Genomic DNA, 57671 nt, shown 5'->3' with positions numbered 1-57671 from the left:
CGGTGGAAGCGCTGGGCGCGCCAGGCGCGGCCGGGGCGCTTACTTCTTGTTGCGACGCTGAACGCGAGTGCGCTTCAGAAGCTTGCGGTGCTTCTTCTTGGCCATACGCTTGCGACGCTTCTTGATGACAGAGCCCACGGAACAACCCTCGCTCACTGAGACTCTCGCCCGTGAGAGACGGAGTCCATACGACTGACGTGAGGGCCTAGCCTACCGTCCATGGTGCGAAGGCCGTAATCGTGCTCCCCGACACCGGGAAACTCGCGGCGAATCCACGGCGAACGGGGGCGGGTCCACGGCTGCGGACCCGCCCCCGCCGGCCCGCCCCTACGCGCTCTCGAGCCGCACGTAGGACTCCTTGAGGTACTCGTGCACCGCCTGCTGGGGCACCCGGAAGGACCGTCCGACCCGGATGGCCGGCAGCTCTCCGCTGTGCACCAGCCGGTACACCGTCATCTTGGACACCCGCATGACCGCGGCGACCTCCGCCACGGTCAGGAAGACGACTTCCTGAAGGGGGCGCTCGACGGAACTCATGACCATCACCCGACCCTTACCCGTGTGCAAGGCACCGGCTTCCCCTCCGGTGACTCCACCGGCACACGTGTATCCCCAGAGTAGTTATGGGTGGTACCAGTGGGAAGAGGGGAAGTGCAGTCCTCGTACGGTGAGAGATAGGACTGTTGCAGTACGTAGCCGATCGGCCGATGGCACCGCCCGGCGTACGCACGGCCCGGTCGGGGCGGCGCCGGGGCGGCGGGTTCAGGCCAGCAGTCCGTGCTGGGGGAACACCGCCCGGCGGGTGGCGAGGATGGCCTGATCGAGCCGGTCGGCCGGATCGTAACCCGCGTCGAAGTCGCGCCAGGCCGGGCGGGCGCCGTCGGTCATCCGCAGCGGGGCGGGGCGGCGGGTGCGGCGGTAGACCTCGGCGCGCCAGGACTCGGGGGTCTCGGTGGCCGGGTCGACGGGCCGGGCGGCGGCGGTGGCGACCAGGTGGGTCCAGGTGCGCGGGACGACGTCCACCACGGCGTAGCCGCCCCCGCCGGTGGCCACCCAGCGGCCGCCGGCGTGCCGGTGGGCGAGGTCGTGCAGCGTCTCGGCGATCAGCCGCTGGGCGTCCACGGTGACGGCGAGGTGGGCGAGCGGGTCCTCCAGGTGGGTGTCGGCACCGTGCTGGGTGACCAGGACCTGTGGCCGGAAGGCGTCGAGCAGTTCGGGCACCAGGGCGTGGAAGGCGCGCAGCCAGCCGGCGTCGCCGGTGCCCGCGGGCAGCGGCAGGTTGGCGGCGGAGCCGGGGGCGTCCTCGCCGCCGGTCTCGATCGACCAGCCGGTCTGCGGGAAGAGCGTGGCGGGGTGCTCGTGCAGCGAGACGGTGAGCACCCGGGGGTCGTTCCAGAAGGCCGCCTGGACGCCGTCGCCGTGGTGGACGTCCACGTCGACGTAGGCGACCCGCTCGGCGCCGAGTTCGAGCAGCCGGGCGATGGCCAGCGCCGGGTCGTTGTAGACGCAGAAGCCGGAGGCCTTGCCGGGCATCGCGTGGTGCAGCCCGCCGGAGAAGTTGACGGCGTGCGGGGTCTCGCCGTGCCAGACCGCCTCGGCGGCGGCCACGGACTGGCCGGCGATCAGCGCCGAGGCCGAGTGGATCGCCGGGAAGGACCAGTTGTCGTCGGTGCCGAGGCCGTGCAGCGGGTCGGAGCGCTCGGGGTGGGCGGCGGCGTCGCGGACCGCCTCGACGTACTCCCGGGTGTGCACCAGCCGGAGGGTGGACTCGCCGGCGGGCGGCGCGGCGCGGACGGTCACCCCGGGCCCGGTGCTCAGTCCGAGCGCCTCGACCAGCCGCATGGTGAGGGCCAGCCGGGTCGGATCCATCGGGTGGCCGGGGCCGAAGTCGTAGGCGGTGACGGCCTCGTCCCAGAAGAGGTGCAGGCCGCAGGGGGTGTCACGCTCGGCTTCGGGCATGGCCTCCACCGTAGCGGGTGGCGGCGGCCGGACCGCCGCCAGGGCGCGCCGGGGCGGAACGCGCGGGACCCCCAGGACGCCAGGTGCGCGATGAAACTACGGAAGTTGTGGGGCGACTGTGGAGGCGGGTGTTGAGGCGGTACAGACAAATGTGCCGCGACTCCATATCCTCTCCGCCATGAAGCCATTCAGCGTGCAACGCCTTGGGGTAATTCTCGCTGCAATACTGGGTTTTGGCGTGTTCTTCGCTGCCCAGCCGGCCTCCGCCGCGGTCAGCGGCACCACCTTCGCGGTCGACAAGTCGACGGCCAAGGCGGGAGACCAGCTGACCCTGACGCTGTCGCTCACCAACAGTGAGAACAGCCCGATCTACTTCGCCTACGAGGCCGTCCAGCCGACCTGGCCGGCCAACTCGCAGGCCGGAGCGTTCACGGTCACCAGCTGCACCGGTGACACCTCCGACTGCGCGTTCAACGGGAACAGCGCCAACTTCCACTTCAACGCGCCGATCGCGCCCGGGGCGACGAAGAGCGTCACGCTCACCGTCAAGATCACCGACACCCCGGCGTGGGGCAGCGCGCCGTACACGCTGAACTGGGCGCCGTACGTCTACTACGAGTTCGGCCAGGTGGGCGGCACCACCACGGCCAAGGACCAGGGCTGGACCTACGGCCTGCCCGAGCTCCAGACCGTGATCAGCTGACCCCACGTCCCGTCGACCGCCCCCGCCGTCACCCGACGGCGGGGGCCTTGGCGTCCGCGGGAACAGCGCGCACTTCGCCTTCAGGGCGCCGACCGCCCCCGCCGTCACCCGGTGGCGGGGGCCGCCGTTCCCGCGGGCTCCGGGGCGAAGCGGTCGGCCAGCGGCAGGACGGCGAGCACCAGCAGCATCGGGGCGAGCAGCGCCCAGCGGTACGAGCTCGCGTCCGCGATCGCCCCGACCAGCGGCGAACCCAGCAGGAAACCCACGTAGTTGAAGAGGTTGAGGCGGGCCACCGCGGCGTCCGAGTCGGCCGGGAAGAGCCGGCCGCCGGCCGCGAACACCTGCGGGATGATCGCGCAGATGCCGAAGCCCAGCACGGTGAAGCCGGCGATCCCCGCCCAGGCGGCGGGCGCGACGGCGGCCAGCCCGAAGCCGAGCGCGGCCAGCGCGGCACCGGTGCGCACCACCGGAACGGCGCCGAAGCGCTGCACCGCCCGGTCGCCCAGGGCCCGGCCGAGCAGCATCGCGACCATGTAGCCCAGGTAGGAGAGCTTGGCGAGGTCCTCCCGGCTGCCCAGTCCGTCGGTGAGGTACTTGACGCTGTAGTTGGAGACCGAGGCGTCCGCGATGTACGCGAAGGCCATCGCCAGGCAGAGCGGCAGCAGCGGACGCCAGGGGACGGACCGGGCGGCGGCCTCGGCGGCCTCCCGGACGGCGTCGCCGAGTTCGGCCGGGCCGGCGAAGAACGTGCCGGTCAGCAGGGCGAGCGGGGCGATCACCGCGGCGGCCGTGCCGAACAGCGCCGGCAGCCCGAGGTCGTAGTGCGAGCCGAGGCCCGCCAGGGCGGCACCGATGATGCCGCCGAGGCTGAACGCGGCGTGGAAGCCGATCATGATCGAGCGGCCGTAGCGGTGCTGGAGCCCCACCCCGAGCATGTTCATACTGGCGTCCAGCGCGCCCACCAGCAGCCCGAACGCGCCGAGCGCCAAGGCGAGTTGCCACAGTTCGCCGCCCAGCCCGACGGCCGCCAGGCTGAGGCAGACGGCGGGCTGGACCACCCGCAGCACGGCCCGCGCGCCGGTGCGCTTCACCAGTCGCTCGGAGACGATCGAACCGGCCCCGGCCAGGATCGGCACCGCGGCCAGGAAGACCGGCAGCAGCGCGTCGCTCAGCCCGTACCGGTGCTGGATCTCCGGGATGCAGGTGACCAGCAGGGCGAAGGTGGTGCCCTGGAGCAGGAAGCCGACGGTGAGCGCGGCCCGCCCGGTGCGCAGGCCGGGCGCCATGGCGGACGGGACGGGCCGTGCGGACGGGACGGGCCGTGCGGACGGTGCGGGCGGTACGGCACTCAAGCGGACCTCCAGGCGGACTCCACACGGACCTCGCCCACCCCGCCGAGCTCACTACCGGCCGGTAGGACGATGTTGGCGAGAGCGTAGGGGGTGCGCCGCGTTTGCGGGAGGGGTCGCGCAGCGGTCGTTCACCGCCGGAGGCCGGCCCGCTGACCGCCGGAGGCCGGCTCGTTCACCGCCGGAGGCCGGCTCACTTACCGCCGGAGGCCAGCTCCCGCGAGCGGTCCCGGGCCGCCTCCAGGGCGCCGAGCAGCGCGGCCCGCACCCCGTGGTTCTCCAGCTCGCGGATCGCCGCGATGGTGGTGCCGGCCGGGGAGGTGACCGCCTCGCGCAGCTTCACCGGGTGCTCGCCGGAGTCGCGCAGCATCACCGAGGCGCCGATCGCGGACTGCACGATCAGGTCGTGCGCCACCTGCCGGGGCAGCCCGAGCAGGATGCCGGCGTCGGTCATCGCCTCGACCAGGAAGTAGAAGTAGGCCGGACCGGAGCCGGAGAGCGCGGTGGCCGCGTCCTGCTGGGACTCGGGCAGCCGCAGCGCCTTGCCGACCGAACTGAAGATCTCCTCGGCGCGCACCAGGTGCTCCTCGGTGGCGTGCGAGCCGCCGGAGATGACGCTCATCCCCTCGTCCACCAGCACCGGCGTGTTGGGCATCACCCGGACCACCGGGGTGCCCGCCGCCAGCCGCTCCTCGAACCAGGCGGTGGGAACGCCGGCCGCGGCCGAGATCACCAGCCGGTCCGCGCCGACGTGCGGGGCCAGCTCCTCCAGCAGGGTGCCCATGTCCTGCGGCTTGACCGCGAGGATCAGGGTGTCGGCGAGCTTGGCGGCCTCGGCGTTGGAGACGGCCACCACGCCGTAGCGGGCCGCGAGTTCGACCGCCCGCTCCGGACGGCGGGCGGTCACCAGGACGTCGGCCGGGTCCTTGCCGGCCCGCAGCAGACCGGAGAGCAGGGCCTCTCCGATCTTGCCGGTGCCCAGGAAGGCGATCTTCTGTCCGTGCGCTGCGCTGCTGCCCATGGTCCGCTCCTTGGCTCGGTACTGCGGCCATCCTCGCACCGCCCGGCGGCCCGCGCGGGGACCGTCCGCTCCGTGGTCGCCCCGCACCCGAACGACCCTGCCCCTAGGGAGAAAACTCGGGGTTTCCCCTATGGCCTCCCGGCTCCCGCGAGCGCACCGTGGAGCCATGGCACACGACGAAATGTCCCGACGTGAGAACCGGCAACTCGCCGTCGCCTCGGCGACCGTGGGTCCGTGGCGGACCGCCGCGGGGGTCGGTGCGGTGGTGGGGGCGACGGCCCTGGGGATCGAGGCGATCTCCGGGAACTGGTCGCTGAGCATGCTGGCCTCACCGGCCGGCTGGGGTCTGTTCTTCTTCTTCCTGGTCGGCACCGTCGGCGGCCGACTGCGGCGCGACACCGCCGACCGGCGGCTGCGCCGCTGGGCGAACGAGCACCCGTGGCAGTCCGCGCTCCCGGCGGCCGGCGGCCTGCTGGCGCTCAACACGCTGGCCCAGCTGTTCCTCGGCGACGCGAGCCTGTTCGGCGCCTTCTTCGTCTCGCTGCTGCCGGCCGGCCTGCTGCTGGCGATCGCCGGGGTGGTCGGGTCGGTGAAGCAGGCCCGCGGCAAGGGCTGAGCGGGCCCGGGGCGTCCGGGGGCGGGGGCGTCCGGGGCTCGGGGCGCCGGGCTCGGGGCCCGGGGCCCGGGGCCCGGGGCGCCGGCGCGGTTCCGGACGAAGTGGGGTGAACCGTCACCCCACTCGCGCGAGTTCACCACCCGGTGTGCCCCCGATCGGCACATCGTCACCCCCCGTCGTCATACTGGCGCGATGCCGATAGCCGAAGATCCGGAACCGCGCCCCTCCAGGGGCGACGAGCCGGGCGGGTCCGACCCGTCCGGGACGGGCGAGAAGGACCCGTTCGCCGACCTCGTCCTGGACGACGCGTTCGTCCGCGGGGCCACCGTCAAGGAGCAGAGCGGGCGCACCCGCATGCTGTCCGCCAGGTGGAAGCACACTCCGCCGGTCGATCCGGGCGGCCGCCGCTCGGTCAACGACGGCCCGTCCGCGGCCAAGGGCCGGTTCGGCCGCAAGCCGAAGCCCGCCGCGCTCGACCCGTGGGGCAACCCGCGCCCGCGCCGCCGCGGCTGGCGCGCGCCGCTGCTCGTGGTGCTGACCATCGCGGTGGTGCTCTCCGTCATGAACGTCGACGGGCTGCGCACGTGGTTCTCGGACCACCTCGGGAAGAGCTCCTCGGCCGCGCCCGCCCCGGTCCCCACCGTCGCCCCGGAGACCGCCAAGCCGACCGCCGCCCCGCCGACCACCCCCGACGACCAGCCGACCGTGGACCACCCCTGGAAGGGATCCCCCGCCGAGGGCTGGCCGACCGGCCAGGAGGCCTTCGTGCTGCCCGAGGCCAAGGCCGTCGGCGTCTTCTCGGCCGACGAGGTCGCCTCCCAGCTCCAGTCGGTCAAGGCCTACCTGACGGCCTCCAACCTCGACCCCCAGGTGATCGCGGGCGCCCGGCCGGAAGCCTCGTTGGCGCTGCTCGACCGCGCCGACCGGGCGAACGCCGTCGCCGCCCTCGACCACCCCACCAAGGACACCGACCCGACCAGCTGGTTCACCCGTTTCGACCCGCGCGAGGCCGCCCTGGTGGGCACCACCGTCAAGGTCCAGGGCCGGATCAGCTACGAGGGCGACGGCGACGGGGGCGTGCTGGTGCACACCGACTTCACCTTCGTCTACCCGCTGCAGCCGGGCCCGGACGCGGAGAAGCTGGCCTCGTCCCGCCGCCGCACGCCGGACACCGCGCCGGGCGGCACCGCCACCGCCAAGCCGGGCGGCACCGCCAAGCCGGTCGGCCTCGTCTCCCGGGCGGCCGCGGCCGACAGCGGCGACACCTGGACGACCCGCACCATCGTGCGCAAGGTCGACGACATCCGCTTCTACGACCCGAAGCACTACAAGGTCGACGCGAAGAAGCTGGTGCTCGTCAAGACCCAGTGGGACGCGGGCAACAGCGCGTGCGACGTCTACGACGGCTTCCTGCACCCGCAGTTCCAGCAGTTCGAGAGCCACGACCCGGAGCCGACCGGACCGACCACCGACCCGTACGACCGGAGCAAGGACATCGCCCCGGCCGACCAGTGCGGCAGCGTCAGCCGGACGTAGGTCCGTGCACGGGAGGCGTCAGCGGGCGGGCGTCAGCCGGCGTGCGTCAGCGGGGGCGTCAGCGCTTGCGCCCGGCCCGGCCCGGCGCCTTGGCGTCGGGCCGGCGGCTGCGGCTCGCCTGGCGCTTCTCGAACCGGACGACGGCCCGCTCGTAGGCGGCCCGCTGGACCGCCTCGCCGGGGGCCTCGACCAGGCTTCGGACGAAGTAGGCGAGCAGTGAGCCGGCTCCGCCGATCAGCCACACCGCGCCGAGCGACTTGTCCTCGGCCATCCAGCCGGTCAGCTGGTCCTTGCCCTCGGTGAGCACCTTCCAGGTACGCCGCACGGCCATCATCGAGCAGACCGCGATGGCGGCGGTCAGCAGCCCGTTGAGGAAGGTGCCGTTGTCGGAGAGGGCGATGCCCTCCACGCCGAAGCGCAGCAGCAGCACCACGGCGGCCGCCGCGACCAGGGCGCCGATCGACACGGCGACCCGGCGCGGCCAGTAGCCGTTGTCCCGGTTCAGCCAGCTGGTGCCGAACCAGCGGATCGGCTCCGGCTCCGGGGCACCGGCGGGAGTGGGGGCGGGGGTGGGGGGCTGCTCGCTCACGCCGTCGATTATCACCCGGCCGCCCCACCCGGCGAAGGAGCCGTCCCGGCCGGTGGGACGGCTCCTCCTCGTCGGGTACGGGCCCGGTGCCGTTCGGTACGGGGCCGGTGCCGCTACCGACGCGCCCGGCGTCGTTCCCGTACGACACGAGGCCGGATCCGTGTGGGCCCGGCCTCGTTCCGTACGGGCGCGGCCGCTGTCAGCCGAGCTTGGACACGTCGCGGACGGCACCCTTGTCGGCGGAGGTGGCCATCGCGGCGTAGGCGCGCAGGGCCTGGCTGACCTGCCGGTCGCGGTTCTTCGGCCGGTAGCCGCCCGCCGCCTCCAGGGCACGGCGGCGCTCCGCCAGGACCTCGCCCGGGACCTCCAGGGAGATCCGGCGGCCGGGGATGTCGATGGCGATGGTGTCCCCGTCCTCGACCAGCGCGATGGTGCCGCCGGAGGCCGCCTCCGGGGAGGCGTGGCCGATGGACAGGCCCGAGGTGCCGCCGGAGAACCGGCCGTCGGTGACCAGCGCGCAGGCCTTGCCCAGGCCCCGGCCCTTGAGGAAGGAGGTCGGGTAGAGCATCTCCTGCATGCCCGGGCCGCCCTTGGGCCCCTCGTAGCGGATGACGACGACGTCGCCCTCCTTGACCCGCTTGGCGAGGATCGCCTCGACCGCGTCCTCCTGGGACTCGACCACGACGGCCGGGCCGCTGAAGGTCCAGATCGACTCGTCCACGCCGGCGGTCTTCACGATGCAGCCGTCCTCGGCGAGGTTGCCGTACAGCACGGCCAGGCCGCCCTCGACCGAGTAGGCGTGCTCGACGCTGCGGATGCAGCCCCTGGCGGCGTCGGTGTCCAGCGACTCCCAGCGCTCGGACTGCGAGAAGGCCTCGGCGGAGCGGACGCAGCCGGGGGCGGCGTGCCACAGCTCGACGGCCTCCGCGGAGGGCGAACCGCCGCGCACGTCCCAGGTCTTGAGCCACTCGGCGAGCGAGTCGGCGTGCACGGTGTGGACGTCCTCGTTGAGCAGCCCGCCCCGGTACAGCTCGCCCAGGATGGCCGGGATGCCGCCGGCCCGGTGCACGTCCTCCATGTAGTACGAGCCGTTCGGCGCGACCTTGGACAGGCAGGGCACCTTGCGGGAGATCGCGTCGATGGCCCGCATGTCGAAGTCCAGCTCGGCCTCCTGGGCGGCGGCGAGCAGGTGCAGGATCGTGTTGGTCGAGCCGCCCATGGCGATGTCCAGGGCCATGGCGTTCTCGAAGGCGGCGCGGGTGGCGATCGCGCGCGGCAGCACGGAGTGGTCGTCCTGGCCGTAGTGGCGGTCGGCGATCTCGACGACGGTCCGGCCGGCGTTCTCGTACAGGGCCTTGCGGGCGGTGTGGGTGGCGAGCACCGAACCGTTGCCCGGCAGCGACAGGCCGATCGCCTCGGTCAGGCAGTTCATCGAGTTGGCGGTGAACATGCCTGAGCACGAGCCGCAGGTGGGACAGGCGTTCTCCTCGATGATCGCGATGTCCTCGTCGGAGACGTTCTCGTTGACCGCCTGGGAGATCGCGTCGACCAGGTCGAGCTTGCGCACGGTGCCGTCGACCAGGGTGGCCTTGCCGGCCTCCATCGGGCCGCCGGAGACGAAGACCGTCGGGATGTTCAGGCGCAGCGCGGCCATCAGCATGCCCGGGGTGATCTTGTCGCAGTTGGAGATGCAGATCAGGGCGTCGGCGCAGTGGGCGTTCACCATGTACTCGACCGAGTCGGCGATCAGGTCGCGCGAGGGCAGCGAGTAGAGCATGCCGCCGTGGCCCATCGCGATGCCGTCGTCCACGGCGATGGTGTTGAACTCGCGCGGGATGCCGCCCGCCCGCTTGATCGCCTCGGAGACGATCCGGCCGACCGGCTGGAGGTGGGTGTGCCCGGGGACGAACTCGGTGAAGGAGTTGGCGACCGCGATGATCGGCTTGCCGAAGTCCTCACGGGCTACGCCGGCCGCCCGGAGAAGCGCCCGGGCGCCTGCCATGTTGCGACCGTGGGTGACCGTACGGGACCTCAGCTCGGGCACTGTGCTCCACTCCTTCGGGGCTCTCGCGGGCACCCCGCTGCTGGGAGGGTCCGGGGGCCGCTGTGGGTACCGAGCCTACGCCCGCCGTCCGGCGGGCGGACGGCCCGTCCGCGATGCGGGCAGGCGGGCGGGCCGGGGCGGGTGGGTGACCGGGTTCCCTGATCAGTCCCGTTTGACGGCCACGGTGAGGTCGAGGCCGAACGGCTCGACCACGATGCCGTCCGGGAACGCGGCGACCATGGCCTCCCGTTCGGCCGCCAGCACCGGCGCGCGCTCCTCGGGGCTGAGCGAGGCCAGGTAGGAGCGGGAGGTGAGGTCGGTGAGCACGTGCTCGACGGTGACCCGCCGCTCCCAGCGCAGCACCGTCCGTTCGACCGCGAGGCCGGCCGGGGCGAAGTGGCTGACGTGCTCGCCGATCCCGCCGTAGCCGTGGTAGCGGTCGGGGAGGGCGGCGGCCATCCGCTCGCTCCTGGCCCGGACCCACGGCACGGTCTCGTCGTACACGTTCCACCAGGCGGCGAGGGCGCCGCCGGGCCGCAGCACCCGGATCGCCTCGGGGACGGACTTCTCGGGGTACGTCCAGTGGAACGCCTGGGCGTAGGTGACCAGGTCGACGGAGCGGTCGTGGAAGGGCAGGTCGTCACCGGTGCCCCGGACCAGCGGCAGGGCCGGCGAGGAGAGCAGGAACCGGGCGGCCATGCCGGGGCTGGGCTCGACGGCGACGACGTCCGCACCCCGCGCGGCCAGCAGCCGGGTGGCGATGCCGGTACCGGCGCCGACGTCCAGGACGCGGGCACCGTCGAGGCCGCGGCCCCAGAGCCGCTCCAGCGCGTCGAACAGCTCGCCGGGGTAGCCGGGGCGGCCCTGCTCGTACTCGGCGGCGACCCCGCCGAAGCTCGCGGCGGCCTCACGGTAGTTCCGACTCTCCGTCATGTGTCCCCCTCCGTACGGCAGTTCGCGTCATTCGGGCCGTTCGCGACATTCGCGCTGTTTCGTGCCGTTCGCGTCCGGGCGGGCCGTTCGCGTCCGGGCGGGCCCGGCGACTCAGCGTACGCGCGAGGGGGTGGCGAGGTGCAAGCGCGTGAAAGCCAGGGCCTCGGCCAGATCGGCCTCGCGTTCGGCGGGGGAGGCCGAGCGCCTGGTGTTGACCTCCAGCACCACGTGGCCGTCGAAGCCGGTGCGGGCGAGGTGCTCCAGCAGCTCGGCGCAGGGCTGCTTGCCGCGGCCGGGGATCAGGTGCTCGTCCTTGCCGGAACCGCTGCCGTCGGCCAGGTGGACGTGGGCGAGCCGGTCGCCCATCCGCTCGACCATGGCGAAGGTGTCGATCCGGGAGGTGGCGGCGTGCGAGAGGTCGATCGTGAAGTGCCGGTAGTCCTCGTCGGTGACGTCCCAGCCCGGCGCGTACGCGAGCATCTCGCGGTCGCGGTAGCGCCACGGGTACATGTTCTCGACGGCGAAGCGGACGTCCGTCTCGCCCGCCATCCGGTGGATGCCCTCGACGAACTCCCGGGCGTACTGGCGCTGCCAGCGGAACGGCGGATGGACGACCACGGCGCTCGCGCCCAGCTTCTCGGCCGCCGCCCGGGCCCGGACCAGCTTGGTCCACGGGTCGGTGCTCCACACCCGTTGGGTGATCAGCAGGCAGGGCGCGTGCACGGCCAGGATGGGCAGCTGGTGGGCGTCCGAGAGGCGGCGCAGGGCGTCGACGTCCTGGCTGACCGGGTCGTTCCAGACCATCACCTCGACCCCGTCGTAGCCGAGCTTGGCGGCCAGCTCGAAGGCGACGGCGGTGCTCGCCGGGTACACCGAGGCGGTGGACAGCACCACCTTGGTGTCGGGGATGTGCAGGGCCGGGTGCCGGGGCAGCACCAGGCGGTCGGTGGTGCGCAGCAGCGGCGGACGGGCGGCGTCGCGCTTGGCGGCCTTGACCGAGCGGACGGACTGGACGGCGGCCTTGGCGGCGCCGGCGGCCCGGGCGGTGCGGGTCTCCTTGGGGGCGGGCTTGGGGGTGGCGGGGCTCGCGGTGGCGGGGTGCTGCCTGGTCTTCGCCGTCTTCGCCCCTGTCGTCTTCACCCCGGTCGTCTTCGGCCCGGTCGTCTTCGTCGCTGCCGTCTTCGCGGTCCTGGCTGCGGCCGTCTTCGCGGTCCTCGCCGTCTTCGCCCGGGTCGTCTTCGCGGTGCGCTGGGCGGCCTTGACGGCCTTCGCGGCCTGCTTGGCGGCCTGGGCGGCGGTGGCGGCCGTGACCGCCTTGCCGAGCCGGCGGCGCGGGGCGTCCGGCCGCGACTGCCCGTTCCCGGGAGTGCGGCCCTCCTGCGTTCCGTCCTCGCCCGCTGGTTGCACCACGGGAGACAGCGTAAGCGGAGCACGCTGCGAACGGGGCGGGATGACCGGCGCAGTGACCATCGGCACGTTGTCCCGGCGTGACGTGGTGTGGCGTGCCGGGCCGGTCCTCCGCCCGCTGTGCGCTCGGCGGGGCGGGGTGCCTCGCGGCCGTCCGGCGGGGCGGGCAGCCGGGGCGATGGGGCGGGCGCGCCCGGGTTACGGGGTGAGCGCCGGGCGGCGGCGGTCGGCCGGGCTGTCCATGGTGTCCAGCCGGCGCAGGATGATGCCCTCGCGCAGCGCCCACGGGCAGACGTCCAGCTCGTCCAGGCCGAACAGGTCCATCGCGGCGTCGGCGACCAGCGCACCGGCCAGCAGCTGCTTGGCCCGGCCCTCGGAGACGCCGGGGATCCGGGCGCGCTCGGCGACGGTCATCCCGGACAGCCGGGGCAGCCAGGAGGCCAGCCCGCTGCGGGTGAGCCGACGGTCGGTGTACGGGCCGGCGTCCGCCGGGGCGGCGCCGGTCATCCGGGCCAGCTGCTTGAAGGTCTTGGAGGTGGCGACGGCATGCCGCGGCGGGCCGAGCCGGTTGATCTCGCTGACCACGGTGGCGAGCTCGGCCCGGATGTGGCGTCGCAGCTCGCGCAGCCCGTCCGGGTCGGCGACGTCACCCGGCAGCCAGCGGGCGGTCAGCCGGCCGGCGCCCAGCGGCAGCGAGCAGGCGACGTCCGGCTGCTCGTCCAGGCCGCAGGCGATCTCCAGCGAGCCGCCGCCGATGTCCAGGTTGAGCAGCCGGCCCGAGGACCAGCCGAACCAGCGGCGGACGGCCAGGAAGGTGAGCCGGGCCTCGTCCTGCCCGGACAGCACGCGCAGCTCGACGCCGGTCTCGGCGGTCACCCGGCGCAGCACCTCCTCGCCGTTGGCCGCCTCGCGCACGGCGGAGGTGGCGAACGGGAGGATGTCGACGACGCCCTTGTCCTCGGCGACCCGCAGCGAGGAGGCGACATGGCCGACCAGCCGCTCGATGCCGGCCTCGCTTATCGCGCCGCCCGCGTCCAACAGCTCGGCCAGGCGCAGCTCGGCCTTGTGCGAGTACGCGGGCAGCGGAGCAGCGCCCGGATGGGCGTCCACCACGAGGAAGTGGACCGTGTTGGAACCTACGTCGAGCACACCGAGTCGCATAACTCTCCACGCTACGCGATCCGGGCCCTGGTGAGAGGGGGTGCGGCGGTGTTCGCGCTGGCCCGGGACCGGTCGGCGGGCCCGGCGGTGATCCGGTCGTCATCCGGTGGCTCGGGCCGTCCGTGCAAGTACCGCCCGGGTGCTCGGGGGGCGCGGCGGTCAGTGGCCGCGCGACCGGTGTGGCCGCCGTGCCCGCCGTCCTCGGTGTGGCGGGTGTGGCGGGTGCGACCGGTGCAACCGGCCGGTCGTCACAGCAGGCCGTCCCAGAGCTGCTCCACGATGACGGCCCACCAGTTCTCCGGGTCGGCGAAGACCGTGCCGTCCGCCTCCGCCAGCGCGCGTTGCAGGGCGTCCACCGCCGCGCCCGCGGCCACCGGGTCGAGCCCGCGCAGAGCGGGCCACCAGTCGGCGAACGCCTCCAGGCAGCGGACGAAGGCGCGCAGGCTCGCGTTGCAGTGGCGGACGGTCGCGTATTCCGGATCCACCGCACGGACGGCGCCGCCCACCGGGTCGAGGGCCAGCAGCGCCCAGCCGTCCGTCCCCAGCACCAGCTGCCCGGCGAGCGCCAGGCGCTCCCGCTCGGCCGCCCGGGTGCCGCGGCCGGACTCGGCCAGGTGCGCGGCGAGCGGGGGCAGGACGGTGCCCTGGCGGGTGCCGTCGGCGATCGCCTCCGTGCCCGGGTGGTGCAGCGCGAAGAACCCCGGCACCGCCACCGGGACGCCCACCGCCAGCAGCAGCGCGGCCACGTCCCCGGGCAGTTCGGCGCGGGCGACGTCGGCCGGCTCGAACCGCTGGACGCCGGCCGGGCCGAACCGCTCCGCGAGCCGGGCGGCGAGCGCGCTGTCGGGCTCTTCGGGCGCGGTGCGCACCGCGCGGGGGAAGGGCACCCGGTTGCGGGCCGGACCGTCCGGCGACGCGGGCAGCGCCCGTACGGCGGCGGCCCGGTGGTCGAAGCGCGGGCCGTACGGGAGCTCGAAGTCGAGCCGGGCCTGCGGCAGTTCGGCGGCCAGCGCGTACGACCAATAGCCGCCGGGCAGGGCGCTCAGCCGCAGGTCGGTCCGGACGGCGAGCACGTCCTCGGCCGCCACGCCCTGATCGCGCAGCCACCACCAGCCGCGCAGCACCGGGTGTGGCAGGCCCGCCGCGGAGCGCAGGGCCAGCGACCGCTCCTCACCCGTGTTCCCGTCCCGGTAGGTCAACTCGGCCCGGGCACCCCGGCCGGTCGCCGGCGGGAGGGTCGGGTCGTAGCCGCCGGCGCCGACGAAGTCCCGGTACAGCCCGACCACTTCGTCCACCGGCACCGAGGGCCACACCGTGAACCGACCGCTCTCCCGGTCCACCACGGCACAGGCCGCCCCCACCTCCTCGGGCGCCCGCCGCTCCGCCGTCCGCGGGTCGACCGCCACCCGGGCGGGCTCCGCCCACACCACCCAGCCGAGCTCGAACTCGTGAGTGCACACCCGCCGCACCGCCCCGGCGCCCTGCGGCAGATCCCCGTTGATCCACCGGTGCCCCGCCTCCACCGCCTGCGCCCGAGAAATCACCCGGCCACCCCCGTCCCGTCCGCTCCCCGCCGCCCGTCCCGGGCCCGACCCGGGCCCGACCCGCGACCCTACGCCCCACACCAAGCACCAGCAGCCACCCTCGCCGACTCCCCACGCAACCCCCGCACGCCCCAGAAGTCACCCCCGCCAACTTCTCGCGCACCACCATCCACCGGCCCGACTCCTCACCCGACCTCAATCGCGGAACCCCACTCGCGGACCATGACGCCCAGCCCACTTCCCCAGCCGCCCCACACCCCCTCCCCACGCGAGAAGTCGCCCCCGCCGACTTCTCGTGCAGGCCCCTCTCATCCCGCACTTCCACCGGCACAGGGCACCGCTTCGGACCGCTCGCTGGAAGTCGACCCGGCCGACTTTCTGCGCATCACCCCGGGCAAATTATGACGGTCGGTCTACTTATTTTTGCCAAGCCCAAGCCCGGCTACCCAGAATCCACGCAGAAAGTCGGGGGGCCGACTTCTCGCGCAAGCCCTCCCACCTCCAGTTGCACGGGAAGTCGACCCAGTCGACTTTTGATGCGACCCCGCGCGAGGCCCGCGCACACCCAACACATGGGCGCCAAAAGTCGGCACTGTCGACATCCTGTGCGCCACGAGGGAAGATTATGCGGACCGGTCTACATATTTCTGCCTGGCTCAGGGGTCGCGCAGCCTCGAATGCGCACAGAAAGTCGGGCCGGTCGACTTCTCGCGCGACCTCTCGCATTTTCCGCACCCGCCACCACCTAGGAGCAGCGCGGCGGGCCGCGCAGGAAGTCGAACCGGTCGGCTTCCTGCGAAGGCGCCCCTCACGGAACCCAGCGAGATGTGACAGCCGGTCGGCTCTGCACGCGCCCGGCAGCCAATCCGGCGGTTGGGCGCGAGAAGTCGGATGGGCCGACTTCTCGTGCGGGCTCCTTTCGCTTGCGCGCGCGTTCCATCGCCGGCGGGCACCGCCCGGGGGGGGTGCGGGAAGTCGGCGGGGCCGACTTCCCGTGCGCGGTTCGGCGTTGAGGGGCGGGCGGGGTCAGGGGGTGGGGGTGAGGGGGCGGCCTTCGGGGGTGAGGGTGATGGCCCAGAGGCCCTGGGTGGCGGGGTGGAGGGGGGTGGGGGCCTGGCGGGCGAGTTGGTGGTCGAGGTAGGTGACGGTGTCCCGATGGTTGACGGCGTTCCAGGCGTGCGAGCGACCGTACGGGTCGAGGGTGAGGAGCACCGCCTGGGAACCGTGGCCGGCGCGGCGGAGGTCGTCGGCGAGGCGGTCGAAGGCGCGGACGCCGTCGCCCAGGTCCCGGAAGGGGGCGCCGAGTTCGCGTTCGGCGCGGTCCCGGCCGCCGCGTTCGCCGGCGTCGCCCTCGGTGGGGATGCGCGGGGCCGCGCAGGTCGGGCGGCCGGTGTAGGTCTCGACCGCCGAGAGGGCGATCTCCAGGCTGTTGTTGGCCCGGCCCGGTTCGCGGTAGCCGCCGTCGTTGACGGCTTCCACCCAGCCCCCGGCCGCCGGGTCGGGGTGACGGGCGGGCAGGCCGTCCTCGTCCCGGGGCGCGCGGCGTTCGACTTCGGCCTGGTGCTCCGGGTCGACCGGCGCGAGCCCGCCCGGCAGGCCGTACGGTCGGCTGTCGGCGATGCTGCGCGGTCGGACCTCCGGCTCCTCCGGCCGGGCTCCGCGCCGTGCGCGCAGGGCGAGTTGGAGCGCCATCGCGTGGGCGGTGGCGACCGGGACCGCGCCCCAGGCCAAGGTGGGGTCGGCGACGCCCGCCGCGTGCTCCCGCCGCCGGGCCTCCACCGGGTGGGTTTCCGGCCGGCCGATCACCGGGGTGGTCCCGACGATCGGGGACGCTGCCGGGGGTGGCGGCGCGGCGTGGGCGGGCGGCGGTCCGACGACCGGGTGCGGCGCCACACCTGCCGGGGTCCGGGCCACCGGCGCGCCGGGCTGCGACGTACCGGGCTGGGGCGTACCGGGCTGGGACGTACCGGGCTGCGGTGCGCCGACCGCCGGGCCGCCGCCCACCACGCCGCCCGGGGTGCCGCTCGCGCCCGCCCCGACGCCGCTGCCGAACGGCGCCGCCACGTTCACGGGCCCGCCGACGGCGCCCGCCAGCGGCCCGGGCCCGACGGTGCCGACAGGCTGGTGCCCGCCGTACCCGCCGCCGTACGCCGGGGTCCCGAACTGCCCGGGCACCGCGACCGGCCGGACCGTCGGCGGAGCGTCCGGCGTCGGTCCGTACCCGGGGCCACCCGCGGAGGGCGCTGTGACGGGCGCGGTGGCCGGCGCGGCCGGCGCGCTCACCGAGTCCGTCCGCACGGTCACCGGCCCGCCGCCACCGCCGCCACCGCCGCCCGCTCCGCCTCCTCCGCCGCCATGCGAGGAGGCCGCGGGCGCCTGGAGCGGGTAGTCCCCGTCCGAGCGGACCGCTGATCCGGCGCCCTGCCGGACCGGCGCGGCCACGGACGGCGCCGGTGGCGTCCAGTCACCACCGCCGCCACCACCGCCACCCGTCGCCCGGTGCTGCCCCGGCGAGCCCCCGGCCGCGAACCCGCCGCCCGCCGGTGCGCTCGCCGCGACCGCCACGTCCGGCCCACCCACGACCGCCCCCGGATCCGCCACCGCGACCGAGGCCACCGTCACCGCGCCCGGCACCTTCGGGTCCGCCGGCCCGCCCGGCTGGTCTCCACCCGGATGGTCGCCGCCGGGCTTGTCCGCCCCCGGCTTCTCGCCGCCGGGCCCGTCCGCCCCCGGCGTCAGCCCGGCGAGCGGCACCCCGCGGACCGCCTTGCCGTTCTCGTCGGTGAGCACCGGCTGCCCGTGCTCGTCCAGCCGGACGGCCAGGTCCGCCACCCCGACGACCGGCTTGCCGTCCGGCCCGGGGACGACCAGCAGCCCGGTGGCGTCGGCCACCGGTGTGCCGTCGGCGCGGAGGATGACCGGCTGCCCGTCCCGGCCGAGGACGGGCTTGCCGTGCTCGTCCACCTTGACCGTCAGCCCGGGCACACCGACCAGCGGCGTGCCGTCCTTGCCGGAGAGCAGGACCAGCCCGGAGCCGTCCGCCCCGAGGACGCCCGGTTCACCGAGGGCGGCGGGCAGTCCGGCGGCGAGCGGGTCGAACGCGCCGCCGCGGTACGAGGCGGCGGTGATCCCCGTCCCCTGCGCGGTGCCGAGCTTCAGCAGGGCGACGGCGGCCGGCTCAAGGAGCACGCCGGACAGGGCGTCCTTCATGGCGCGGCCGAGCTCGGCGAGCAGTCCGCCGATCTTCAGCCCGGCGGCCTCGACGGCGACGGCCGCCACGCCCGCCGCGACCTGCTCGGTGGCGGCGTTCCCCACCTCGGACGCGAGGCCGCCGACGGCCTTCCGCAGTCCGCCGACCACCCCGCTCCTCGCCGGGTCGCCGTCGGTCGCCGCGGCGACCTCGGCGGCCGCTCGCTTGGCCTCGGCCGCCTGCTGCTCGGCCTGCCGGAGGTCGGCGGCGAGCTGCTGCAGGGTCGCGATGATCTCGGCCTTGCAGGTGTCCACGGCCCGTGCGGCCGTGTCGAAGGCCCCGGCGACCAGTCCGACCGCGCTGTGCGCGTCGTCCAGGTGGCCCTTGCCGCCGCCGCTGAAGCCCTGCCAGTACGTGTCGAAGGCCTCGACCGCGTGACCGGAGTTGTCGGCGGTGACCCGCCGGACGGACTCGCCGCAGCGGCGGGTGAGCCGGTCGGCCTCCTTGCCGAACTCGCGCCAGACGCCGGCGGCCTTGCGCAGGCCCTCCTCGTCGGCCTGCGGCCACTGCTGGCCGGTCCGGGCCAGTACCGGGACCAGTTCCTCGGGCAGTTTCCGGGACACGCGCTTCCCCCTTCGAGCCGGGTCCGTCAGACCGGCATGTCCTTGGGGACGGCGGGAGCCGCCCCCGGGGTTGCCCCCGGCGCCGTCGGGTACACGGCGGTTGTCCCCGCCGAGGTCCCCGACACTCCCGGCACCTCCGGGCCCCCAGGCACCCCCGACACCCTCGGGCCCGCAGGCACCCCAGGCACCGCAGGCACCGCCGTCGCCCCGAACCCGCTCGCCGCCGAGTTGTCCGCGTCGGCCGTCCGCGCGGCCATGATGCGCAGCCCGGCCCCGACCCCGGTCACCCGCCCGGCCAACCCCCGCAGCCCGCCGACGAGTTCGCCGCGCGCCTGCCCGTACACGGTGGCGAATCCACTGCCCGGCTGGTCGGTCCCCCAGGGGGTGCCGAGCGCGGCGAGGCCCTGCTCCAGGGCGGTGACGGCCTTCGCCAGCTCGCCGCCGAGCTTCTCGAACTCCCTTGCCTCGCCGTTTAGTTCCCACGGCTTGAGGACGAACTCCCCGCCCGCCTTCCCGCCCGCGCGGCCGGACGCCCCGGTACTGCCGCCTGCCATCCCCGTACCTCCCCGTAGCGGCCCCGTGGCGGACCGGCCGCCATCCTAGGCACGCCGCCGGGCCCGCCCGCAGGGCCCGGCGGACCTCTTCACCCCGCCTTCACCACGGTCGGGTCCACCACCACCGGGCAGCTCGTGCCCCACCATCGACCCCGCCACGTGCCCCGTCGCCGCGCCCTCCGCGGGTGGCCCCGGGTACGGACCGTCGCCGGAGGCTCCGCCGACGGTCCGGCCGGTCGCGGTGCCCGGGCAGTTCGGGACCCCGGCATACGGCGGCGGGTATGGCGGCGGGTACGGCGGGCACCAGCCCGTCGGAAGCGTCGCGCCCGTGAACGTGGCGGCGCCGTTCGGCAGCGGCGTCGGGTCGGGCGCGAGCGGCACCCCGGGCGGCCCGGCGGTCGGCGGCCCGGACCCTGGCGGGCGCGGCGACGCACCCGGTCACCGGTCCGCCAACGCGCCCCCGCCACCGAAAGCTCTACCCTTGCCGGGTGGCACCAGCAGAAACGTCCAAGAAGAAGGCCAAGGCGAAGCCCAAGGCCTCCCCCGCCCCCGTCGACCTCGCGATGCCGACTCTGCGGCGCGAGATCCCGCGCGACGAGGTCCCGCTCGACTTCCCCCGCGCCTGGGTCGAGTTCGCCGACCCCGCGGACGAGGAGCAGGTCTTCCGCTGCGACCTCACCTGGCTGACCTCCCGCTGGTCCTGCGTCTTCGGCCAGGGCTGCCACGGCATCCGCGAGGGCCGCGGCGAGTCGGACGGCTGCTGCACGCTGGGCGCGCACTACTCGGACGAGGACGACGAGAAGCGCGTCCTCGGGCACGCGGCCCGGCTGACCCCCGAGCTGTGGCAGAACTTCGCCGAGGGCACCGACGCCAAGGGCCGACTCAGGTCCGACGGCGGCATCACCATGCTCGACGAGGACGGCGACCGCCAGACCCGCCGGGTCAACGGCGCCTGCATCTTCGTGAACAGCCCGGACTTCGCCGGTGGCGCCGGCTGCGCCCTGCACGCGCTCGCGCTCAAGGAGGGCCGCGAGCCGCTGGAGACCAAGCCGGACGTCTGCTGGCAGCTGCCGATCCGCCGTACCTACGACTGGATCGACCGCCCGGACGACACCCGCTACCTCCAGGTCTCGATCGGCGAGTACGACCGCCGCGGCTGGGGCCCGGGCGGCCACGACCTGCACTGGTGGTGCACCGGCGCCCCGGCGGCCCACCAGGGCGCGGAGCCGGTGTACGTCAGCTACCGCCCCGAGCTCACCGAGCTGATGGGACGGAAGGCGTACGAGGTGCTGGCCCGGCTGTGCGAGGAGCGGATCGCCACCAAGGGCGACCGCAAGGTGGCCCCGCACCCGGCGGACCCGGTCAAGAAGGCCGGCAAGAAGGACTGACCGGCCCCACGCACCGGTACCGGTCCACACGCCGGTACCGGTCCGAACGCCGGTACCGGTCCGAACGCCGGTACCGGTAGCCGGTAACCGGCAAGGGCCCGGGCGCCGCAGGTCCACGCGCCCGTCCCGGCCTACTTGTCGATGTCCCCGACCACGAAGAACATCGACCCCAGGATCGCCACCATGTCCGCGACCAGCGTCCCCGGCAGCAGCTCGGTCAGCGCCTGGATGTTGTTGAACGACGCCGAGCGCAGCTTGAGCCGCCACGGCGTCTTGTCGCCGCGCGAGACCAGGTAGTAGCCGTTGATCCCGAGCGGGTTCTCGGTCCACGCGTAGGTGCTGCCCTCGGGTGCCTTGAGCACCTTGGGCAGCCGCTGGTTGACCGGGCCGGGCGGCAGCGTGGCGAGCTTGTCGAGGCAGGCGTCGGCGAGGTCCAGCGAGTTGAGGGTCTGCTCCAGCAGGCACTCGAAGCGGGCCAGGCAGTCGCCTTCCTCCCGGGTGACGACGGTGAGCACCTGCCGCAGTTCCTCGGAGCCGTACGCGAGGTACGGCTCGTCGCGGCGCAGGTCGAGGTCGAGGCCGCTGGCCCGGGCGATCGGCCCGCTGACGCCGTACGCCTCGGCCTGCGCCCGGGTGAGGACGCCGACGCCGGCGGTGCGGGCGCGGAAGATCTCGTTGCCGAGGACGAGGTCCTCGAAGACCGGCAGCTGCGAGCGCACGGTGGCGACGGCGGCGCGGACCCGGCCGAGCCAGCCGGCCGGCAGGTCCTCCTTGAGGCCGCCGACCCGGTTGAACATGTAGTGCATCCGGCCGCCGGAGGCCTCCTCCAGCACGTGCTGGAGGTCCTCGCGGCCGTTGAAGGCGTGGAAGACCGGGGTGATCCCGCCCAGCTCCAGCGGGTAGGAGCCGAGGAACATCAGGTGGTTGAGCACCCGGTTGAGCTCGGCGAGCAGGGTGCGGATCCACACCGCCCGCTCGGGGACCTCCATGCCGAGCATCCGCTCGACGGCCATGACGACGCCGAGTTCGTTGGAGAAGGCGGAGAGCCAGTCGTGCCGGTTGGCCAGCATGATGATCTGCCGGTAGTCGCGGGCCTCGAACAGCTTCTCGGCGCCCCGGTGCATGTAGCCGATCACCGGCTCGGCGCTCACGATGCGCTCGCCGTCGAGCAGCATCCGCAGTCGCAGCACGCCGTGGGTGGCCGGGTGCTGCGGGCCGATGTTGAGCACCATGTCGGTGGTGCCCGCCGCGCCGGTGAAGTTCTCGGCTCCCGCCCCGATGCCGACCGTGGTCTCCCTCATGCCCCCAGAGTCTGCCATCCCGGCAGGGCCGCGAGGCTCGCAGGTTCCGACATGCGGACGGCCTGGACCAGCCACCCGAACCCGCCCAGCCCGCCCGGGTCGGTCAGTTCGGCCCCCTCCCCGGCCCCGCTCAGCGCCCGCAGGTAGCCGGCCGGGTCGCTGGTGGCCAGCGCGAGCGCCGGGCGCTCGCCGCTCACGCCGAGCGCGCGCAGTGCCTCGCGCTGGGTTGTCCACAGGCTGTGGAGGGCGGGCGCGGCGACGGAGTCCAGCGCGACGTGCGCGGTGACGTCGCAGGAGCCGTCCGGCACCGGGGCCACCTCCCGGCCGTCGCGGAAGCCGGTGAAGGTGCCGAACGGCGGCCGCCGCCCGGCGGTGTGCCCGTAGTCGACGGCGACGGCCAGGCCGCGCTCCAGCCCGGCCACGGCCAGTGCCCAGGCGGTGTCCCGGGGGCCGCCGAACTCCACCACCTCGCCGGGCTCCGCGGCCGGCCACCAGCGGGCGGCCCAGGCCGCGTCGGCCTCCGACACCGGCTCGCCGAGCCGCTGCTCCCCCGTCGCGGTGTCCACCTCGACGTAGCGCAGCACCCCGTCCCCGTCGACCTCGCCGGCGTCCAGCGGGACGTTGTCCAGCCACTCGTTGGCGAACAGCAGCCCGGTCACCCCGCGCGGCGGCTCGTCCGTCCACAGGGCTGTGGACGGCAGGCCGGCCGGGCGCCCGGCGATCTCCACGCCGTACGGGCGCAGCCGCGCCAGCACCTCGGCGGGCAGCTCGGCCAGGACGCCGGTGAGCAGTTCGCCCCGCCCGGCCCCCACGTCGACCAGGGCCAGCTCCTCCGGACGACCGAGGGCCGCGTCAACCTCCAGCAGCAGCCGGGCCACCGCACGGGCGAACCTCGGCGAGGCGTGCACGGAGGTGCGGAAGTGCCCGGCGGGGCCCTCCGGCCTGCGGTAGAAGCCCCGCCCGGGCTCGTACAGGGCCTGTTCCATGGCGGGCGCCCACCGCATCCAAGTCATGGGGCGCGACGCTACCCGGCCGCGCCGCGGCCCTCCCAATCGGATCAGGCGGCCCTCCCAATCGGATCACGCGGCCCTCCCCATCGGATCAGGTGCTTCTCCGACCTACGGAGTAGGGCGGATCGCCCTACCGGCGGACCTGGGCACACGGAGCGACTGCCTACGCTGGACACGTGCATCGACTCAACGCCTGGCTCCGCCGTCACCCCATGGTGGTCGACGCCGCCTGGGCGTCGTTCGTGCTGTTCTTCGGCCTGCTGCCGAACGACAACTACCTCGACGAGGGCTGGCGCTTCGACGCCTCGATCCTGGTCGCGGTGCTGCTGCCGCTGCTGATGGTCTTCCGGCGGCGCTACCCCGACTTCACGGTGGCCGCCGCGGCCGGCATCGGCGTCGGCCAGGTGGTCGCGAACGTGTCGCCGGGCGGCTCCTCGATCGCCTACCTGGTCTTCGCCTACACCGGCGCCGCCTTCGGCCAGAAGTGGACCTCCCGGCTGGCCCTGGCGGCCGGCCTCTCCGCCGGGCCGCTGGTGTTCTGGCAGATGAAGCCGGTGAAGACGATCTTCGACCGGGCGGGCGACGCCCACACCCGCCCGTACACCTTCGGCGAGGCGGCGCTGATCACGCTGCTGATGAGCACGCCGTTCATCCTCTGCTGGGCCTGGGGCCGGCTGACCAGGGTGCGCCGCGCCTACCTGACCGAGCTGGAGGACCGCGCCGCCCGGCTGGAGCGCGAGCGGGACGCCCAGTCCAAGGTGGCGGTCGCCGCCGAGCGGGCCCGGATCGCCCGCGAGCTGCACGACGTGGTCGCGCACAACGTGTCGGTGATGATCGTCCAGGCCGACGGCGCCGCGTACGTCCTGGACAACTCCCCGCAGCAGGCGAAGGAGGCGCTCGGCACGATCGCCTCCACCGGCCGCCAGGCCCTGGTGGAGATGCGCCGTCTGCTGGGCGTGCTGCGCACCTCCGACACCAGGGCCGAGGAGTACGTGCCGCAGCCGGGCGTCGAGGAGCTGCCGGAGCTGCTGGAGCAGGTCCGCACGGCCGGGCTCGCCGTCGACTACGCCACCTCCGGGCAGCCGCGCGAGCTGCCGCGCGGCGTCGAGCTGACCGTCTACCGGATCGTCCAGGAGGCGCTCACCAACGTCCGCAAGCACGGCGGCCCCGACGTGCACGCCCGGGTCGCGGTCGACTTCGGCGAGCGCGAGCTGGCCGTCCTGGTGGAGGACGACGGCCGGGGCAGCACCGACGAGCAGCTGGCCGCCGGCGGCGCGGACGGCCTCGGCCACGGCCTGATCGGCATGCGCGAGCGCGTCGGCATGGTCAGCGGCCGGCTCGACGTGGGCCCCCGCCCCGGCGGCGGTTTCCGGATCCGCGCCGTCCTGCCGCTCAAGGCGGCCCACTAGCCCCGTCCGCCGTCCACCCCTCCAAGGAGTCCACCTTGACCATCCGCGTGATGCTCGTCGACGACCAGGAACTGCTGCGCACCGGCTTCCGGATGATCCTCCAGTCGCAGGGCGACATCGAGATCGCCGCCGAGGCGGGTGACGGCGCGCAGGCCCTGGAGCTGCTGCGGCGCACCGAGGTGGACGTGATCCTGATGGACGTCCGCATGCCGCGACTGGACGGCGTGCAGGCGACCCGCCGGATCTGCCTGGCCGAGGACGGCAGCCCGCTGCCGAACGCCCCGCACGTGCTCATCCTCACCACCTTCGACCTGGACGAGTACGCCTTCGCCGCGCTCAAGGCCGGCGCCAGCGGCTTCCTGCTCAAGGACGTCCCGCCCACCGAACTGGTGGCCGCGATCCGCGCGGTGCACGGCGGGGACGCGGTGGTCGCCCCGACCACCACCCGCCGGATGCTCGACCGCTTCGCCGAGGTGCTGCCCACCCCGCAGAGCGCGCCCGGCTCGGACGTCCTCGGCCCGCTGACCGAGCGCGAGCGGGAGGTGTTCCTGCTGGTCGCCCAGGGGTTGTCGAACGGCGAGATCGCGGCCCGGCTGGTGCTCTCCGAGGCGACCGTGAAGACCCACGTCGGCCGGATCCTGGCCAAGCTGGGCCTGCGCGACCGGGTCCAGGCCGTGGTGCTGGCGTACGAGGCCGGGCTGATCCGGGCCGGGGCCACGGACTGAAGCCGGTCCGGTCCGGACCGGCGGAGATCCGCCGGGCGGGCCGGGGCGGCGCCCGTACACTGGGGCGGTACGTCCGGTACCCGTCGAGGACTGGAACGGTCATTCAGGACAAGGGTGGACATGGGTTCGTCCGACTTCAGCGAGTTCGCCCCGCTCGGCGACCAGGCCTTCGGTGATCCCGGTGACCCCGGCAACCGTCCGGCCCGGCTGGCCGTCGGCGTGGTCGGCACCGGCCGGGTCGGTCCCGCGCTGGGCGCCGCGCTGCAGCTCGCCGGTCACACCGTGGTCGCCGCCTCCGGGGTGTCCGCCACCTCCCGCCGCCGCGCCGAGGCGCTGCTGCCGGGCGTGCGGATCGTCACCCCGCCGCAGGTGCTGGCCGCCGCCGACCTGGTGCTGCTGACGGTTCCGGACGACGCGCTGGCCGACCTGGTGACCGGGTTGGCCGCCACCGGCGCGATCCGCCCCGGCCAGCTGGTCGTGCACACCTCTGGCGCGCACGGCGTCGCCGTCCTGGAGCCCGCCACCCGGGCCGGGGCGCTGCCGCTGGCCCTGCACCCGGCGATGACCTTCACCGGCACCTCGGTGGACCTGGCCCGGCTGGCCGGCTGCCCGTTCGGCGTGACCGCCCCCGAGGAGCTGCGGCCGGTCGCCGAGGCGCTGGTGGTGGAGATGGGCGGCGAGCCCGAGTGGGTGCCCGAGGAGGTCCGCCCGCTCTACCACACCGCCCTCGCCCACGGCTCGAACCACCTGGTCACCCTGGTCGCGCAGGCGATGGAGCTGCTGCGCGCGGCCGGCGTCGCCGAGCCCGGCCGGATGCTCGGCCCGCTGCTGGGCGCCGCCCTGGACAACAGCCTGCGCTCCGGCGACGCGGCCCTCACCGGCCCGGTCGCCCGGGGCGACGCGGGCACCGTGCGGCGCCACCTGGCGCAGCTCAGTACGGTGTCCCCGGACATCCCGGCGGCCTACCGGGCGATGGCCCGCGCCAGCGCGCAGCGGGCGCTCGCCAACGGGACGATCGACGAAACGTCGGCGGCGGCGCTGCTGGACGTACTGAACGAGGAGAAGCGCTAGATGGCACGCGGTAAGCAGTCGAACAAGCCCCAGCGGACGCCGAAGGTCCACCGGGCCGTCGTCACCCGCACCGTGGACGAATTCGAGGCCGCGTTCTGGCCGGACGAGCAGCCGGTGGACAACGCCGTCGTGATGACCATGGGCGCGCTGCACGAGGGCCACGCCGCGCTGATCCGGGCCGCCCGCAAGCAGGTCGGCCGGGAGGGCCGGGTCGCGGTGACGGTCTTCGTCAACCCGCTGCAGTTCGGCGCCGGCGAGGACCTGGAGCGCTACCCGCGCACCCTCGACGAGGACGTGCGGCTGGCCGAGGAGAACGGCGCCGACGTGGTCTTCGCGCCGTCCGTCGACGAGGTCTACCCGAACGGCGAGCCGCAGGTGCGCCTGGTGGCCGGCCCGATGGGCGAGCGCTACGAGGGCGCCACCCGGCCCGGCCACTTCGACGGCGTGCTGACCGTGGTCGCCAAGCTGCTGCACATCACCGACCCTGACTTCGCCTTCTTCGGCGAGAAGGACGCCCAGCAGCTGGCGATCATCCAGCGGATGGTCGCCGACCTGGACTTCGACGTCGAGATCGTCGGCGTGCCGACGATCCGCGAGGAGGACGGCCTGGCGCTGTCCTCGCGCAACCGCTACCTCTCGGAGCAGGAGCGCGCGCAGGCGCTCGCCCTGTCCAAGGCCCTGTTCGCCGGCCGGGACGCCGCCGCGCAGGGTCCGAAGGCCGTCCGCGAGGCCGCCTCGGCCGCCCTGGACGGCGCCGAGGGCGTCACCCTGGACTACCTCGCCCTGATCGACCCGCACGACTTCTCGGAGGCGGCGGACGACTTCCAGGGCGAGGCGGTGCTGGCCGTCGCCGCGAAGGTGGGCCCGACCCGCCTGATCGACAACGTCCGCATCATCGTTCGCTAGTTCGCCGGTTCGCCGGTTCGCCGGTTCGCTAGTTCGCCGGCTCGTCGGCTCGCCGGTTCGCTGGCGTGCCGGCTCGCCGGTTCGCTGGCTCGCTCCACCGTTCGCCGGCCCCCCGGCGACACCCCCTTCCGGCATGCACTCACAGGAGGCGTGACCCGCAATGCTCCGCACCATGCTCAAGTCCAAGATCCACCGGGCCACCGTGACCCAGGCCGACCTGCACTACGTGGGATCCGTCACGGTGGACGAGGACCTGCTCGACGCCGCCGACCTGCTCCCCGGCGAGCTGGTCCACATCGTCGACATCAACAACGGCGCCCGGCTGGAGACCTACACCATCGCCGGCCCGCGCGGCTCCGGCGTGATCGGCATCAACGGCGCCGCCGCCCGCCTGGTCCACCCCGGCGACCTCGTCATACTCATCGCCTACGGGCAGATGGACACGGCCGAGGCCAAGGGCTACGAGCCGAAGATCGTCTTCGTGGACGAGCGGAACCGGATCACCGGCCTGGGCGGGGACCCGGCCGAGGCCCAGGAGGGCACCGGACTGCTCCGGGGGGACAAGGCGTACGGTGACGGCAACGGCGCGGCCGACGCCGCCTCGCGCTGAAGGAGCCACCCACCCATGTCCACGCACCGCCTCACCGCCCCGGCCCCCGGCTGGACCGCCACCACCGACGTGGTCGTGGTCGGATCCGGGGTCGCCGGCCTCACCGTCGCGCTCAACGCCCGCCAGGCCGGCCTGCGGGTCATGGTGGTCACCAAGGCGATGCTGGACGACGGCTCCACCCGCTGGGCCCAGGGCGGCATCGCGGCCGCCCTGGGCGAGGGGGACACCCCCGGGCAGCACCTGGACGACACCCTGGTGGCCGGCGCCGGGCTCTGCGACGAGGAGGCCGTGCGCACCCTGGTCACCGAGGGCCCGGACGCCGTCCGCCGGCTGATCGCCACCGGCGCCGCCTTCGACCGCGGCGAGGACGGCCACGTCCTGCTGACCCGCGAGGGCGGCCACCACCGGAACCGGATCGCGCACGCCGGCGGGGACGCCACCGGCGCCGAGATATCGCGCGCCCTGGTCGCCGCCGTCCGCACCGACGCCGAGATCGAGCTGATCGAGCACGCGCTCGTGCTCGACCTGCTGACCGACGCCGGGGGCCACGCCGCCGGGCTCACCCTGCACGTGATGGGCGAGGGCGCGCGCGACGGCGTCGGCGCCGTCCGGGCCCGCGCGGTGGTGCTCGCCACCGGCGGCATGGGCCAGGTCTTCTCGGCCACCACCAACCCGGCGGTCTCCACCGGCGACGGCGTGGCGCTCGCGCTGCGGGCCGGCGCCGCCGTCACCGACCTGGAGTTCGTCCAGTTCCACCCGACCGTGCTCTGGCTCGGCCCGGAGGCCGAGGGCCAGCAGCCGCTGGTCTCCGAGGCCGTGCGCGGCGAGGGCGCCCACCTGGTGGACGCGGACGGTGTCCGCTTCATGGTCGGGCAGCACGAGCTGGCCGAACTGGCCCCGCGCGACATCGTCGCCAAGGCGATCACCCGGCGCATGCAGGAAAAGGGCGCCGACCACATGCTCCTGGACGGGCGGCACTTCGGCGCCGAGATGTGGGAGCGGCGCTTCCCGACCATCCTGGCCTCCTGCCGCGCGCACGGCATCGACCCGGTCACCGAGCCGATCCCGGTCGCCCCGGCCGCGCACTACGCCTCCGGCGGCGTGCGCACCGACCCGCGCGGCCGCACCAGCGTCCCCGGCCTGTACGCCTGCGGCGAGGTCGCCTGCACCGGGGTGCACGGCGCCAACCGGCTGGCCTCCAACTCGCTGCTGGAGGGCCTGGTCTTCGCCGAGCGGATCGCCGCGGACCTCGCCGAGCGGCACCGGGCCGGCGAACTGCCCGAGCGCACCGTGGACATCGAGGCCGCCCGGTCCGCGCACGCGGTCCCGCTACCCGCCTCCGAGGCGCGCGCCGAGATCCAGCGGCTGATGTCGCGCGGCGCGGGCGTGCTGCGCTCGGCCGCCTCGATGGCCGGCACCGCGGCCGGGCTCGGCCTGATCGCCGAGCAGGCCTACGCGCACGTGGCCGAGGAGAAGCCGGCCGACCCCCGGGTGGAGACCTGGGAGGCCGCCAACCTGCTGCTGGTCGCCACCGCCCTGGTCGCGGCCGCCGAGCAGCGCGCGGAGACCCGCGGCTGCCACTGGCGCGAGGACTTCCCCGAGCGCGACGACGCCCACTGGCGGCGCCATCTGATCACCACCCTCGCCGCCACCGGCGGCCCGGTCAGCACCCCTGAGGAGCAGTAGAACCATGACCCACTCCCACGAGGAACTCCCGATGGCCGGCGGCTGCGGCGACGGCTGCGCCTGCGGGGACGGCGAGGGCTATGAGACCGGCCTGGACCCGCAGCTGGCCGAGCTGCTGGAGCAGGCCGGGCTGGACCCGGTCGAGGTCGAGGACATCGCCACCCTGGCGCTGGCCGAGGACCTGGCCGGCGGCGAGGACGTCACCTCGGTGGCGACCGTGCCCGCCGAGTCCGTCGCCACCGCCGACTTCACCGCCCGCCAGGCCGGCGTGGTGGCCGGCCTGCGGGTCGCCGAGGCGGTCGTCTCGCTGGTCTGCGAGGAGGAGTTCGAGGTCGAGCGGCACGTCGAGGACGGCGACCGGGTGGAGGCCGGCCAGGTGCTGCTCTCGGTGCGCTCGCGCACCCGCGACCTGCTGACCGCCGAGCGCAGCGCGCTCAACCTGCTCTGCCACCTGTCCGGCATCGCCACCGCGACCCGCGCCTGGGCGGACGCCCTGGAGGGCACCGCCGTGGTGGTCCGGGACACCCGCAAGACCACCCCGGGCCTGCGCGCGCTGGAGAAGTTCGCGGTGCGCTGCGGCGGCGGCGCCAACCACCGGATGGCGCTCTCGGACGCCGCGCTGGTGAAGGACAACCACGTGATCGCGGCCGGCGGCGTGGCCGAGGCCTTCCGGGCCGTCCGGGCCGCGTACCCGGAGCTGCCGGTCGAGGTCGAGGTGGACACCCTGGAGCAGATCCCGCCGGTGCTGGAGGCCGGCGCGGACCTGATCCTGCTGGACAACTTCACCGTCGGGCAGCTGAAGGAGGCCGTCGCGCTGGTGGCCGGCCGGGCGAAGCTGGAGGCCTCCGGCGGACTGACCCTGGCCACCGCGCGCGAGGTCGCCCAGACTGGTGTCGACTACCTGGCCGTGGGCGCGCTCACCCACTCCTCGCCGATCCTGGACATCGGCCTGGACCTGCGCGCCTGACCGTCAGGTCGAGAACAGACCTGTCCCGCCTCGCAGAAAGCGTCCCCGTGCTCCTCACCATCGACGTCGGCAACACCCAGACCACACTCGGCCTGTTCGACGGCGAGGACGTGGTGGAACACTGGCGGATCTCCACGGATCCGCGCCGCACGGCCGATGAACTGGCGGTGCTGCTGCAAGGGTTGATGGGCAACCACACCGCGGTCCGGGAGGCCGCGGTGGAGGGCCTGGCGATCTGTTCGTCCGTCCCCGCCGTGCTCCACGAGCTCCGCGAGGTGACCCGCCGCTACTACGGCGACGTCCCCGCGGTGATCGTGGAGCCCGGCGTGAAGACCGGGGTGCACGTCCTGATGGACAACCCCAAGGAGGTCGGCGCGGACCGGATCGTCAACGCGCTGGCCGCCAACCACCTGTACGGCGGCCCGTGCATCGTGGTCGACTTCGGCACCGCGACCACCTTCGACGCCGTCAACGCGCGCGGCGACTACGTCGGGGGCGCGATCGCCCCCGGCATCGAGATCTCGGTCGAGGCGCTCGGCGTGCGCGGCGCCCAGCTGCGCAAGATCGAGCTGGCCCGTCCGCGCAACGTGATCGGCAAGAACACCGTCGAGGGCATGCAGTCCGGCATCCTCTACGGCTTCGCCGGCCAGGTCGACGGCCTGGTCGAGCGGATGGCCCGGGAGCTCGCGAAGGACCCGGACGACGTCCAGGTGATCGCCACCGGCGGTCTCGCCTCCCTGGTCCTCGGCGAGGCCACCACCATCGACGTGCACGAGCCCTGGCTGACCCTGATCGGGCTGCGCCTGGTGTACGAGCGCAACCGGCCGACCGCCTGAGCGGCGCTCAGCTGCCGGGGGGCGGGAAGCCCGGCAGGGTGGCCGGGCCGGTGAGCACCGCGCTCGGCCCGTCGGTGATGGTGGCCCCCGGGGCGGGGGCCAGGGGCGCCGAGCCGGAGGACCCGGGGTCCGGGCGGGTCGGCAGGGTGGTCAGGCCGGTCGGCACGGGCGACGGAACGGTGAGCCGCGTCGTTCCCGGCTCCGGGCGCGCGGTGGGCTTCCCCGCCCGCGGGTCCTCCGGGATGGCCGCCACGACCTTCTTCCAGCGCGGGTCCTTCACCACCGCGCCGAGCTGGTCCGGCGTCAGCGGCGGGTCGGTGCGGGTGATCGGCGTGCCCTGGTCCAGCGGCTTGCGGTTCCACTCCTGGAGCATCAGCTCGTACCCGGCCCCGGTCAGCGTGGCGGACCAGGTCTTGGAGCCGGCCGGCTCGCCGGGACGCGTCCCGGCCTGGTAGAGGGTCAGGTGCTCGCCGTCCGGGAGGTCGGTCTCACTGCAGGCGTCGCCCGGAAGCGGGCCCAGGCAGCCGGGCTCGACGCCGTTGCGCATGATCCAGAACAGGTACTGCACCGGGCCGTTCCCGTCGTCCAGGACCAGCCGCAGCTGCGGGATGTCGTTCTCGGTCCCCCGTGCCTCGCCCACCGTCACCGTCCCCGGCGGAAGCAGTTCGGTGAGCATCCGCTGGAACTCCGGGCCGGAGATCGGCGGGCCCACCGCCGCTCCGGAGGAGCCCGTGCCGGAGGACGCCGGGCCCATCGGCACCGGCCCCGACCCGGGCAGCAGGTTGCCGACACCGGCCGCGCCCACTCCGATCAGGGCCAGGGCGGCGGCGCCCCCGAGGACTCCGGCCCGCCGCCGGCGGCGAAGCCGGCGGCCGTACGACCAGCCGGTGTCGACCAGCCGGGTGCTGTCGGTGTCGTAGGCCCCGCCGGCCCGGCCGAGGGCCTCGGTGAAGGCCTGCTCGAACCGCTCGTCGGGCCCGTCGTGCTCTGCGGACATGCTGAACCAACCTCTCTACCGCATGAGTTGAAGTGAAGTGACGCGCCGGCCTCAGCGCCCGGCCAGCTCGTCGAGGCTGCCGCCGAGCAGCGCGCGGATCCGGCCGAGCGCGCGGAAGGACTGGGTCCGGACGGCGCCCGGGCTGAGGTGCAGGACCGCCGCGGTCTCCTCGACGCTGCGGTCCTCCCAGTAGCGCAGGACCAGCACCGCCCGGTCGCGCGGCGCGAGCCGGCCGAGCGCGTCCACCAGGGCCAGCCGCAGCTCCGGGTCGCCCTGCGGGGCCGCGCCGTCCGGCACGGCGTCGACCGGCCGCTCGCCGCTGGAGCGGCGGCCGCGGTGCGAGAGGAAGACCCGTACCAGCACGGTGTGGGCGTACCCCGCCGGGTTGTCGATCCGGCGCCTGCCCCCGAACCAGGAGGTGCGGTGCCACTGGGCGTAGATCCGCCCGAGCGCCTCCTGCACCAGGTCCTCGGCGAGGTGGGTGTCCCCGCCGGTGAGCAGGCAGGCCGACCGGTAGAGCGGTCTGGCGCGGGCGGCCGCGAAGGCCTGGAAGTCCTCGTCCCGCCGCCCCCGGCCGCCGGCCGCCTGTTCCTGATCGCCCGGTCGCATCCTGCCCGGCCCCCTCGCTCGTTCTCCCCTGACACCTGGATGACCGGGTGGGCCCCGGGCAGCGTTACAGGTGGCGGCGAAAGGCTTTTTCACCAGGCCGGACGCGAGTGGTTCGGCGCGACGTTACCGACAAATCGGATATTCCTCACGTACTGTCAGCCCATGCCTACGCCACACGGATCGCGCGGCGGCATGGCCTTCAGCGCCGACGAAGTCCGCGTGCTGCGCCGCGCCCTCGCCCAAGCCCTGCACCCCGCCGTCCCCGTCCACCTCCAGGGGCCCGACCGCCCGGCCCTCGCCGGGCCGGGCGCCGAACTCTGGGCCGAGGACGTCCAGGACGCCCTGCGCCTGACCGAGGCGATCGACGAGGCCGTCCGGGAGGGCGGCCGCCTGCGCGCCTTCCTGCTCGCCGACCTCGGGCGCTACCGCTCCGCCCTGCCCGGCAGCGCCCCCGGCTACCTGGAACGGCTGGAGGAGGCGGTGACCGACGGGTACCTGCCCGGGCCCGAGGACCTCACCGCGCTGCGCGGCCTGACCCGTCAGCCCTGCGGCCAGGGCGAACGGGCCCGCCGCTCCCGGCTGGCCGGGCGCTGCCACGCGCTGGCCGAGGCCGCCGTCCGCGAGCGGCTCGCCCTCCACGCCGGGCAGCCCCGCCACCTGGTGGCGGTACCGAGCCCCGCCGCACCGCCGCACTGTCACCCCACCCCTGTAGGAGGACGGACCACCATGAGCAGCACCGACTCCCGCCCGGAGCAGCCCGCCGCCGCGAAGACCCCGCCCCGTCCGCACCGGATGCCCACCCCCGCCGAGCTGTTCGGCCGCCGCCCCAAGCCCCCGGCCCGGCCGGCCCCGCCCGCCGACCAGTCCGGTGAGGAGATCGAGGACGTCGAACTCGCCACCGGCACCGGCTGACCCGGCCCGTCCGCCGCCCCCGAGGGGAGACCGCCACCGCGGTCTCCCCTCCGTCCGTCCTCCGCCCGCCCGTCCGCCCGCCCGTCCGCCTGTCCATGTATCGACAATGCCGTGATTCCACCGGCCGCCGTCGATCACGTCTTGATAACTTCACCCCGGTGACCAGGGCGTTCGATCCCGTCCTGGGCGAATTGGCCACTGATCAACCGGCTTGACGGCCGCTCAACAATCCCTAGGGTGCGGAGCCTCATCACTCCATTCGCGGGGGATTCCCATGTCTTCGACTCGCACGCGCCGGATCCTCGGCGCGGGCACGGCCACCGTCGTGGCCGCCCTGGCCGCCGGCACCGCCGCCGTCCCGGCGCACGCCGCCGGCACCCAGCTCCGGATCTTCCCGACCGGCACGATCCAGATCTCCACCCAGCCGGCCCCCCAGCCCCAGTTCGGCGAGAACATCCACCTGCGGATCGGCCGGACCGGCACCGACGTCGTGACCGGCGCCAAGCTCGCGTTCGACACCACCGGCATCGACGGGCTGGCCACGCTCAGCGTCCCGGGCTGCGCCACCGCGGGCAAGGTGATCACCTGCGACATCTGGCGCCTCGACCTGGAGAACATCAACATCACCAGCCACCCGTGGCTGAGCGCCGTCGCGGGCGTCCGCCCCGGTTCCACCGGCACCCTCCACGCCACCCTCAGCGCCCCCGGCGCCGAGACCGCCGAGGCCGACATCCCGGTGGAGATCGGCGGTGCCGGCTTCCGCACCAAGGAGCCCTCGGAGCAGCGTGACGTCAAGGTCGGCAGCACGCTCCCGTCGACGCTCGCCTTCGCCAACCACGGCGAGGTCGCGGCCCGGCGGGCGGTCGTCGAGGTCTACCTGACCCCCGGCCTCGACGTGGCCACCTGGCCCTCGAACTGCGAGTACGCGAAGGACAAGGGCGACTGGGCGGGCCGCGGCTTCGGTTCCCCGATGCCCACCGTGCACGGCATCTGCACCATCGACGGCGAGATCGCCCCCGGCCAGGCCGTCAAGCTGGACGGCCTCGACCTCACCGTGGGCGCGGACGCCCGCTACGCCTTCGCCGGCTACGCCGTCTTCCCCTCCGAGGGGGCGAGCGGCAGCAGCGCGGCGGACATGCGCCGGCGGATGTCGTTCCAGCGCGGCACCGGCGCTCCCGCCACCCTGGTGCCGACCTCCGGCGAGGGGATCCCGGACGGCCTCGACCCGAACGCCTACTCCACCGAGCAGGAGGTCCTCGCCGACAACGGCGCCGACTTCGCGGTGAACGGCTCCTGGGCACCGGACGCCTCCGGCACCACCGGCACCTTCACCCTCGGCGCCGTCAGCGGCGGCCCTGCCTCGATCATGGACCGCAGCGGCGGCGAGAGCGCGCCCGAACTCCAGGTGCAGTTCCCGGAGGGGGTCACCGTCACCGGCCTGCCGTCGACCTGCCGGCCGTACGACTACGTCCTCGGCCAGAAGTCCGACAAGCCGCTCAACAAGTTCGCCTGCGAGGGGCTGGGCGGGTTCTTCATCCCGGCCGGCGCCACCAACTCCCACAAGCTGACCCTCTCGGTCCCGGCGGGCACCGACGAGCTCGCCGCGACGGTCTCGCTGCAGAACACGACGAGCAACTACGAGCCTGGCCACCCCAGCGCCGTGATGGGCTGGGACCGCAACCCCGCCAACGACCTGCTGAAGGTCTCCCTGCGGGCCGCCCCGGCCACCACCCCCGGCACCGGGGGCACCCCCGCCCCGACCCCGACCGGGACGCCCACCACCGCGCCCACCACCGCGCCCACCGCCGACCCCTCCCCCGCGCCGACCACCGCGGTCGTCCCGGCCGGCCTCGGCGACAAGGACTCCGCCGGCCCCGTCCGGGAGACCGGCACGGACACCGGCGGCACCGGCACTGGCACCGGTACCGGCGGCCGCGGCACCGGGACCGTCCGGACCTCCGACGGCCCGCTGGCCGCCACCGGCAGCTCCGCCGCCCTGCCGCTGGCCGCGACGGGCGCCGCCGCCGTGGTGCTCGGCGCGGCCGGTCTGGCCACCGCCCGCCGGCTCCGGACCCGCCGCGACGGCTGACCGGAGCGGGTCCGTTCCCGCGGGCGGGGCCGCCGTCACGGCCCCGCCCGCGGGAATCCCGGCGCGGAGCACCGTGTGTGGCTGGCTACCCTTGTGGGGTGAGCGATCAGAGCCTTGTTCCCGCGACCGACGACCTTCCCGAGCAGATGCGCGTCCGGCGCGAGAAGCTGGACCGGCTCCGGGCGGCCGGCGTCGACCCGTACCCGGTCGGATTCCCCCGCACCACCACCATCGCGGACCTGCGTGCCAAGCACCCGGACCTGGAGCCGGACACCGCGACCGGCGAGCGGGCCGGTGTCACCGGCCGCGTGATCCTCTCCCGCACCGGCGGCAAGCTCTGCTTCGCCACCCTGCGGGACGGCACCGGCGACCTCCAGGTGATGTTCTCCCTGGACAAGCTGGGCGCGGAGCGGCTGGCGGCCTGGAAGACCGACATCGACCTCGGCGACCAGGTCGGCGTCGAGGGCGAGGTGATCACCTCCAAGCGCGGCGAGCTGTCCGTGATGGTGGACCGCTGGGAGCTGACCGCCAAGTGCCTGCGGCCGCTGCCGGACAAGCACAAGGGCCTGACCGACCCGGAGGCCCGGGTCCGCCAGCGCTACGTGGACCTGATCGTCAACCCCGAGGCCCGCGAGATCCTGCACCTGCGCAGCAAGGTCGTCCGCTCGATCCGCCGCACCTACGAGGACCGCGGCTACATCGAGGTCGAGACCCCGATGCTCCAGCCGGTGCACGGCGGCGCCAACGCGCGTCCGTTCAAGACGCACATCAACGCGTACGACATCGACCTGTACATGCGCATCGCCCCCGAGCTGTACCTCAAGCGGCTGGTGGTCGGCGGCGCCGAGAAGGTCTTCGAGATCAACCGCAACTTCCGCAACGAGGGCGCGGACTCCACCCACAACCCGGAGTTCACCTCGCTGGAGTCGTACGAGGCGTACGGCGACTACGACACCCAGGCCGAGCTGATCCGCGAGACGATCGTCAACGCGGCCCGGGACGCGCTGGGCACCACGGTGATCAAGGGCGTGGACGCGCACGGCGTCGAGCACGAGATCGACCTGGCCGAGCCGTGGGACGAGGTCGCGGTCTACCCGGGCATCTCCGCCCGCCTGGGCGTGGAGGTCACCCCGGAGACCGGCGTCGAGGAGCTGCGCAAGCTGGCCGCCGAGCACGGCATCCCGTTCGAGAAGGAGTGGGGCCACGGCCAGATCGTGCTGGAGATGGTCGAGCGCCTGCTGGAGGAGAACGCCGTCCGGCCGACCTTCATCAAGGACTACCCGACCGAGGTCTCCCCGCTGACCCGCCAGCACCGCTCGCAGCCCGGCGTGGCCGAGAAGTGGGACCTGGTGATCTTCGGGACCGAGATCGGCACCGCCTACTCCGAGCTGGTCGACCCGGTCGAGCAGCGCGCCCGCCTCACCGCCCAGTCGCTGCTGGCGGCCGGCGGCGACGTCGAGGCGATGCAGGTGGACGAGGACTTCCTGCGCGCCCTGGAGTACGCGATGCCCCCGACCGGTGGCCTCGGCCTCGGCGTGGACCGCCTGATCATGCTGCTGACCGGCAAGAACATCCGGGAGACGGTGCTCTTCCCGCTGGTGAAGCCGGAGCCGAAGGCTTCCGCCGCGACGGCGGAGAAGACCGAGGAGGAGTGACCTGATGGACTACGTCAGCGCGATCGTGCCACCGCTGGTCATGGCGATCGGCTTCGGCTTCCTGGTGCGGGCCATCGTCCGCAGCCAGGGCGGGGCCCAGCGGGCCAAGGAAGACGTCGACTGATCCCCGCGGGGCCGGCCAGGCCCCGCGAGGTCCGCGAGGACCGACGGGCGGAACCGGCGACCGACGCCGTCAGCCGCCCCGAACGACCGGCGCGCCGCCATTCCCGATTCCCGGGGGTGGCGGCGCGCCGGTTTGGCGCACTTCACAAGATTTGCCCCATTCACTCCCTATCCTGGCCGCACTATGGTCCGGCAACTCGGCGAACTTGAGAACGCCATCATGACCCGGGTGTGGCAGTGGAACCGACCGGTCACGGTTCGCGAGGTTCTCCTGGATCTGCGGTCGGAACGCGAAATCGCGTACACCACGGTGATGACCGTCCTGGACAAGCTCCACAGAAAGGGCTGGCTGCGCCGCGAGCGGGTCGGCCGGGCCTATCGATATGAACCGGTCTCCTCGCGCGAGGCGTACACGGCGGCTCTGATGAACGACGCCTGGGCCACCAGTGACAATCCGGCGGCGGCCCTGGTGCACTTCTTCGGCCTGATGTCCCCCGAGCAACGCGAAGCGCTCCGGGACGCCTTGCGGGTGGCCGCTCTGTTCCCGTCCGATCCGGCCGGGGCGGATTCCCCGGACGACGGACCGGATACCGGCGCGACGGAACCGGGAGCGGCGCGATAACGTCCCGGACCATGGAGGTCACCATCCGCCGGGCGCGGACCACGGACGTTCGGGCAGTGCGCCGGCTCATCGACACCTACTCGCGCGACGGCATTCTGCTGGACAAGCCCACAGTCACACTGTTCGAATCCGTGCAGGAGTTCTGGGTCGCGGAACGCGACGACAACGGCGCGGTGGTGGCCTGCGGCGCACTGCACGTGATGTGGGAGGACCTCGCCGAGGTCCGCACTCTCGCGGTGGATCCGGTCGTCCGGGGCACCGGGATCGGACACCTGCTGCTGGAGAAGCTGGTGCAGACGGCACGCTGGCTGGGCGTCCGTCGGATTTTCTGCTTGACGTTCGAGGTCACGTTCTTCGCGAAACACGGTTTCGTCGAGATCGGTGAGCTCCAGGAAACCGATGATGGTACGACAGACCCGGCGGCGATCGCTACGGACGTCTATGAAGAACTCCTCCGCTCGTACGATGAAGGCGTCGCCGAGTTCCTCGACCTGGAGCGGGTGAAGCCCAACACACTGGGCAACTCGCGCATGCTGCTGCACCTCTGAGCCGCTCCACCCGGGTCAAGGGTTTGTGTTTTCCGGAGAAAGGCGCTTTCCTTTCCTTAGGCAATGGGTCGTTTAGCGGAAAGGGAAGCCCGTGGCACAGAGGGTGCAGGTCATTCTTGAAGACGATCTCGACGGCGGTTCGGCGGACGAGACGGTGACGTTCGCCCTCGACGGCGTTGCCTACGAGATCGACCTGAAGAGCGCCAACGCGGACAAGCTGCGCGGTCTGCTGGCGCCGTACGTGGAGAAGGGCCGCAAGCAGAGCGGCCGGCTCGCCGGTGCCCGTCGCCCGGGCCGCGGCGCTGCGGCGCGTCCGTCCGGCGGCGGCGCCCCGGACACCGCCAAGATCCGCGCGTGGGCCAAGGAGCAGGGCCTGGAGGTCAACGACCGCGGCCGCGTTCCGAGCAACGTGCGCGAGGCGTACGAGAAGGCCAACGCGTCCTGATCCCGGCGCCGCAGGCCCGCCGGAGCGGGTGCGGGGCCCCGGCGGCCGAGGACGGCGCCGCCATCACACGCACGGGGCGCGGAGGGAATTCCTCCGCGCCCCGCGGCGCGTGCCCGCCGGGCCGCGCCACCAGCGACGCCGCGGGCGTGCGGGGCACGGACCCGGGCTCGGGCTCGGGCGGCGGAACAATCACCGGCTGTGCAACGCTGTAGGGGCGAAGCGGTAAGCGGACACCGGGCGGCGTACCCGGCCCCGGCCGCCGTTGAACCGCCGTCACCACGGCCCGACTTCTCGCCAGGCGAACACCGCCACCGCGGAAACTGCGCGAGAACCGCCCCGATACCGGGTATGAATGCAGGTGGACGGGTTCTTCGGCCCGTCCAGGGGCAGTATGTGCGACCGGCCGGACGGTTCCGGCCGCGCCCCCGGCGGCACGTGTTCGCCGATGGCGTAGCGGAATCCGGTGCATCCGGCCCGCCTGCGGGAACACCGTTTCCCAGCATCAGGTTGGGATTGGTGTCGGCTGGTCGCGCAGCATCTCGCTCCTCTACCGGGGAGTGAATCCGTGGGCCGCGCCGCTGAGCGGGACTAGCATGCGGAAGGACAGGGCGGGGACGGACCCCGAACTGCCCGACCGCTCTGAGGAGCGATAAACGATGTTCGAGAGGTTCACCGACCGCGCGCGGCGGGTTGTCGTCCTGGCTCAGGAAGAAGCCCGGATGCTCAACCACAACTACATCGGCACCGAGCACATCCTCCTGGGTCTGATCCACGAGGGCGAGGGCGTCGCCGCCAAGGCCCTGGAGAGCCTCGGGATTTCTCTTGAGGCCGTTCGCCAGCAGGTCGAGGAGATCATCGGCCAGGGCCAGCAGGCCCCGTCCGGCCACATTCCCTTCACCCCCCGGGCGAAGAAGGTGCTGGAGCTGTCGCTCCGCGAGGCCCTTCAGCTCGGCCACAACTACATCGGCACCGAGCACATCCTGCTCGGCCTGATCCGCGAGGGCGAGGGCGTCGCCGCCCAGGTCCTGGTGAAGCTGGGCGCCGACCTCAACCGGGTGCGCCAGCAGGTCATCCAGCTGCTCTCCGGCTACCAGACCGGCGGCGGCAAGGAGTCGGCCACGGCCGGCGGGCCCGCCGAGGGCACCCCGTCGACCTCGCTGGTCCTGGACCAGTTCGGCCGCAACCTCACCCAGGCCGCCCGCGAGGCCAAGCTCGACCCGGTCATCGGGCGCGAGAAGGAGATCGAGCGGGTCATGCAGGTGCTGTCCCGCCGCACCAAGAACAACCCGGTGCTGATCGGTGAGCCCGGCGTCGGCAAGACCGCCGTGGTCGAGGGCCTGGCCCAGGCGATCGTCAAGGGCGAGGTCCCCGAGACGCTCAAGGACAAGCAGCTCTACACGCTGGACCTGGGCGCCCTGGTGGCCGGCTCGCGTTACCGCGGTGACTTCGAGGAGCGCCTGAAGAAGGTGCTCAAGGAGATCCGCACCCGCGGCGACATCATCCTGTTCATCGACGAGCTGCACACCCTGGTCGGCGCGGGCGCCGCCGAGGGCGCCATCGACGCCGCCAGCATCCTCAAGCCGATGCTGGCCCGCGGCGAGCTGCAGACCATCGGTGCCACCACCCTGGACGAGTACCGCAAGCACCTGGAGAAGGACGCCGCGCTGGAGCGCCGCTTCCAGCCGATCCAGGTCGCCGAGCCGTCGCTGCCGCACACCATCGAGATCCTCAAGGGTCTGCGCGACCGCTACGAGGCCCACCACCGGGTCTCGATCACGGACTCCGCCCTGGTCGCCGCCGCCACCCTGGCCGACCGGTACATCTCGGACCGTTTCCTGCCGGACAAGGCGATCGACCTGATCGACGAGGCCGGCTCCCGGATGCGCATCCGCCGGATGACCGCGCCGCCGGACCTGCGCGAGTTCGACGAGAAGATCGCCGACGTGCGCCGCGAGAAGGAGAGCGCGATCGACGCGCAGGACTTCGAGAAGGCCGCGTCCCTGCGCGACGACGAGAAGCAGCTCCTGCAGGCCAAGGCCAAGCGCGAGAAGGAGTGGAAGGCCGGCGACATGGACGTCGTCGCGGAGGTCAACGAGGAGCTCATCGCCGAGGTCCTGGCCACCGCCACCGGCATCCCGGTCTTCAAGCTGACCGAGGAGGAGACGTCCCGCCTGCTGCGCATGGAGGACGAGCTGCACAAGCGCGTCATCGGCCAGAAGGACGCCATCAAGGCGCTCTCCCAGGCCATCCGGCGCACCCGTGCGGGCCTCAAGGACCCGAAGCGCCCCGGCGGTTCGTTCATCTTCGCCGGCCCGTCCGGTGTCGGTAAGACCGAGCTGTCCAAGACGCTGGCGGAGTTCCTGTTCGGCGACGAGGACGCGCTGATCGCGCTCGACATGTCCGAGTTCTCCGAGAAGCACACCGTCTCCCGGCTGTTCGGCTCCCCGCCCGGCTACGTGGGCTACGAGGAGGGCGGCCAGCTGACGGAGAAGGTCCGCCGCAAGCCGTTCTCGGTCGTCCTCTTCGACGAGGTCGAGAAGGCCCACCCGGACATCTTCAACTCGCTGCTGCAGATCCTGGAGGACGGTCGTCTGACCGACTCCCAGGGCCGCGTGGTCGACTTCAAGAACACCGTCATCATCATGACGACCAACCTCGGCACCCGGGACATCTCGAAGGGCTTCAACCTCGGCTTCGCGGCCACGGGTGACACCCAGACCGGGTACGAGCGGATGAAGGCGAAGGTCGGCGAGGAGCTCAAGCAGCACTTCCGCCCCGAGTTCCTGAACCGTGTCGACGACATCGTGGTGTTCCACCAGCTGTCCGAGGACGACATCATCCAGATCGTCGACCTCATGATCGCCAAGGTGGACGAGCGGCTCAAGGACAAGGACATGGGCCTGGAGCTCAGCGTCGAGGCCAAGAAGCTGCTGGCCAAGCGCGGCTACGACCCGATCCTGGGTGCCCGTCCGCTGCGCCGCACCATCCAGCGCGAGATCGAGGACCACCTCTCCGAGAAGATCCTCTTCGGTGAGCTGCGGGCCGGCCACATCGTCGTCGTCGACGTCGAGGGCGAGGGCAAGGAGGCCAAGTTCACCTTCCGCGGCGAGGAGAAGTCGGCCGTCGCGGACACCCCGGCCGCGGTCGCCTCGTCCGGTCCCGACCTGACGAAGTAACCCAACTTTTAACAGACAACTTCACAGCCACCGAGCCCCCGGCGTTCACGCCGGGGGCTCGGTGCGTTCCGCTCCCGCCGCGGCCGGCGGCGGTGCGGACCGGGATGGCTGGCTTCCGCGCTGACTGGTGCGGGTGCGTTCAATTTCTCACTGACCTTTCACGAACATACGGTTGACATGAGGTCAGATGATGGGAAGTCGCGGAGCATAGCGCCGTGACCATGTCACGGTCAAGGTCTATCTTTTCCGTGCACGCTTGGATCAAATGACGTCCACCTGTCTTTCATTTTGGTTTGCCGGGCTTTGCCCAGAAGCTGGCCCCGGTCGGGGAGGACGTCACAACGTTGAAGAACACCAGGAGAACCGCTGCGGCCGCGTCGGCCGCGGCGGTCATAGTCGCGCTCGGCGCGGGCCTGTTCCCGAGCACCGCCGTCGCCGCCGGCTCGGCCCCGGTCCCGAAGGACCCGGCCGAGGCCGTCCAGAACACCGAGCACAACATTCCGGGCCCGCTGACCGCGAAGGTGGAGGCGGAGCAGAAGGCCGCCACCGAGAAGCTGCTCAACGGCACCGCCCAGGTCGAGCAGCACAACGGCAGCACCAGCGTGAAGCTCGGCAAGGACAAGTACGTCGAGCTCGCCCGCGAGCGCACGGACAAGATCTTCACCATCCTGGTCGACTTCGGTGACCAGGTGGACAACACCACCAAGACCGCCGACGGCAAGGTCAAGTACGGCGGTGAGCCCGGCCCGAAGCACAACGAGATCGAGGCGCCGAACCCGGCCACCAACAACTCGACCGCCTGGCAGGCCGACTACAACCAGCAGCACTTCCAGGACCTCTACTTCAGCAAGGACAAGCCCTCGCTGAAGACCTACTACGAGAAGCAGTCCTCGGGCCGCTACTCGGTCGACGGTGTGGTCCAGGACTGGGTCCGCGTCCCGTGGAACGAGGCCCGGTACGGCTCCGACTACTGCGGCTCCAACGTCTGCGGCAGCGCCCAGGACCTGATCCGCGACGCCGTGGACATCTGGTACAAGGACCAGCTGGCCAAGGGTCAGACCGAGGCCCAGGTCAAGGCGACCCTGGCCTCGTACGACCAGTGGGACCGCTACGGTTCGCACCACGACGGGAACTTCAACCAGCCCGACGGGTACATCGACCACTTCCAGATCGTGCACGCCGGCGAGGACAAGTCGGCCGGTGGCGGCAAGCAGGGCACCAAGGCCCTGTGGGCGCACCGCTCGTACGTCTACGGCAACCTGCAGGGCTCGGCCGGTCCCGAGGGCAACAAGCTCGGCGGCGTCCAGGTCGGCAACAGCGGCCTGTGGATCGGCGACTACACGATGCAGCCCGAGAACGGCGGCCTCGGCGTCTTCGCCCACGAGTACGGCCACGACCTCGGTCTGCCGGACCTCTACGACACCGCCGGCAAGGGCATCGACAACTCGGTCGGCTTCTGGTCGCTGATGTCCTCCGGTTCCTGGCTCGGCGAGGGCAAGAACAGCATCGGCGACATGCCGAACGACCTCGACGGCTGGAGCAAGTACCAGCTCGGCTGGCTGAAGGTGGACCGCGCCAAGGCCGGCACCGAGTCGACCCACCACATCGGCCCGGCGGAGTACAACAGCAACCTGCCGCAGGGTCTGATCGTCGACCTGCCGAAGAAGAGCATCACCACCGACATCAACAAGCCGTTCGGCGGCACCGGTGAGTGGTGGAGCGGCAGCGCCGACAACCTGAACGTCACGCTCACCCGCGACATCGACCTGACCGGCAAGGCCAAGGCCAGCATCAACGCCAAGGCCTGGTACGAGCTGGAGCAGGACTTCGACTACGCGTTCGGCGAGGTCTCCACCGACGGCGGCAAGAGCTGGACCGTCGTGGACGGCACCTGGAACGGCACCGCCCTGCCGCGCGAGAACGGCCGTCCGGCCCTCAGCGGCCAGGTGGCCGCCTGGGGCGACCTGTCGTTCAACCTGGACGCCTTCGCGGGCCAGAAGATCAAGTTCCGCTACCGCCACACCAGCGACGGCGGCCTGCACTTCCGCGGCCTGACCCTGGACAACGTCGCGGTCGTCGCCGACGGCGCCACCGTGTTCAGCGACGACGTCGAGAACGGTGACAACGGCTGGGTGGCCGACGGGTTCTCCCGCTTCGGCGGCTCGTACACCAAGGACTACGCGCAGTACTACATCGCGGAGAACCGGCAGTACGTGTCCTTCGACCAGACCCTGAAGACCGGCCCGTACAACTTCGGCTTCGCCGACAAGCCGAACTGGGTCGAGCACTACTCGTACCAGCCCGGCCTGCTGATCTGGTTCTGGGACGCGTCGCAGACCGACAACAACGTCAGCGCCCACCCGGGCCACGGCCTGGTCCTGCCGGTCGACTCGCACCCGACCCCGCTGAAGTGGTCCGACGGCGCCCTGATGAAGCCGCGCGTCCAGGGCTTCGACTCCACCTTCGGCTCCCGTCGCGTCTCCTCGCTGACCCTGCACAAGGCCGGCGTCGAGACCGTCATCCCGAAGGCCAAGGGCGTCGACGAGTTCAACGACCTGAAGTCCTGGTGGAGCAAGGACAACCAGTACGCCGGTGTCGACGTCCCGAAGACGGGCACCAGCATCGAGGTCGAGAACGAGTCCTCGAACTACCTGGAGACCTGGATCCGGGTCCGCCCGGTCGACAACTGATCGCCACCGAGGTAGCGATCGGCCTGTGACCAGGCAGCTCTGACAACTCCACGTCCGGCCCGTCCCCGCAGCACGCGGGGGCGGGCCGGACGCTTTGTCAGGACCTGCCGGGCGGCAGCCGGTCCAGGAAGGCCGCGGCCGCCACCGCGACGTCGGCTCCGGTCCAGTCGAGGGCGGGCGCGGCGACCGTGACCTCCGTCATCGCCAACCCCGGCGGCCCGCACTCGCGCCAGGCGCCGAACAGCCCGATCCCGGTGTCCTCGGCCAGTCCCAGCCCGGCCTCCTCCAACTCCCCGGCCCGGTACGGCAGCCAGAGCTGGAACTGGTGGGTGTGCGGCGGGGCCGGGTGCACCCGGGCACCCGGAACGGCGGCGAACGCCCGGACCAGCGCCCCGGCGACCGTCCGGGCGTGCGCCACGTACTCGGGCAGCCGCGGCAGTTCGCGCTCCAGCCCGGTCAGCGCGGCCAGCGCGAACGGCCACTGCTGGTACAGCTGCCCGCCGTAGCGGTGCCGCCAGGCCCGGGCGGTGCGGACGAAGCCGCCCCGGCCCACCAGCGCGGCTCCGCTGATCCCGCCGAGCGTCTTGTAGAAGGAGATGTAGACCGAGTCGGCCAGGGCGGTGACCTCCGGCAGCGGCCGGCCGAGGGCGACCGCCGACTCCCAGATCCGGGCGCCGTCCAGGTGCAGCGCCGCGCCGTGCTCCTCCCGCACCACCGCGGCCAGCTCCACCAGCTCCGGCCAGCCCGGCAGCACGAACCCGGCGTCGCGCAGCGGCAGCTCCAGGCTGAGCGCCGCGTACGGCTCGTCCAGGGCGCGCAGCTCCTCGGCGGTGGGCTGGCGCGGCTCGGTCGTCGGCCAGAGGGTGCGCAGGCCGGACAGGACGCCGAGCGCGTGCCGCTCGTGCCGGTCGGTGTGGGCCAGCGGGTGGGTGGCCACCGTGCGCGGGCCGGCCGCCTCGGCGTGGATCCGCAGGGCGACCTGCTGGGCCATGGTGCCGGTCGGGAAGAAGACCGCGTCCTCGGTGCCGAGCAGCTCGGCGACCCGCTGCTCCAGGGTGCGGACCACGCCGTCGCCGTACTGGTCGGGGCGGCCGTCCAGGTCGGGGACGGCGGGCGGACCGCCGGCGCCGTCCGGAGCGGGGGCTCCGGCCTGCTCGGGAGCGTCGGCCGGCTCGGGAGCAGCGCCGGGCTCGGGAGCGGCGTCCGGCAGCGGGCCGGCCAGGTCGGCGAGGCGTTCGCGGATGCTCTGCGGCCGGACGCCGGACAGCAGCCGCTCGCAGCCGCGCAGGGCGGCGAAGCGGCGGTCCGGCAGGCTCGGGCGGTCACTGGCGTCGGGGTCTTCGCTCCTGTTGCCATACATGGCTCGATGGTCCCGCAGCGGGCCGGACCGGTCAGCGGTGCGCGCGGAAAGCGTTCGAGCCCGTCAAACCGCGGCCGCGCGTGGTGCTGGTCACAGGCCTCCGGCCCGGTACGAGCGCCGGTAGTAGCGCGACCGGCGGAACCGGCGGACACCCCGAAGCGGACACCGGCGATCGGATCTCATGATCGTTACTCCATCGGCTTGAATCTCCGGCGCCACGCTGACTACACGCCGTAGTAGTCACCCCGTTTGGGACTCCGCTCGGTGACCGTTACACCTGAGTGGTCCCCCGCTCAGCACGCGCCCGAACGGGCCCTTCGTGCTGCCCTCGTACGACCCGTGAGGTACGGCAAGCGATGTCCACCGTCCCGCCCCTGGGGCCGGCCCTGCGCCGGCTCGCGGCCCGTGCGGCAGACCGCGCGGCGGCCCAGGCCGCCGTCTGGCAGCCCCGGATCGGCCACGCCGTCCGCACCCACGCCGCGCCGCTGCGCGCGCTCGGATCGCCCCGGCACACCACGCTGCCCGGCAGCCGCCAACGGGCCGAGCACGACCACGGGCTGGTCTCGGCCGGAGCGATCGCCGTGCTGCTCGCCGGTGTGCTGCTGGTCGTCGCCCCGGGCTCGGCCTCGGCGCACACCGTGCGGCCCACCACCCCGGGCAGCTCGGCCTTCACCGTGCCGCAGGCGGAGGTGCCGAGCGCGGGGCTGGTCCAGGTGGCCGACCCCAGCGCGTACCGGCTGCCCGACGACGGCGACTCCGCGCAGCAGTCCGTGGCGGTGGCGGACAACCTGCTGCCGCTCGAACCGCCGGCACCGGAGCCGGAGCCCGCCGCCGAGCCCGCCGCCGAGCCGGCCCCCGAGGCCGCACCGGCGCCCGGACCCGAGCCGGCCCCGGCTCCCGGCTGGTCGGCGCCGGTGCCGAACGCGCCGACCAGCAATCCGTACGGGAAGGCCAACCGCAGCTACGCGGCCGGGTACCACACCGGGGTGGACTTCGCGGTCTCCCCGGGCACGCCGCTGCTGGCGGTCGGCGACGCGACCGTGGTGTCGGCCGGCTGGGACGGCGCGTACGGCAAGGAGGTCGTGCTGCGGCTGGCGGACGGGCACTACGCCCAGTACGCCCACATGTCCTCGGTCACCGTCTCGGCGGGCGAGCGGGTGTCGGCGGGCGAGCGGGTCGGCCTGTCCGGGAGCACCGGCAACTCGACCGGACCGCACCTGCACTTCGAGATCCGCACCAGCAACCGTTACGGCGCGGTGGTCAACCCGATCGCCTACCTCGCGGGGCACGGCGTCACGAACTTCTGAGCCGCCGCCCCGGCCCGGCCCGCCCCGCCGCCGTCAGCCGGCGCTGGGGGCGGGGTGGCTGATCCGGGATCCGATCTCCAGCGCGATGTCCCGGGCCGCCCCGATCGCCTCGTCCAGGTCGGCGGGGGGCAGCCGCTCGCCCCACACGTTCGGCGCGTGCTCGCAGTCCGCGCTGTCCTGCTTGACCAGGAACAGCGAGGAGTGGACGGTGAACAGCGCCATCGCGGCCCGCAGCCGGTCGTGGAAGTCCGCCTCCGGCCCGTGCACCAGCTGCACCATGGTGATCATGCGTTCCTTGAAGGCCAGCCCGGCCGGGGACTCGCGCATGGCGGGCTGGTTCTCGTGGAAGAAGCGCAGCAACGGGGCCCGCTCGGCCATCCCGTCCGCGAAGCGGCGGATCAGCTCGTCGCGCACCTGCGGGCTCCAGGTCTGCTCGCGGCCCCACGCGATGCTCTCGTCGATCGGCGCGGCCATCCGCTCGACGATGCCCAGGACGATGTCGTCCTTGGTCTTGAAGTGGTAGTAGAGCGCGGCCTTGGTGACGCCCAGGCGGTCGGCGATCTCGCGCAGTGAGGTCTGCTCGTAGCCCTGCTCGGAGAAGAGCTCCAGTGACACCTCGATGATGCGAGCCCGGGTGTCGCTACGGGGGCTGTGCGGAGTGCCCATGGCCTGCCTCATGACTGCGTCGGTGACTACTGCGGACCCCGGGGCGGTGATCGCCCCGAACTCATTCTCCCTGCCCGCACGGTCGGCCGGGAAACTGGCTTGACGACCGGCTAGTGGACAACCTACCGTGCCGACGGTCGATAAACTAGCCGGGCGACAAGTAAGTGAGCCGCCGCACGGCGCCGCGCTCCGTCCGAACCGCTCCGTCCGAACCACCCTCCGGGAGACCCCCTCATGTCACAGCCCAAAACCGCCGGCCCGGCGCCGGAGGACAGGACGGCCGAGGAGGAGCAGCCGCGCTCCCCGCGCGAGATCCGCCTCGTCATGGTCGGCCTGGTCGTCACCATGCTGCTGGCCATGCTCGACAACCTGATCGTCGGCACCGCGATGCCGACCATCGTCGGTGAACTCGGCGGCGCCGAGCACCTGTCCTGGGTGGTCACCGCGTACACCCTGGCCACCGCCGCCTCCACCCCGATCTGGGGCAAGCTCGGCGACATGTACGGCCGCAAGGGCAGCTTCCTCACCTCGATCGTGATCTTCCTGGTGGGCTCGGCGCTGTCCGGCCTGGCGCAGAACATGAACGAGCTGATCGGCTTCCGCGCCGTGCAGGGCCTGGGCGCCGGCGGTCTGATGGTCGGCGTCATGTCGATCATGGGCGCGCTCGTCCCGCCGCGCGACCGCGGCAAGTACCAGGGCATGTTCGCCGCGGTGATGGCCCTGGCCACCGTCGGCGGCCCGCTGGTCGGCGGCTTCATCACCGACCACCTGAGCTGGCGCTGGACCTTCTACATCAACCTGCCGCTCGGCGTGATCGCACTCGCCGTCGTCATCGTGACCCTGAAGCTGCCGAAGGTCCGCAGCTCCGCCAAGATCGACTACCTGGGCGCCGTCCTGCTCACCACCGGCATCACCTCGCTGGTGCTGATCACCACCTGGGGCGGCCAGCAGTACGCCTGGGGCTCCAAGGAGATCCTCGGCCTGGGCGCGCTCGCCGCCGCCTCGCTGATCGCCTTCTGCTACGTGGAGCAGCGGGTCGAGGAGCCGATGCTCCCGCTCAGCCTGTTCCGCAACCTGAACTTCACCATGGTCTCGATCATCGGCTTCATCGTCGGTTTCGTGATGTTCGGCTCGACCGTCTTCCTGCCGCTCTACCAGCAGGTCGTCCAGGGCGCCTCGGCCACCAACTCCGGCCTGCTGCTGATGCCGATGATGTTCGGCATGCTGGTGATCTCGCTGGTGGTCGGCCAGGCCGTCACCAAGACCGGCAAGTACCGGATCTACCCGATCATCGGCACCGTCGTGATGACCGTCGGCCTGATCCTGCTCTCCACCATGGGCACCGAGACCAGCAGCTTCACCTCGGCCTGCTGGATGGTCGTGCTGGGCGCCGGCATGGGCTTCCTGATGCAGATCACCATGCTGGTCGCGCAGAACAGCGTCGAGCTCAAGGACATGGGCGTCGCCAGCTCCACCGCCACCCTGTTCCGCACCATCGGCGGCTCCTTCGGTGTCGCGCTGTTCGGCGCGCTGTTCAACAACCGGGTGACCGACACCATGAAGGAGCGGCTCGGCGAGCAGGCCGTCGCCGGCGGCGGCATGCAGGACCCGGGCCAGATGAGCCCGGCCGCGCTGCGCAGGCTGGACCCGGCCATCCAGGACGCCTACCACCACGCGGTGTCCAACGGCATGCACACCGTCTTCCTGTGGGGCGCGGGCGTGGCCGTGATCGCGATCGCCGCGGCGCTGTTCCTGCGCGAGGTGCCGCTGCGCGGGACCGGCAAGGGCGAGAAGCCGGCCGAGTCCTCGCTGGAGGCGGCGGCCGTCTGACGGTCCCGCCCGTACGACCCGTACGGCGCCCCCGGGAGGTTCTCCTTCCGGGGGCGCCGTCGTCGCTCCTGCGGGAGGGGTGGCTCTGCGAGTGGTGCGGTCCGCGGGGAGCGCCTACTGGGGCAGGCGGTAGACGCCCTGCTCGACCGGCTCGACCAGGCCGTCCGCCACCAGGCCGTCCAGCGCCCGGGCCCGCTGCACCGCGTCCGGCCAGACCGCGTCCAGCCGGGCCTGCGGCACCGTCCCGTGCGACTCCCGCAGGACCGCGAGCAGCTTGCCGCGCACCTGGCGGTCCGTCCCCTCGTAGGACTGGCCGCGCCGGGCCGGGCCCTCGTACGGCGGGCGGCCGGCCCGCTGCCAGGCACAGGTGGTGAACAGCGGGCAGTCCCCGCACTCCGGGCCGCGCGCGGTGCAGACCAGCGCGCCCAGCTCCATCACGCCGACCGCCCAGGTGGCGGCCGTCTCGGCGTCGTCCGGCAGCAGCGCGGTGGCGGTGCGGCGCTCGGCGGCGGTGGTGGCCTGGGCCGGGTACTCGACCCCGGTCACCGCACGGGCGAGGACCCGGCGGACGTTGGTGTCCAGCACCACGTGCCGCTGGCGGAAGGCGAAGGAGGCGACGGCGGCGGCGGTGTACTCCCCCACCCCGGGCAGCGAGAGCAGCGTGGCGTGGTCGTCCGGGACCTCGCCGCCGTGCTCCTCGGTGATCGCCACCGCGGCCGCGTGCAGACGCAGCGCGCGGCGCGGGTAGCCCAGCCGGCCCCACATCCGGACGGCCTCCCCGGACGCCTCGGCGGCCAGGTCGGCCGGGGTCGGCCAGCGGGTGAGCCAGGCCTCCCAGGCGGGCAGCACACGCTTGACCGGGGTCTGCTGGAGCATGAACTCGCTCACCATGACCGCCCAGGGCGTCGCGTCGGGGGCCCGCCAGGGCAGGTCCCGCTTGCTCGCCTCGTACCAGTCCAGGACGGTCGAGTGGAACAGCGGCAGGGGCATCGGCAGCCGGGCCGCGTCGGTGGCGGCGGCAGGGACGGCAGGGGTGGTGATGGCAGTCATGGCCCTTCGATCCTCCCATGCCCGCCGACCGGACCGAACTGGATCAAGCCACTCCGGATCCTCCCGGGAGAGCTCCGGAAATCGTCCGATTGGAGCTCGCTCGAACGGATCAAATGGCGGATCATGTGAAGGAAGGGGCGACTGTGCGGTGTTGGTGAGTCAATCGCCACACACAGTCTCGTAGAGTTTGATCGTGCCTTCTCTGCGTCAACCCGTCGGACCACTGCCGGCCTCGATCTACTGGCGTCGGCGCATCGTCGTGCTCGTCGCCGTCGCGGCGGTCGTCGCCCTGATCGCCTGGCTGATGATCGACCAGGGCGGGGGCGGTGACGGCGGCTCACAGGACAAGGCCGCACAGGCCGTTCCGTCCCAGTCCCAGACCCCGGCCCAGGCCATCACGCCCGGCGCCTCCCCGAGCGGCCCCGCGGCGCGCCCGGGCGGCGGCAGCGGCGGCGGCCCGGTGGCGGGCGGTGGCGGCACCGAGGTCAACCTCAGCGGCGGCACCGGCGCCGGCGCCAACCCGGCCCCCGGAGGCGGCGCGGCGCCGGCCACCGGCGGCGGCGCGGGCGGCTCCGGCGGCGCGGGCGCCGCGGGTGGGGCGGGCGGCGCTCCGGCGGTGAACACCCCCGAGGTCATGGCGCTGCCGGTCTGCGCCTCCTCGCAGGTGGCGCTGGAGCTGGCCGGCACCCAGAACTCGTACCAGCCCAAGGACAAGCCCCGGCTGGCCCTGACGGTCAAGAACTCCTCCGGCACCAACTGCCGGGTGGACCTGGGCCGCACCGCCTCCGTGATCACGGTGAGCGGCAGCAACAACGACCGGGTCTGGTCCTCCGGCGACTGCCCGGCCGACAAGGGCAACATCTGGGTGCAGCTCGGCGCGAACGGCAGCCAGACCGAGACCTTCACCTGGGACCGCAGCCGCAGCAAGCCGCAGTGCGCGACCGCCGACCAGACGCCGCCGCCGAGCGGCACCTACGTGGTGCTCGCGGAGCTCACCGGGCTCTCCGGGGACAAGGTCTCGGCGCGGGCCTCGATCCGACTGGACAGCTGAGAACCGGTCAACTTCCCTCGGAGCCCCCGACCGCAGCGCGGCCGGGGGCTCCGCCGTGTGCGGGGGCGCGGTTCGGGCGCGGGTGTGGCGCGGTACGGGCGGTGGTTCGGGCGCGGTACGGGCGCGGTTCGGTGCGAACACGGCGACGGCCCCCGGGATGCGCTCCCCGGGGGCCGTCGCCGTGTTCGGGTGTCCGTACGGCCGCCGCGTCAGGTCAGACGTAGCGCTCCAGGATGGACGATTCGGCAAGGCGGGACAGGCCCTCGCGGACCGAGCGGGCACGGGTCTCGCCGACGCCCTCGACGGTCTGCAGGTCGTCGATGCTCGCGGCGAGCAGCTTCTGGAGGCCGCCGAAGTGCTCGACCAGGCGCTCTATGACCGTGTTGGGAAGGCGCGGGATCTTCGCCAGCAGGCGGTAGCCGCGCGGCGAGACGGCCGAGTCCAGCGACTCCGGCGAGCCCGAGTAGCCGAGCGCCTTGGCGACGGTCTGGAGGTCCAGCAGCTCGGCGTGGGTGAGCGCCTCCAGGTCGGCCAGCACCTCGGTGACCGTCCGGCCCTTCTTCGCGGCCCGCTCCGGGAAGTAGTCCCGGGCGACCAGCTCGCGCTCCGGCTCCACGCCCGCGATCAGCTCGTCCAGCTGGAGCGAGAGCAGCCGGCCGTCGATGCCGAGCTCCAGCACGTAGCCGGCGATCTCGGTGGCGATCAGCCGGACCATCTCCAGGCGCTGGGCCACGGCGGTGACGTCCCGGACCGTCACCAGGTCCTCGATCTCCAGCGCGGAGAGCGTGCCGGCCACCTCGTCGAGGCGCAGCTTGTAGCGCTCCAGGGTGGCCAGCGCCTGGTTGGCGCGGGACAGGACGGTGGTGGAGTCCTCCAGCACCCGGCGGGTGCCGTTGACGTACATCGCGATCAGCCGCATCGAGTGCGAGACCGCGACCACCGGGTAGCCGGTCTGCCGGTTGACCCGCTCGGCGGTGCGGTGGCGGGTGCCGGTCTCGTCGGTGGGGATGGTCGAGTCCGGCATCAGGTGCACGCCGGCCCGGACGATCTTGGTGATGTCCTTGTCGAGCACCACCGCGCCGTCGAGCTTGCACAGCTCGCGCAGCCGGGTCGCGCTGAACTCGACGTCCAGGACGAAGCCGCCGGTGCACAGGGACTCGACGGTCTTGTCGAAGCCCAGCACGATCAGACCGCCGGTGTTGGCCCGCAGGACCCGCTCCAGGCCGTCACGAAGCGCGGTACCGGGCGCGATGGCGGTGAGGGAGGCCCGCAGCAGGGCCTCCTCGCGGGAGGCCTTGTCCGCCCCCCGGTCGCTGGCTGCCACGTGACTCCTCCGGTCGACCCGTGCCGCGCGCCTCACGCCGTGCGCCGGTCCGCGGTCTGTTGCTCTGTCGCTCAGTACCGCTCGGTACTGCCTTCTGGCCAATGAGACTGGGGAAAGTCTAACTGTGTGTGGCTTCGGCAGGGCTTGGGTCAGCGCAGTTCGTCGGAGTCCAGCGGCTCCCAGCCGTCCATCAGCTCCTCGGGGTACGCCGCGGGGCGCTCCGCGGCCCGGGAGGAGCGCGGAGCCGGCGGCGCCGACGGTGCCTCACCGCGCGACTCGGTGCGCGGCTTGGCGGCGGAGCGGCGGCGGCCCGGGATGGCCCGCAGCGCCTCGCCGATGTCGGCCACCTCGACCACCTTCATGCCCGGCGGCACCTTGCCCGGGTCCGGCGGCACGAGGGCGTGGGTGAAGCCCAGCCGGTGCGCCTCGGCGAGCCGCCGCTGCACACCCGTCACCCGCCGCACCTCACCCGCCAGGCCGACCTCGCCGATCGCCACCAGGTTGCTGGGCAGCGGGGTGTCGGTGGAGGAGCTGGCCACCGCGAGCGCCACCGCGAGGTCTGCGGAGGGCTCGCTCAGCTTCACCCCGCCGACCGTCGCGGTGTAGATGTCCTGCTTGCCGAGCTTCACTCCGCCGTGCCGCTCGACCACCGCCAGGATCATCGCGATCCGGGGGGACTCCAGGCCCGAGGTGGTGCGCCGCGGCGAGGGGATCTGCGAATCCACCATCAGCGCCTGCACCTCGGCCACCAGCGGGCGCTTGCCCTCCAGGGTGACGGTGAGGCAGGTGCCGGGAACGGGCTTGTCACGCCTGGTCAGGAAGAGACCGGACGGGTCGGCCAGGCCGACGATGCCCTCGTCGTGCAGCTCGAAGCAGCCCACCTCGTCGGTGGCGCCGTAGCGGTTCTTGACCCCGCGGATGAGCCGCAGCCGGGCGTGCCGGTCGCCCTCGAAGCTCAGCACCACGTCCACCAGGTGCTCCAGCAGGCGCGGGCCGGCGATCTGGCCGTCCTTGGTGACGTGGCCGACCAGCAGGGTGGCCATGCCGCGCTCCTTGGACGCCCGGATCAGCGCGCCCGCCACCTCGCGGACCTGGGCCGGGCCACCGGGGGCGCCGTCCAGCTCGGCGGAGGCGATGGTCTGCACCGAGTCCAGGATCAGCAGGCCGGGGCCGACCGCCTCGATGTGCCCGAGCACCGCGCCGAGGTCCTGCTCGGCGGCGAGGTAGAGGTGCTCGGAGAGGGCGTTGATCCGGTCCGCGCGCAGCCGGACCTGGCCGGCCGACTCCTCGCCGGTGACGTAGAGCGTGCGGTGCTGCGCGGTGGCCGCCTTGGCGGCGACGTCCAGCAGCAGGGTGGACTTGCCGACGCCGGGCTCGCCGGCCAGCAGCACCACCGCACCGGGGACCAGGCCGCCGCCGAGCACCCGGTCCAGCTCCGGCACGCCCGTCGAGCGGGCCGTCGCGACCTGGCCGTCCACCTGGGCGATCGGGCGGGCGGGCGCGCTGACCGGGCCGGCGGCCGTGGTGCGGATCGGCACCGCGCCGTACTCCTCGACCGTGCCCCAGGCGTTGCACTCCGGGCAGCGGCCGACCCACTTGGGCAGCTGGTTGCCGCACTCGGTGCAGCGGTACGCCGGGCGGGGCTTGGCGGTGGTCTTGGAACGCGGAGGCATGCGGCCCACGGTAGCGCCTGGGTGTGACAGCGACGGTCCGCCGGCGGGCTCGCCGCGCATCCATACAGATGGGCGATGTTGTTACCCGAAAGAAGTACATACGCGGCGAATGGTCAGGGTCAGCCGTCGGCGTTCTCTACCGTCGGACGGGTGACGACGAGAACCGTTGGGCCGACCGGGGCGGTCGGGCCGGGCAGGCCCGGCAAGTCGGGGTGGCCGGGGTGGCCGGGATGGTCGGGGAGGCCGAGCGGGACGAGCGGACCGGCCGGGACGGTCGGGACCGCCGGATCGGCCGGATCGGCCGGATCGGCCTGGGCTGCTGAGGCTGCCGGTGCTGCCGGGGCCGGGGCTGACCGGGCCGGGGCTGTCGGGCCGCGGGCCGCCGCCGCGCTCGCGGCGTACGAGCGGCAGGTGGACGGCCTGTTCACCTACTGCCTCTCGGTGCTCTGCGAGCACGACGCGGCCGCCGACGCCCTGCGCGAGGTCCGCGCACTGGCGCGGCGGTACGGCGCCCGGCTGGCCGAGCCCGGGCTGCTGCGCGCCTGGCTGTTCTCGCTGGCCCGGTACTGCTGCCTGCGGCGGCTCGCGGAGGGTGGCCCGGCGGAGGGCGGCCCTGCGGTGGGCGGCGAGACCGGGTGGGCGGCCGGGGGCGAGCAGACGGTCGAGGGGGGCGAGGCCGAGGCGGCCCGGCGGCGGCGCGAGCTGTCCTCGCTCGCCTGGCCCGAGGCGGCCGGCACCGACCCGGAACAGCGCGAGGCACTGGAGCTGTCCGTCCGGCACCGGCTGACCCCGCTGGAGGTGGCGGCGGTGCTGGGCCTGCCGTTCGAGCGGACCCGCGCACTGCTGGCCGGGGCCGAGGCCGAGGTCGCCCGGACCAGGGCGGCGCTGCTGGTCCTCGGCGTGGGCAGCTGCCCGGAGCTGGACCGGCTCGGCGGAGCCGGCGCGGAGTCCTGGCGGGACTGGGTGCTCGGCCCGGCGCTGCGACGGGAGCTGGTGCAGCACGTGGTGGACTGCCCGACCTGCCGGGGGACGGCGGAGCGGGTGGCCGCGAACGAGGCGGCGGAGGGTGCGGCGGGGCTGTCGGGGCTGGCGCTGCTGCGGGCTCCGATGGACGCCCCCGGGGCGGTCGCTGCCACTGGCGCGGTCGCCGCCGTCGCGACTGCCCGGGAGGCGGCGGGTCGGGAGGCGGCGGGGCGGGAGACGGCGGGTCGGGAGGCGGAGCCGGGGCTGCGGTTCGACCAGGGCGGCTTCCCCCGGCACCGGGCGCCGGACGCGGGGCGCGGGCTGGCGGTGCGCCGGCGGGTGGTGACCACCGGGGTGCTGGCGGCCGTACTGGCGGCGCCGGTGATCGCGCTCTGGGCCGGGCACCGGGGCGACGGCGGATCGGATTCGGCGGCCTCGGTGTCGGCGGTGCGGGTGGACGAGGCCGGGCGGCCGGGCGGGCAGCTGCCACGGGCCGCGGCGGACGGCCCGACGGGGTCGGGTGGGCCCGGCTCGCCCGGGCTGGAGCTGGCGGGCGCCGGGGCGGGGACCGGGACCGGGATGGTCGCGGGTGGTGCCGGTGCGGGCGGTGTCGGTGTCGGCGGTGCAGAAACGTTGCTTCCCGGCTTTCCGCGGCTCACCTTCCAGGGCGCGGTGATCCCGGTCCCGGCCCACGGCACGACCCCGCTCGGCAGCCCGGACCTGGTCGCCGCGCCGGCCCCATCGGTCGACCGGGCCTCCGCCACGGGCACCGGCGAACCGGCCCCGGCCGGGCTGCTCACCGTCGAGGCCGCCGAGTACGGCAACCGGACCGTCCTCACCCTCACCAACTCCGGCACCACGGAGATCCGCTGGCACGCGGCGACGGACGCCGGCTGGCTCCGGCTCAGCCGCGACTCCGGCACCCTGGCGCCCGGCCAGCGGATCACCGTGATCGTCACCGTGGACGAGGACCAGGCGCCGACCACCCACTGGACCGCCCGGATCGCGCTGCCGCCCTCGCGGGCGGTGGTCACCCTGGAGGGCGGGCCGCACAACCGCGGCGGCTCCGCCTCCTCCCCGGCCGACCCTTCGCCGTCCTCGACACGCTCGACGCCGACGCCGACCCCGACCGGTTCCGCCAGCGCCTCGCCCACGGCGAACCCGTCACCGTCCAGCCCGTCGACAGGCTCCCCGTCCCCCTCGGGCACTGGCACCCCGCCGCACCCGTCGGGCACGGCCACAGCCTCGCCATCGGGTCAATGACGTCCCGCACAACTCGACCCCGCCACCACCTGGTTGCACCTCCGGCCCGCCGAAGCGCAGAAGCACCCGGGCGCGGGGGGGGGGGGGGCCCCCCCGCCGCACCCCCCCCCCCGCGCCGGCCCCCCCCCCCCCCCCCCCCCCCCCCCCCCCCCCCCCCCCCCCCCCCCCCCCACCCCCCGC

At 73.6% G+C, this 57671-nt stretch carries 46 protein-coding genes; 24 read left to right on the top strand and 22 right to left on the bottom strand.

What is annotated here, in order from left to right; translation table 11 throughout:
* Positions 1-39 precede the first annotated feature (39 nt).
* The 3 genes from ACFWP2_RS03170 to ACFWP2_RS03160 all read right to left on the bottom strand — a co-directional run bounded on the left by ACFWP2_RS03170 (position 40) and on the right by ACFWP2_RS03160 (position 1959).
* Complete coding sequence (locus ACFWP2_RS03170; protein WP_003948845.1) at positions 40-138, bottom strand: 30S ribosomal protein bS22; 99 nt, start codon at positions 136-138, stop codon at positions 40-42.
* 189 nt (positions 139-327) lie between these two features.
* Positions 328-537, bottom strand: coding sequence for a helix-turn-helix domain-containing protein (locus tag ACFWP2_RS03165; protein ID WP_045699258.1), 210 nt, complete (start codon positions 535-537; stop codon positions 328-330).
* 225 nt (positions 538-762) lie between these two features.
* The gene (locus tag ACFWP2_RS03160; RefSeq protein ID WP_380447732.1) at positions 763-1959 is read right to left on the bottom strand and encodes an acetoin utilization protein AcuC; all 1197 of its coding nucleotides are present in this window, start codon (positions 1957-1959) and stop codon (positions 763-765) included.
* Positions 1960-2197: 238 nt separating this feature from the next.
* Here ACFWP2_RS03160 and ACFWP2_RS03155 point away from each other — a divergent pair, with 238 nt between their 5' ends.
* Complete coding sequence (locus ACFWP2_RS03155; protein ID WP_380447730.1) at positions 2198-2662, top strand: hypothetical protein; 465 nt, start codon at positions 2198-2200, stop codon at positions 2660-2662.
* A 104-nt stretch (positions 2663-2766) separates the two neighbouring features.
* On the opposite strand, the gene ACFWP2_RS03150 is transcribed toward ACFWP2_RS03155, so the two are convergent.
* Together ACFWP2_RS03150 and proC are read right to left on the bottom strand one after the other, a co-directional pair.
* Positions 2767-4014 (bottom strand): MFS transporter, encoded by a 1248-nt coding sequence (locus ACFWP2_RS03150; RefSeq protein ID WP_380447728.1) that lies wholly within the window; start codon positions 4012-4014, stop codon positions 2767-2769.
* Positions 4015-4204: 190 nt separating this feature from the next.
* Positions 4205-5032 (bottom strand): pyrroline-5-carboxylate reductase, encoded by an 828-nt coding sequence (proC, locus tag ACFWP2_RS03145; protein ID WP_380447726.1) that lies wholly within the window; start codon positions 5030-5032, stop codon positions 4205-4207.
* Positions 5033-5198: 166 nt separating this feature from the next.
* Here proC and ACFWP2_RS03140 point away from each other — a divergent pair, with 166 nt between their 5' ends.
* Positions 5199-5648: a hypothetical protein gene (locus ACFWP2_RS03140; protein WP_380447724.1), complete on the top strand. Its 450-nt coding sequence runs from the start codon at positions 5199-5201 to the stop codon at positions 5646-5648.
* A gap of 192 nt (positions 5649-5840) precedes the next feature.
* Positions 5841-7184, top strand: a complete 1344-nt coding sequence (locus tag ACFWP2_RS03135) for a hypothetical protein (protein WP_380447722.1) — start codon at positions 5841-5843, stop codon at positions 7182-7184.
* A gap of 58 nt (positions 7185-7242) precedes the next feature.
* Here the strand turns inward: ACFWP2_RS03135 and ACFWP2_RS03130 are convergent, their stop codons facing one another.
* From ACFWP2_RS03130 to ACFWP2_RS03095, 8 genes are all read right to left on the bottom strand, one after another.
* Positions 7243-7773: a hypothetical protein gene (locus ACFWP2_RS03130; RefSeq protein WP_380447720.1), complete on the bottom strand. Its 531-nt coding sequence runs from the start codon at positions 7771-7773 to the stop codon at positions 7243-7245.
* Between the two features lie 199 nt (positions 7774-7972).
* On the bottom strand, positions 7973-9817 hold the full coding sequence (ilvD, locus tag ACFWP2_RS03125) for a dihydroxy-acid dehydratase (protein ID WP_380447718.1): 1845 nt from the start codon (positions 9815-9817) through the stop codon (positions 7973-7975).
* Between the two features lie 162 nt (positions 9818-9979).
* Entirely contained in the window at positions 9980-10750 is a 771-nt protein-coding gene (locus ACFWP2_RS03120; protein WP_380447716.1) for a class I SAM-dependent methyltransferase, read from the bottom strand.
* Between the two features lie 111 nt (positions 10751-10861).
* Positions 10862-11665 carry a sugar phosphate isomerase/epimerase family protein gene (locus ACFWP2_RS03115; RefSeq protein ID WP_380448198.1) on the bottom strand — a complete coding sequence of 268 codons (804 nt, stop codon included), beginning with the start codon at positions 11663-11665 and terminating at the stop codon, positions 10862-10864.
* A gap of 690 nt (positions 11666-12355) precedes the next feature.
* Entirely contained in the window at positions 12356-13318 is a 963-nt protein-coding gene (locus ACFWP2_RS03110; protein ID WP_380447714.1) for a Ppx/GppA family phosphatase, read from the bottom strand.
* Positions 13319-13566: 248 nt separating this feature from the next.
* A complete protein-coding gene (locus ACFWP2_RS03105) occupies positions 13567-14778 on the bottom strand; it encodes an SUKH-4 family immunity protein (RefSeq protein ID WP_380447712.1) in 1212 nt (403 codons plus the stop codon).
* A gap of 1110 nt (positions 14779-15888) precedes the next feature.
* Positions 15889-18675 (bottom strand): toxin glutamine deamidase domain-containing protein, encoded by a 2787-nt coding sequence (locus tag ACFWP2_RS03100; RefSeq protein ID WP_380447710.1) that lies wholly within the window; start codon positions 18673-18675, stop codon positions 15889-15891.
* Positions 18676-18701: 26 nt separating this feature from the next.
* Positions 18702-19229, bottom strand: a complete 528-nt coding sequence (locus ACFWP2_RS03095; protein ID WP_380447708.1) for a hypothetical protein — start codon at positions 19227-19229, stop codon at positions 18702-18704.
* Between the two features lie 563 nt (positions 19230-19792).
* Here ACFWP2_RS03095 and ACFWP2_RS03090 point away from each other — a divergent pair.
* On the top strand, positions 19793-20617 hold the full coding sequence (locus tag ACFWP2_RS03090) for a hypothetical protein (RefSeq protein WP_380448196.1): 825 nt from the start codon (positions 19793-19795) through the stop codon (positions 20615-20617).
* A gap of 131 nt (positions 20618-20748) precedes the next feature.
* Here ACFWP2_RS03090 and ACFWP2_RS03085 read toward each other — a convergent pair whose 3' ends face one another.
* Together ACFWP2_RS03085 and ACFWP2_RS03080 are read right to left on the bottom strand one after the other, a co-directional pair.
* Positions 20749-21918, bottom strand: coding sequence for an NADH-quinone oxidoreductase subunit D (locus ACFWP2_RS03085; protein ID WP_380447706.1), 1170 nt, complete (start codon positions 21916-21918; stop codon positions 20749-20751).
* The gene (locus ACFWP2_RS03080) at positions 21915-22931 is read right to left on the bottom strand and encodes an SAM-dependent methyltransferase (protein WP_380447705.1); all 1017 of its coding nucleotides are present in this window, start codon (positions 22929-22931) and stop codon (positions 21915-21917) included. The genes ACFWP2_RS03085 and ACFWP2_RS03080 overlap by 4 nt, the downstream gene beginning before the upstream one ends.
* 209 nt (positions 22932-23140) lie before the next feature.
* Here ACFWP2_RS03080 and ACFWP2_RS03075 point away from each other — a divergent pair, with 209 nt between their 5' ends.
* From ACFWP2_RS03075 to ACFWP2_RS03040, 8 genes are all read left to right on the top strand, one after another.
* Entirely contained in the window at positions 23141-24337 is a 1197-nt protein-coding gene (locus ACFWP2_RS03075; RefSeq protein ID WP_380448194.1) for a sensor histidine kinase, read from the top strand.
* Positions 24338-24372: 35 nt separating this feature from the next.
* Positions 24373-25062, top strand: coding sequence for a response regulator transcription factor (locus tag ACFWP2_RS03070; RefSeq protein ID WP_360352637.1), 690 nt, complete (start codon positions 24373-24375; stop codon positions 25060-25062).
* Positions 25063-25182: 120 nt separating this feature from the next.
* Positions 25183-26133, top strand: coding sequence for a Rossmann-like and DUF2520 domain-containing protein (locus ACFWP2_RS03065; protein WP_380447703.1), 951 nt, complete (start codon positions 25183-25185; stop codon positions 26131-26133).
* On the top strand, positions 26134-27039 hold the full coding sequence (gene panC, locus ACFWP2_RS03060) for a pantoate--beta-alanine ligase (RefSeq protein WP_380447701.1): 906 nt from the start codon (positions 26134-26136) through the stop codon (positions 27037-27039). It abuts the gene before it with no gap.
* A gap of 160 nt (positions 27040-27199) precedes the next feature.
* Positions 27200-27649, top strand: coding sequence for an aspartate 1-decarboxylase (gene panD, locus ACFWP2_RS03055; RefSeq protein WP_360352642.1), 450 nt, complete (start codon positions 27200-27202; stop codon positions 27647-27649).
* 15 nt (positions 27650-27664) lie between these two features.
* Positions 27665-29335, top strand: a complete 1671-nt coding sequence (locus tag ACFWP2_RS03050) for an L-aspartate oxidase (protein ID WP_380447699.1) — start codon at positions 27665-27667, stop codon at positions 29333-29335.
* Between the two features lie 4 nt (positions 29336-29339).
* Positions 29340-30302, top strand: a complete 963-nt coding sequence (gene nadC / locus ACFWP2_RS03045) for a carboxylating nicotinate-nucleotide diphosphorylase (RefSeq protein WP_380447697.1) — start codon at positions 29340-29342, stop codon at positions 30300-30302.
* Between the two features lie 47 nt (positions 30303-30349).
* A complete protein-coding gene (locus ACFWP2_RS03040; protein WP_380447695.1) occupies positions 30350-31138 on the top strand; it encodes a type III pantothenate kinase in 789 nt (262 codons plus the stop codon).
* Positions 31139-31145: 7 nt separating this feature from the next.
* On the opposite strand, the gene ACFWP2_RS03035 is transcribed toward ACFWP2_RS03040, so the two are convergent.
* A complete protein-coding gene (locus tag ACFWP2_RS03035; RefSeq protein ID WP_380447693.1) occupies positions 31146-32135 on the bottom strand; it encodes a hypothetical protein in 990 nt (329 codons plus the stop codon).
* Between the two features lie 51 nt (positions 32136-32186).
* Entirely contained in the window at positions 32187-32744 is a 558-nt protein-coding gene (locus tag ACFWP2_RS03030) for a SigE family RNA polymerase sigma factor (RefSeq protein ID WP_380447691.1), read from the bottom strand.
* Positions 32745-32906: 162 nt separating this feature from the next.
* Here ACFWP2_RS03030 and ACFWP2_RS03025 point away from each other — a divergent pair, with 162 nt between their 5' ends.
* The 8 genes from ACFWP2_RS03025 (at position 32907) to ACFWP2_RS02990 (ending at position 45004) form a co-directional block, all read left to right on the top strand.
* A complete protein-coding gene (locus ACFWP2_RS03025; RefSeq protein WP_380447689.1) occupies positions 32907-33656 on the top strand; it encodes a hypothetical protein in 750 nt (249 codons plus the stop codon).
* Between the two features lie 274 nt (positions 33657-33930).
* The gene (locus ACFWP2_RS03020) at positions 33931-35745 is read left to right on the top strand and encodes a hypothetical protein (RefSeq protein WP_380447687.1); all 1815 of its coding nucleotides are present in this window, start codon (positions 33931-33933) and stop codon (positions 35743-35745) included.
* A gap of 98 nt (positions 35746-35843) precedes the next feature.
* Complete coding sequence (lysX, locus tag ACFWP2_RS03015) at positions 35844-37400, top strand: bifunctional lysylphosphatidylglycerol synthetase/lysine--tRNA ligase LysX (protein ID WP_380447685.1); 1557 nt, start codon at positions 35844-35846, stop codon at positions 37398-37400.
* Between the two features lie 307 nt (positions 37401-37707).
* On the top strand, positions 37708-38145 hold the full coding sequence (locus ACFWP2_RS03010) for a BlaI/MecI/CopY family transcriptional regulator (RefSeq protein ID WP_380447683.1): 438 nt from the start codon (positions 37708-37710) through the stop codon (positions 38143-38145).
* An 11-nt stretch (positions 38146-38156) separates the two neighbouring features.
* A complete protein-coding gene (locus tag ACFWP2_RS03005; RefSeq protein WP_380447681.1) occupies positions 38157-38693 on the top strand; it encodes an amino-acid N-acetyltransferase in 537 nt (178 codons plus the stop codon).
* A 91-nt stretch (positions 38694-38784) separates the two neighbouring features.
* A complete protein-coding gene (locus ACFWP2_RS03000; protein WP_380447679.1) occupies positions 38785-39138 on the top strand; it encodes an Lsr2 family protein in 354 nt (117 codons plus the stop codon).
* A gap of 656 nt (positions 39139-39794) precedes the next feature.
* Positions 39795-42314: an ATP-dependent Clp protease ATP-binding subunit gene (locus ACFWP2_RS02995; RefSeq protein WP_380447677.1), complete on the top strand. Its 2520-nt coding sequence runs from the start codon at positions 39795-39797 to the stop codon at positions 42312-42314.
* A gap of 344 nt (positions 42315-42658) precedes the next feature.
* On the top strand, positions 42659-45004 hold the full coding sequence (locus tag ACFWP2_RS02990; RefSeq protein WP_380447675.1) for an immune inhibitor A domain-containing protein: 2346 nt from the start codon (positions 42659-42661) through the stop codon (positions 45002-45004).
* Between the two features lie 97 nt (positions 45005-45101).
* Here ACFWP2_RS02990 and ACFWP2_RS02985 read toward each other — a convergent pair whose 3' ends face one another.
* The gene (locus ACFWP2_RS02985) at positions 45102-46364 is read right to left on the bottom strand and encodes a beta-eliminating lyase-related protein (RefSeq protein WP_380447673.1); all 1263 of its coding nucleotides are present in this window, start codon (positions 46362-46364) and stop codon (positions 45102-45104) included.
* Between the two features lie 356 nt (positions 46365-46720).
* On the opposite strand from ACFWP2_RS02985, the gene ACFWP2_RS02980 reads away from it, so the two are divergent.
* Positions 46721-47671, top strand: coding sequence for a M23 family metallopeptidase (locus ACFWP2_RS02980; protein ID WP_380447671.1), 951 nt, complete (start codon positions 46721-46723; stop codon positions 47669-47671).
* A 33-nt stretch (positions 47672-47704) separates the two neighbouring features.
* Here ACFWP2_RS02980 and ACFWP2_RS02975 read toward each other — a convergent pair whose 3' ends face one another.
* Positions 47705-48337 (bottom strand): TetR/AcrR family transcriptional regulator, encoded by a 633-nt coding sequence (locus ACFWP2_RS02975; RefSeq protein ID WP_380447669.1) that lies wholly within the window; start codon positions 48335-48337, stop codon positions 47705-47707.
* Between the two features lie 234 nt (positions 48338-48571).
* Here ACFWP2_RS02975 and ACFWP2_RS02970 point away from each other — a divergent pair, with 234 nt between their 5' ends.
* Positions 48572-50167: an MDR family MFS transporter gene (locus tag ACFWP2_RS02970; protein WP_380447667.1), complete on the top strand. Its 1596-nt coding sequence runs from the start codon at positions 48572-48574 to the stop codon at positions 50165-50167.
* A gap of 114 nt (positions 50168-50281) precedes the next feature.
* Here ACFWP2_RS02970 and ACFWP2_RS02965 read toward each other — a convergent pair whose 3' ends face one another.
* Positions 50282-51217 (bottom strand): A/G-specific adenine glycosylase, encoded by a 936-nt coding sequence (locus tag ACFWP2_RS02965; RefSeq protein ID WP_380447665.1) that lies wholly within the window; start codon positions 51215-51217, stop codon positions 50282-50284.
* 193 nt (positions 51218-51410) lie between these two features.
* On the opposite strand from ACFWP2_RS02965, the gene ACFWP2_RS02960 reads away from it, so the two are divergent.
* On the top strand, positions 51411-52268 hold the full coding sequence (locus ACFWP2_RS02960; RefSeq protein ID WP_380447663.1) for a hypothetical protein: 858 nt from the start codon (positions 51411-51413) through the stop codon (positions 52266-52268).
* A 214-nt stretch (positions 52269-52482) separates the two neighbouring features.
* Here ACFWP2_RS02960 and disA read toward each other — a convergent pair whose 3' ends face one another.
* Both disA and radA read right to left on the bottom strand, forming a co-directional pair.
* Positions 52483-53541 carry a DNA integrity scanning diadenylate cyclase DisA gene (disA, locus tag ACFWP2_RS02955; RefSeq protein ID WP_188306273.1) on the bottom strand — a complete coding sequence of 353 codons (1059 nt, stop codon included), beginning with the start codon at positions 53539-53541 and terminating at the stop codon, positions 52483-52485.
* Positions 53542-53741: 200 nt separating this feature from the next.
* On the bottom strand, positions 53742-55265 hold the full coding sequence (gene radA / locus ACFWP2_RS02950) for a DNA repair protein RadA (RefSeq protein ID WP_380447661.1): 1524 nt from the start codon (positions 55263-55265) through the stop codon (positions 53742-53744).
* 411 nt (positions 55266-55676) lie between these two features.
* Here radA and ACFWP2_RS02945 point away from each other — a divergent pair, with 411 nt between their 5' ends.
* The gene (locus tag ACFWP2_RS02945; protein WP_380447659.1) at positions 55677-57491 is read left to right on the top strand and encodes a sigma-70 family RNA polymerase sigma factor; all 1815 of its coding nucleotides are present in this window, start codon (positions 55677-55679) and stop codon (positions 57489-57491) included.
* Positions 57492-57671: the final 180 nt, after the last annotated feature.

The sequence above is a fragment of the Kitasatospora sp. NPDC058444 genome (assembly GCF_042721415.1).
In the GTDB taxonomy this organism is placed as follows: domain Bacteria; phylum Actinomycetota; class Actinomycetes; order Streptomycetales; family Streptomycetaceae; genus Kitasatospora.
The sequence above is the reverse complement of the archived record's forward strand: the minus strand, read 5'-3'. Positions and strand labels throughout refer to the sequence as shown.

Excerpts from the sequence above, each read along its gene's own strand:
- ACFWP2_RS02980 (WP_380447671.1), top strand. The coding sequence starts at position 46,721 with ATGTCCACCGTCCCGCCCCTGGGGCCGGCCCTGCGCCGGCTCGCGGCC.
- ACFWP2_RS02965 (WP_380447665.1), bottom strand. The coding sequence starts at position 51,217 with ATGACTGCCATCACCACCCCTGCCGTCCCTGCCGCCGCCACCGACGCG.
- ACFWP2_RS02985 (WP_380447673.1), bottom strand. The coding sequence starts at position 46,364 with ATGTATGGCAACAGGAGCGAAGACCCCGACGCCAGTGACCGCCCGAGC.
- ACFWP2_RS03160 (WP_380447732.1), bottom strand. The coding sequence starts at position 1,959 with ATGCCCGAAGCCGAGCGTGACACCCCCTGCGGCCTGCACCTCTTCTGG.
- nadC (WP_380447697.1), top strand. The coding sequence starts at position 29,340 with ATGACCCACTCCCACGAGGAACTCCCGATGGCCGGCGGCTGCGGCGAC.
- radA (WP_380447661.1), bottom strand. The coding sequence starts at position 55,265 with ATGCCTCCGCGTTCCAAGACCACCGCCAAGCCCCGCCCGGCGTACCGC.
- ACFWP2_RS03165 (WP_045699258.1), bottom strand. The coding sequence starts at position 537 with ATGAGTTCCGTCGAGCGCCCCCTTCAGGAAGTCGTCTTCCTGACCGTG.
- ACFWP2_RS03110 (WP_380447714.1), bottom strand. The coding sequence starts at position 13,318 with ATGCGACTCGGTGTGCTCGACGTAGGTTCCAACACGGTCCACTTCCTC.
- ACFWP2_RS03035 (WP_380447693.1), bottom strand. The coding sequence starts at position 32,135 with ATGTCCGCAGAGCACGACGGGCCCGACGAGCGGTTCGAGCAGGCCTTC.
- ACFWP2_RS03135 (WP_380447722.1), top strand. The coding sequence starts at position 5,841 with ATGCCGATAGCCGAAGATCCGGAACCGCGCCCCTCCAGGGGCGACGAG.
- ACFWP2_RS03005 (WP_380447681.1), top strand. The coding sequence starts at position 38,157 with ATGGAGGTCACCATCCGCCGGGCGCGGACCACGGACGTTCGGGCAGTG.
- ACFWP2_RS02995 (WP_380447677.1), top strand. The coding sequence starts at position 39,795 with ATGTTCGAGAGGTTCACCGACCGCGCGCGGCGGGTTGTCGTCCTGGCT.
- ACFWP2_RS03080 (WP_380447705.1), bottom strand. The coding sequence starts at position 22,931 with ATGACTTGGATGCGGTGGGCGCCCGCCATGGAACAGGCCCTGTACGAG.
- ACFWP2_RS03050 (WP_380447699.1), top strand. The coding sequence starts at position 27,665 with ATGTCCACGCACCGCCTCACCGCCCCGGCCCCCGGCTGGACCGCCACC.
- panD (WP_360352642.1), top strand. The coding sequence starts at position 27,200 with ATGCTCCGCACCATGCTCAAGTCCAAGATCCACCGGGCCACCGTGACC.
- ACFWP2_RS03085 (WP_380447706.1), bottom strand. The coding sequence starts at position 21,918 with ATGAGGGAGACCACGGTCGGCATCGGGGCGGGAGCCGAGAACTTCACC.
- ACFWP2_RS03140 (WP_380447724.1), top strand. The coding sequence starts at position 5,199 with ATGGCACACGACGAAATGTCCCGACGTGAGAACCGGCAACTCGCCGTC.
- ACFWP2_RS03065 (WP_380447703.1), top strand. The coding sequence starts at position 25,183 with ATGGGTTCGTCCGACTTCAGCGAGTTCGCCCCGCTCGGCGACCAGGCC.
- ACFWP2_RS03010 (WP_380447683.1), top strand. The coding sequence starts at position 37,708 with ATGGTCCGGCAACTCGGCGAACTTGAGAACGCCATCATGACCCGGGTG.
- ACFWP2_RS03090 (WP_380448196.1), top strand. The coding sequence starts at position 19,793 with ATGCCGACTCTGCGGCGCGAGATCCCGCGCGACGAGGTCCCGCTCGAC.
- ACFWP2_RS03025 (WP_380447689.1), top strand. The coding sequence starts at position 32,907 with ATGCCTACGCCACACGGATCGCGCGGCGGCATGGCCTTCAGCGCCGAC.
- ACFWP2_RS03020 (WP_380447687.1), top strand. The coding sequence starts at position 33,931 with ATGTCTTCGACTCGCACGCGCCGGATCCTCGGCGCGGGCACGGCCACC.
- ACFWP2_RS03075 (WP_380448194.1), top strand. The coding sequence starts at position 23,141 with ATGGTGGTCGACGCCGCCTGGGCGTCGTTCGTGCTGTTCTTCGGCCTG.
- ACFWP2_RS02970 (WP_380447667.1), top strand. The coding sequence starts at position 48,572 with ATGTCACAGCCCAAAACCGCCGGCCCGGCGCCGGAGGACAGGACGGCC.
- panC (WP_380447701.1), top strand. The coding sequence starts at position 26,134 with ATGGCACGCGGTAAGCAGTCGAACAAGCCCCAGCGGACGCCGAAGGTC.
- ACFWP2_RS03030 (WP_380447691.1), bottom strand. The coding sequence starts at position 32,744 with ATGCGACCGGGCGATCAGGAACAGGCGGCCGGCGGCCGGGGGCGGCGG.
- ACFWP2_RS02975 (WP_380447669.1), bottom strand. The coding sequence starts at position 48,337 with ATGGGCACTCCGCACAGCCCCCGTAGCGACACCCGGGCTCGCATCATC.
- proC (WP_380447726.1), bottom strand. The coding sequence starts at position 5,032 with ATGGGCAGCAGCGCAGCGCACGGACAGAAGATCGCCTTCCTGGGCACC.
- ACFWP2_RS03120 (WP_380447716.1), bottom strand. The coding sequence starts at position 10,750 with ATGACGGAGAGTCGGAACTACCGTGAGGCCGCCGCGAGCTTCGGCGGG.
- ACFWP2_RS03095 (WP_380447708.1), bottom strand. The coding sequence starts at position 19,229 with ATGGCAGGCGGCAGTACCGGGGCGTCCGGCCGCGCGGGCGGGAAGGCG.